Below are 41,999 nucleotides of genomic sequence, written 5' to 3' on the forward strand. Positions count from 1 at the left end.
GTGCAGCACGGCCTCGTGGAGGCGGCCCCAGACGCCGGCTCTCGACCAGATCAGGAACCTGCGGTGGGCGGTCGACTTCGATATGCCGAAGCATGGCGGCAGTTGGCGCCAGGCGCAGCCACTGACCAGGACGTAGATGATGGCCGCAAACAGCGTCGCATCAGGCGTGTCCTGCGTTCCGCCGCCCTGCGGCCGCACCTTCGGAGGTGGGATCAGCGGCCTCGCGATCTCCCATAAGCCGTCCGGCACGATCCAACTCCACGTTCCCCGCCCCATACCGGGTCAACGCCCGCCTCACCACGTAGGACACGGTCTTAGGCGACACCGACCCCACCTTCCAGCCCTCAGCCCACGCATCCGACTCCCGGACCGACGCCTACGCCGACTTCGCGCCCCCCAGGGCCAGTAGTCGTCCAGGTATCCGTGGTTCAGCCCAAGGGAAGCTTCGAGGCAGCCCGCGCGTGAACTCAAACCGTGGGCACCTTCGTGGCGCCCGTCGTAGGGGCCATCGCCACGTACCGACTCGGTAAGAGAGTGGGGCACAAGGAAGCTCAAGCCGAGCGGGAACACGCTCCGTCGTCCGGCTACTCCTATATGTGACACTGCCGAGCTGACCTGCGAGTACGCGGACCCGTCCCGCGGCCAACGGCCGGACCATCGGCGGATGAGGACCCGCCAGTCGGCGGGGGCAGTCCGGCCACCTGCCGGATGGCTATACCGCCACGGTTCCTGAAGTCTTGTGACCAAGGCTGCGGTCGGCTCGATCTCCTGACAACCTCCGTGGTCCATATCGTGTACATCCGTCTGCTGGGCACCGATGGATCGGAGGATCGGGCCGCGCTGCTGGGGCTCCTCAGGCTCGCCGTCACCGCCATGGCGCCGGCCATCCCGCGGACCCGTCTCTTCCGGCCCGGCCCGCTGCAGTGCCTGTCACCGTGGGTCGCCAAGCCCGCCCGCTTGATCACATGACCGGGCCGGCAGCGTCCCCGTCCCGATCGGAGAAGGAGCTCCCAGGATGGCTCTGCGAGTGACGATGCTGTGCGCAACCAGCGCGGCAGTCAGCGATGACCCGGTCTTCGGGGACGGTGCCTTGACTGGCCGCGGACGGCGTGAGGACACAGCGACGGAAGCTGTCCTTCCGCCGTACTCACTAGCGCTCCGAGCGCCCTCCGCCCGCTGCGCGCGGGCCGCAGCGGCCCTCTCGATCGCAGCCACGCCCGAGAATGCCCTGCGTGACCTGGACTACGGCAGCTGGTACGGCCGCCCGCGCAAAGCCATCATGGCCGAGGACCCCTACGGCTTCTCCGCCTGGCTGACGGACCCCGACGCCGCACCACACGGGGGCGAGTCCATCGCTCGACTCTGCCGTCGGACAGCGGCATGGCTGAGTTCTCTGTCCGCCGACACGGAACGCATACTCACGATCACCGAGGCCGCCATTATCCGAGCCTCACTGGTCCATGTCCTGTCCGCACCTGCCCACGCCTTCTGGCATCTCAGTGTTCCGCCCCTGTCCGCGGTCACGCTGACGATGCGCAACGGCTGCTGGAATGCCCGGACCGGCTGCATGGCCATCCCCCAGCAACAGCAGTCGGCCGACAGCTCTGCATCATCCGTCGCACCCCTACTCGTCCGGCCATGACCTCCACGTGAGCCGTCCGGGAAGAGCACGGAGAGCCGTGGGCCAGGCGGTACCTCAAAACCTCAAACGCCGCCAAGTCCTCGGCAGCACCCCGGCCGACGGGATGACGATCGGGGTACCATGCCGAGCCCATTTCCCGGCGGCCCGCTCGCGAAGTTCACCGAAGACCGCAAGTTCCTCATCGCCGAGGCCCGGTGGGGGCTTGAGGAAGTCGTAGAACTCGACTTTCCCCCGTCTTCGTGCTCGTCCAAGTCCCTTCCAGAGCCGTCGAATCCGATAACTCCAGAGAGCCTGGTGAAGGCTCCCCGACACACGGCTTGATCACCATGCCCGGAGCCTGTGATCAGCGGCACGTACGACTTCGACCGGGCACGATGAGGGGCGATACTGTCACGCACTCGCGGAGACGCACCAGCCGTAGCCGCACTACACACGCACGAAGACCGGACCCTTCTCCCCACTGGTGGCCTGAGGGCGTTCTGCAATTCTGGGATCCGGAAACCGGCACACTCATCCACACGCTGCCCCTCGACCTACCGACGAACTCCCTGTCGGCCGCGGCTCGTCGGGGGTTGCGGTGCTGACAGTGGTCACGCTTGAGCGCCGCGGGACAGAGCAGCGGTTTGCTGGTGCGAGAGCAGTCCAGCGACGGCTTGGGCAAGGTCGCTCATGTGCTCGCGACGGCCGTGGTGGCGGGCCAGGGCCCGCCAGTTCTTCAGGTGTGCGATGCCGTGCAGACCACCCCTCCGCCGGTCTGCGCGCCCATGCGACGGCGGATCCGCGTCGGCGGCGACGGCGGTCAGGAAGGCCAGGGCGCGCATGGCGAGCGTGATGTGCCGGTGCCAGGAGGTCCTTCGCGACCTTGTCGCGGACCCGGCGGGGAACGGGTACGGCCATCGCGTGATCATCGGGGGTTGTGCGGACTCCTGAAGATCGTGCGGTGGCCGCACGGCATAGCCCAGACCCTGCCCAGTGGCAGGCGATGTTCGACCAGGTCATGGCCCGGATCGCGGGCCGGTTCCGGCGGGTTGAACCCCGCGCGTCGGCCCGCTCCTACCTGTTCGGGCTGTTGTCGGGCGTGGAGCGGAAGAACTGCTGGCAGCTGGCCGAACAGGCGGGCCATACGCGACCCGGGCCGCTGCAGCGTCTGCTGCGCTATGCCTGCTGGGATGCCGACGCGGTCCGCGACGGAGATGATCGCCGCAGCGCTGGACGCCGGAGTCACTGCGTCCTGGGTGACCGGCGACGAAGCCTACGGCCAGGACCCGCGGCTCCGCGCCCTCCTTGAGGCACGCGGCACCGGCTATGTCCTGGCCGTCGCCTGCTCGACGCGAGTGAGGATCAACCACGGCCGCACTGCCGTTCGCGCGGACACCGTTGCGGGCCAACTGCCCGTCACCGCCTGGCATCGTCAGAGTGCCGTCACCAGCGCGAAAGGTCCTCGACACTACGACTGGGCCTGGATCCACATCTGTATCGGCGCGATCCGACACCTGCTGATCCGACGCAACCGCTCCACCGGTGAACACGCCTTTTACCTGTGCTGGTCGCCCGCCACGGTCTCCCTGGCCTTCCTGACCGCCGACGCGGCACCACAGCGGCCCGCCGGTCCACACCACTTCGACCACCGCCGCGATCCGATCACGCTGACCGTGCCGCAGATCCGCCGTCTCTTCGGTGCCGTCTGCAACCCGCCTGCCGTGTCGACGGCCAGGCTGCTGCAGTGGTCCTTCTGGCGCCGACACCACCAGGCAACAGCCCGACGCAGCCACTACCGACGACGAACCCTCGGACGAGCCCACTGAATAGATCACGAAACCGGACTGGAGTACTAGGGCGTGTTTGAAATGTTGATCACTAGAGCGCCCGAAGCCTCGATCGGGGCTTCGAGCGCGCCTAGGGTCAAGGCCATGGAGACGATGCATCGGCCCGCTGCACGCGTGGTCTGTCTGGACGCCTCTGACCGCGTGCTTCTGCTGCGCTGGCGCGATCCAGTCGACGGAACGTGGCTGTGGGAACCGCCTGGTGGCGGCATTGACCCTGGTGAAACGCCGCTGACGGCGGCACGGCGCGAACTGGTCGAGGAGACCGGTCTGGACCCCGAGGCGGTCCTGGAGCGGTCCGTGCCTGTCGAACGAAATGTGCGGTGGAAGGGCATGCAGTACGTCGGCACAGAGGACTTCTTCGTGGCGCGCTTCACTGAGGAGCGGCCCTCGCTGGAACGCGCCGGTCTACTTCCCGATGAACGGGCCAACCTCGACTCGCATGCGTGGGTGCTGTGGTCGGATCTGGACTCGCTGCCGGACCGGGTCGAGCCGCCACAGCTACTGGCAGTGCTCGGTGCCCTGGTGCCAGCGGGCCCTTGGCGTAACGGAGGGCACGGTTGCGGCCAGGTCGCAGGGACTGCCGTATCAACGTGAGTTGGATGGTCGCTTCGTAGCGGACGGCGAGCTTGTCGTAGCGGGTCGCGACGCCCCGGGCCTGCTTCAGCAGGCCGATCCGGCACTCGACCTTGTGCCTGGCCTTGTCCTTTTCGCGGTCGAGGCCGGGCGGCCGTCCACCTGCCGCTCCCCGACGCAGGCGGTGTCCGGCTTGGTCACGCTTCTCCGGGATGGTGTGCGGGATCTGCCGCCTGCGCAGGTAGGCGCGGATCTCGCGGGAGGAGTAGGCGCGATCGGCGAGCACGTGATCGGGCCGGACACGAGGCCGCCCGCTGCCGGTCCGGGGCACCTTGATGCGGTCCATGACCCGGATGAAGTGTGGTGCGTCGCCGCGTTGGCCGCCAGTGATCACGACGGCGAGGACGTGTCCGGCGGCGTCGGCGGCCAGGTGGAGCTTGGTGCTCAGGCCGCCGCGCGAGCGGCCGAGGCCGTGGTCGTCCGGCTCGTCCGCCAGGCCGTCCGGGGACGTCCGGCCCGGACGGGCAGCCCCCTTTTCCGGGCCCCCGCGGAGTGCTGGTGGGCGCGGCAGACTGTGGAGTCGACCGAGACCTCCCACTCGATGTGCCCGGCGGCATCTGCCTTGACCTGCAGTTTCTCCAGGACGCGGGCCCAGGTTCCGTGGATCTGCCAGCGGCGGAACACCGAGTACGACGTCTCCCACGGCCCGTACCGCTCGGGCATGTCCCGCCAAGGCGAACCCGTCCTCGCCCGCCACCAGATCCCGTCAAAGACCTGCCGCCGATCCCGCGGCTTGCGCCCCATCTTCGGCAACGGCGGCAATACCGCCTCCAAGCACAGCCACTGGTCGTCCGTCAGATCTCCACGAGCCATCCGAAGATCGTTTCACGACCTTGATCAACATCTCAAACAGGCCCTAGGACCAGCGGTTTTCCGCAATTCCGGCCGTCCAGATCAGCGCAGAACCAGCACAGGGTCGGTGGCGTGCGGACTCGGTGCCGGGCGACCTGCTACGCGGCGCGCTCTCCCGAGGCCGATGACACCGGGGCACGATTACACATTGTCGCGAACAGCTCCGCCGTACCATGCGGCACCGGCTTCACGTCCGCCTCCGCGATGTCCCAGGGTTGGCGGAGGTTGCGGAGCAGCATTCGGATGTTTCGGTGGGCGGCGCGCAGCGCGGTGATGACGAATCCGGCGCCGCTGTCCTGGAGGAAGTGGGCCGGCTCGGCGTCGAAGGACCGCGGATTGAGCGGGACGCCGACCATCCCGGCCCGCAGGTCGGTGAGGCAACTCTCCATCATCTCTGCGCAGTTGCAGAGGAAGATCGCAATGCGGTCCCCGCGGCGCAGCCCCGTGCGGGTGAGATACTCCCCCAGCGCGCGGGGGCGACGCTCCAGCTCGGCGTAGGTGACGCTACGCGAGGAGTGGAGGTAGACACTCCGCTGCCCCGCAAGCGCCGCCACGGCGGACAGGCGGTCCGCGAACGGGGCGAGGAACCGTGACCGCGACCGCCGTGATGGTGGATGGCCATAACGCCTCGGCTGCCTCGGCGCGCCCCTGCACCACCGGAGCGCGTCGTCCGCCACCGCGACACCGAACCCGGGCCCCCGGCCAGCCAGCGGGCCCGGATTTACGCCGTGCTGCCCCTGGTCGGCGCTGTGCGCGGCCGGGCGGGATGCCGTCAGCCCCCGAATCGACCGTGCGATCCCCTCGTCCCCGAGTACCACCCCTTGCCACGACACGGCCCGGCGGTGCCGCTGCGCACGCGCTGGCGGCACCGCCGGGCCCGGTGTCCTGTGTGGGTCTACTCGGTCACCTTCAGCAGCTTGTTGGGCGTTCCGCTGCTCGGGTTGGTGATCTTGTCGCCGGTTGCCGCGCCGGTGAGCGCGGTGGCGACCTGATCGGGAGTGGCGTCCGGGTGACCGGCCAGGTAGACGGCGGCGGCTCCAGTGACGTGGGGGGCGGCCATGGAGGTGCCGGAGATCGTCTTGGTCCCCTGGTCGCTGTCGTTCCAGTCGGAGGTGATGTCCGAGCCCGGCGCGTACAAGTCCACGATCGAGCCGAAGTTGGAGAAGTCCGACTGGGCGTCGTCCTTGGTGCTGGACGCGACCGTGATGGCCTCGGGGACCCGGGCCGGTGAACTCTGGCCCGCGTCCGCCGACTCGTTGCCGGCGGCGACGGCGAAGGTGACACCCGAGGCGATGGCCTTCTTGACCGCCTCGTCGAGCGCGGGGTCCGCGCCGCCGCCAAGGCTCATGTTGGCCACCGAGGGACCCTGGTGGTTCTGGGTCACCCAGTCGATGCCGGCGACGACCTGCTCGGTGGTGCCCGAGCCGTTGTCGTCGAGTACGCGGACCGCGACGATCTTGGCTTTCTTGGCCACTCCATGGGAGGCGCCGGCGATGGTGCCGGCCACGTGGGTGCCGTGGCCGTTGCCGTCGTCGGCCGTGTCGTCGTTGTCGACGGCGTCGAACCCGGAGGTGGCGCGGCCCTCGAAGTCCTTGTGGCTGATGCGTACGCCGGTGTCGATGACGTACGCGGTCACTCCTTCCCCGGCCTTGTCCGGGTAGGTGTACTTGCCGTCGCCGGCCGTGTCCTGCTGGTCGATGCGGTCCAGGCCCCAGGACGGCGGGTTGTCCTGGGTGGCATTGATGTGGAACTTCTTGTTCTGGACCACCTTGGACACCGCGGGGTCGGCCGCGAGGCGCTTGGCCTCCGTCTCGGTCAGGCTGCCGGCGGAGAAGCCGTTGACCGCCGAGCCGTAGGTACGGCTGATCTTGCCGCCGTACTCGGCTGCCAGGTCCCGCTTCTCGGCCTTGGACGCCTTCTCGTCCAAGAGGACTATGTAGCTTCCGGCCACGGCTCCTTCGGCATTCAGACCGTAGACGGAGCCCTCCGCGGGCTGTCCCGCCTGAGCCATGGGGGATACGTACAGGCCGGTGCCGACGACGGTTGCGACGGCCGCGATCGCGGTGACGATCTTGGCCTTGCCTGAGCGTTTGTGATGCGCCGTCAAGAGGGGTCTCCTCGTGAAGTGGGGGGATTTGCGTTCGAACCGCAGCGCTGCGGGCGTGCTCAGGAGAGTGCCGACTTGGCGCGAGCAGATCAATCTCTTGATGTGACCCCGACGCCCGACTGATGGTCGACCTCCACGGGATTCACGCACATTCGAAGCAACCCGAGCGCAAATGTGCAGCACTGAGCGCTGGTTGAATCACCAAGGAACAACCCAGGATTATCTGTGCCGATTTCTTCACCGTCTACTCACATGCGGTGGCATTGAGCATCACCTTGCACGGGCAACCGGGTGCGCTCGAGGCACTGTCGGGCCGGCTCCTGACCCGGACGGGTCATGGCCAAGACGTAGCTGACGTCGTCCTCTTCCGGCGCCACAGCGTGCGTCGGCCTCCACGCTCTACAACTGCGGGAGCACATCACCGGCGATGAGTTCCAGGTGGTCGAGGTCATTGAAGTCGATCAGTCGCAGATGGATTCGGCTTGCTCCGATCGCGGAGAACTCGCCGAGCCGCTCCACGAGCCGGGCCGGGGATCCGACCACCGGATCCTCCGGCGGCAGCGCGCTCTTGACATGCAGCGGTGCGGCCCGCCGTTGCGCCTCCGCGTCGGTACGGCCGATGGCCACCACGACCCCGGCCGAGAGCACCAGCGGTGGCTGACCGGCGTCGGACCGTCCGGTCCGGTCGCACGCCTCGGCAACCCGCTGGTACGCCCGGGCAGTCTCCGCCACCGACTTGAAGGGCATGTTGAATTCGTCGGCATACCGAGCGGCCAGCTCCGGGGTGCGCTTGGGGCCGCGGCCCCCGACGATGATCGGCGGCGCCGGCACCTGCACGGGCTTCGGCAGGGCAGGCGCGTCGACCAGTTGGTAGTGGTCGCCGCGATGGCTGAAGCTCTCGCCGACCGGTGTCCGCCACAGGCCGGTGATCACCGCCAGCTGTTCCTCCAGCCGGTCGAAGCGCTCCGGGGCGGGCGGGAACGGGATGCCGTACGAGGTGTGTTCCCGTTCGTACCATCCGGCGCCGAGGCCCAGCTCGACCCGCCCCCCGCTCATCCGGTCGACCTGCGCCACCATCACCGCAAGCGGACCCGGCAGCCTGAAGGTGGCGGAGGTGACCAGGGTGCCCAGCCGGATCCGGGAGGTCTCCCGGGCGAGCGCGCCCAGCGTGAGCCACGCGTCGGTAGGGCCTGGCAGCCCGGGATCGGCGCCCATCGCCTGGAAGTGATCGGCCCGGAAGAAGCCCTCGAACCCGCCGGCTTCGACGAGCCGAGCGAAGCGCAGTTGATCCTCGTAGTCGGCGCCGCGGTGCGGCTCGGTGAAGACACAGATCCGCAGGCTCATCACCCCTCCGTTTCGGTCGACGTGGATGTGTCCCGTTCCATCAGCAGCTCGTGCAGATCGGCGCTGCACCGGGCCACTTCGCCCAGGTGCGCGGTTCGGCCCAGCGTCCTCGGCCGGGGAATGGCGACGTCGACGACCTTGCGGATCCGGCCCGGGCGCGGACTGAGCACCACCACCCGGTCGGCGAGCACCACGGCCTCGTCTATCGAGTGGGTGACGAAGACGACTGTTGACGAGTTTTCGATGTGGATGCGCTGCAGCTCCACCGCGAGGTCCGCGCGGGTCAGCGCGTCGAGTGCGGAGAACGGTTCGTCCATGAGCATCACCCGGGGCTCGCCCATCAGCGACCGGCACAGTGCGACGCGTTGCTGCATACCGCCGGAGAGCTCGTGCGGCCGGTGCTTCTCGAAGCCGCTCAGCCCGGCCGTCTCGAGCAACCGCTTCGCCCGGTCGCGGTACTCGGCCTTGTTCCAGCCGAAGATCTCCACGGGCAGCAGGACGTTGTCGAGGACGGACCGCCAGGGCAGCAGTGCCGGCCGCTGGAACAGCATGGCGACATCCCGCCGGGCTCCGGTGACTCGCTCGCCGCCGATGGTGATCTCGCCCTCGGTGACCGGCAGTAGCCCGGCGATCAGCCGGAGCAGTGTGGACTTGCCGCACCCGGACCGGCCCACGACCGCCACGAACTCACCCTCGGCGATGTGAAGGCCGATGTCCTGGAGCGCCACTGTCGAACCGGACCGGCTGGTGAAGCTGCGGGACACACCGGTGAGTCTGATCATCCGGCGGTCTCCCCATCCACTGGCGATCGCCATGTCGGCCGGTTCGTGACGCCCAGTCAGGCTACCCGCAGCAGGCCGCTCGGCGGTACCTGTCGTCTCTCGGTGAATGCCCCGAGGCTCCACACCTGGCCCACAACTGCCGGTCCCTCGTACGCTGTTGCCCGCACCAAGTGTCATGCCCTCGGCGGTTCTGTCACGCCGCTCTGTCTCGTCTGTCTCGTCTGTCTCGTCTGTCTCGACGCCCCTCCGCCGGCGCAGTCGGCGGTCGGAAAGGACAACACCGTGCGCATGATCAGGTTCGCCCGTACGGTCGCCGCGGTGGCCCTGACCACGGCGCTGGCGCTGGTGGCGGGATGTGGCGGCTCGGATTCCGACGCAGGTGCCGGTGAAGACGGCAAGGCGCTGAAGAAGGTGACCTACCTGACCTCGTTCGGCAACTTCGGCCGGGACGCGTACGCCTGGGTCGCGAAGGACAAGGGGTTCTTCGAAGAGGCCGGCTTCGACGTGGAGATCAAGCCGGGCCAGGGCACTGGCGGCGTGATTCCGGCCGTCGTGAGTGGCCAGGCGCAGTTCGGCCCGATCGACCTGACGGGAGGTCTGCTGCATATGGGCAGCGGTCAGGCGAAGGACTTCGTCGCGGTGGCCGCCATCCAGCAGCGCACCATGGCCGCGATCGCCACCACCGAGGGCAACGGCATCGCCACACCGAAGGACCTCGAGGGCAAACGGCTCGCCGACACGCCCGGCTCTGTCGTGCGCAACCTCTTCCCGACGTACGCCCGACTGGCCGGCGTGGACGCCGACAAGGTGACCTGGGTCAACGGCGAGGCACAGACCCTGATGGGCACGCTCGCCGGCGGCTCGGTGGACGGCATCGGCCAGTTCGTGGTGGGTAAGCCGACGATCGAGGCGGTGACGAAGAAGAAGGCAGTCCTGCTGCCGTACAGCGACGTGATACCTGACCTCTACGGAAACGTGCTGATCACGTCGAAGAAGATCGCCGAGCAGGATCCGGAGATGGTGAAGCGATTCACCGATGCGCTGCTCAAGGGCTTGGAGTACAGCCTCGCCAACGCGAAGGAGGCCGCCGAGATCCTTGCACGGAATGTGGACGCCACGAACCCGACCGCCGCGGCCGCCGAGTTGGAGTTGATGGCCGAGTACGTCACGCCGGGCGGTTCCGGCACGGCATTCGGGACGCTGGACTCCGCGCGTGTCGCGAGGAGCATCGCGATCCTGGAGCGAGCGGGCGCGCTGCGGCAGAGAGTGACTCCTGAGCAGATCATCGACTTCGACCTGGTGCCGAAAGCCTGATCGCGCCGCGCTGGAGAAGAGCCTCGCTGAGAGAAGGGCCGCGCTGGGAGGAGGATGGGATGACCGAACTCTCGAAGCCGCAGCAGACCTCGGCGGCGGGCCCGGAGCCGGTGCCAGTGCCAGTGCCGCGAGTCGGTCCACGGCGCAGGACGGGCCTCGGTGTCCTGCTTCCGCCCTTGGCCGGGCTCCTGGTCGCACTCGGCGTGTGGTGGCTTCTCACCTCGGTGCTGGAAGCGATCCACCCGGCTGTGCTGCCTCCGCCAGGTGCCGTGCTCTCCGCGTTCGCCGCGGCCCCGGTCCGGTTCCTGGAACATGCCGCCGACACCACCGTGGAGACGGTTGTCGGGTTCGTTCTCTCCAGCGGGTGCGGCGTTCTGATCGGATTGTCACTGGCGGGCTCGCGGGTACTGGAGCGAATGTTCACGCCGCTGCTGGTCGCCGTCAACGCGGTTCCGAAGATCGCGCTCGGGCCGCTGTTGGTGGGAGCGCTCGGCTGGGGGCAGAAGCCGGTCCTGACCATGGTCTTCCTGCTCTGCTTCTTCCCGATCGTGCTGTCCACCGCAGCCGGCCTCACGTCGACCCCGGCGGACCTGGCCGAGTTGGCGCGTTCGCTGGACGCCTCGCGCTGGCAGGCTTTCCGGAAGATACGGTTGCCCGCCGCACTGCCGCAGATCTTCGTCGGGCTGAAGGTGGCCATGCCTCTCGCCGCGATCGGCGCGGTCATCGGCGAGTTCCAGGCCGGTGAGAGCGGGCTGGGCTATCTGATCGTGCAAGCGGGTGGGGTCGGCGACACCGCCACTGCCTGGGCCGCGATCATCCTGATCGGATGGATGAGTATCCTGCTCTACTTCGCTTTGGTGTGGTTGGAACGGTTGGCGTTGCCCTGGGTCAGGGACACCACCTCGCGCGGCTGAACCGGCTGGGCTCGTGGCTGGGGCAGATGGGCCAGAGCCACGCCGGCCAGGGGCCGGAGCGCGCCGGATCGCGCGGCGACCGGATCACCGCGGAGCGGTACTGCGAGCAGGTCGCCGACTGAGCAGCGTTGACTCAACGCCAAGCCGCACGGCACCTCCCGGATGACCGAACACGAGCCCCGCGCTCTGGCGGCCTCCCTCAGGGAAACGGACAAGGCACTGGCAGCACCGACCGACGCCTGATCTCGCAGATCGCCCCGCACCGGCGTCGGCGTCGGCGTCCTGGACAGGCAAGCCGTGAGGTCGCCCGCCGATGAGGACGCCCGGGATCTTGAGGGATTCCCTGGTGGAACAGTCCTGCTGACGAGCTCTTACGGCTGTGGGGCCGCGCTGCAGCGGAACCGCTCCTGGCCAGGCCGGAGCGCCAGACCGGCGGGGCCACGTCAGAGGCGCCGACGCTAATCCGGGCACGCCGGCGCCCCCAGGTGAGCGTGCCGATCCGCGGCTTGCGCAGGCTCAGCGGCACGTCGCGCGGGCGACCTCGCGCCCTGTCCCGCGCGGTCGCGGCCTTGACAGGGCGCTCCCCTGCCTGAAGGCTACCGACCAGTCGGTATGAAAGGTGGGTCGCGTCGTGCCCGAGCAGAGCATCTCCACCGGTGCGGGCGTGTTCGACGCGATCGTGGCGGGTCCGCCCGAGGGCCGCCCGGTGCTGCTGCTGCACGGCTTTCCCCAGAGGGGGCTGGCGTGGCAACGGCAGATCACGGAGTTGGCCGAGCAGGGCTATCAGGTGGTGGCGCCCGACCAGCGTGGGTACTCCCCCGGCGCCCGCCCCCAGCGGCCCGAGGACTATCGCATGAGTCTTCTCGTCGACGACGTGGTCGCGATCACTGAGAAACTGGGCTGGGCGACGTTCGACCTGGTCGGCCACGACTGGGGAGGCGCGGTGGCCTGGTGGACCGCTGACGCCCATCCCAGCCGCATACGCACCCTGACGGTTGTCTCGACACCGCATCCCGGCGCTCTGGCCACCGCCCTGCGCACCGACGAGGACCAGCGCAACCGCTCGCACTACATGATCGACTGGCGTGAAACACCCGCGACCGAGGAGCGCATGCTGGCCCACGATGCCCAGCTGCTTCGCGCTCTGTACGCAGGAAAGATTCCGCAGGCCAGCGCCGAGGCCTATGTGCGGCACCTGTCCCAGCCAGGCGCTCTCACCGCCGCGCTGAACTGGTACCGGGCAGGCCGCCCCGACGGCAAGATCGGCACCATCGGTGTGCCCACGCTGTACGTCTGGAGCACGAACGACAGCGCGTTCGGCCCGGCGGCGGCACAGGAAACCGAGCGGTGGGTCAACGGGCCGTACCGCTTCGAGACCCTCGAGGGCGTCAGCCACTGGGTCCCCGAGGAGGCGCCCGAACCGCTGAGCCGTCTACTGCTCGAACACCTGCGAGCGCACGGCTAGTACAGAACCGCAGCGCATACCCCGTCCCCCGACTCTCCGAAGAGGTGACCGTGAAGACAGCGCGTGCAGCCTGGCGCGGACTCGAGCCCGTGCACGGCATGATCTACTTCGTCCCTGAGGCAAGGCGACGGTACGCGGACCTCGGACTGAGCGGACGCGCCGGCTACTTCACCTCCCGCAGCGCCGCGTTCGGCCGAGCATCCGCCGAGCTGGTCACCGCGACCTTCTACAACTTCAACCCCGATCTCGTACGGCAGGCGCTCGACGGCGCCTGGGACGCAACGACGCCGCAGCAGGTGCTGGACGCGCGGTACGCCGCGGCGGGCGAAGCCCTGCGGCGGGCGGGAATCCACGAACTGCCCGCCCTGGGCGAGGTCCTGGCACTGACCCGCCGGGCCGCCGAGGCAGCATGCGAACACGCCCAGGGCCGCCCGCTGTTCGCCGCGCATGCCGCACTGCCCTGGCCGAAGGAGCCGGTGCCGCAACTGTGGCACGCCCAGACGCTGCTCCGGGAGTTCCGTGGAGATGGCCATGTCGCCTGCCTGCTGAGCGAGGGCGTCGGGGCTTTGGAAGCCCTGGTTCTGCACGCCGCCACCGGCGAGGTCCCCGTCGACTTCCTCAAGGCCAGCCGCGCATGGCCCGAGGAGGAGTGGGTCGACACCCAGGAGCGCCTACGCAAGCGAGGTCTCCTCGAAGGCGACTCCCTCAGCCCGGAGGGCGTACTTCTGCGTCGCCACATCGAGGACCGCACCGACCGCCTCGCCCTTCCCGCCTACGCCGCCCTGGGCGACGCCGACTGCGAACGCCTCGCCGAACTCGCCGGCCCCTTCGGCCGCGCCGTCGTCGAAGCCGGCCTTCTCAAGCTCGGCTGACCGGGCCCTTGCCCCTCCGCCCCCTGACCCCGCCGTCCCAGGCGACCGTCCCTCCGGAACCCGCCCGCGCACCCGCGCAGCACGGGAGCCGAGAACATCGATCGGCTGGGCACGCCGGGAGGGAGGCGATTCCGCTGGCCAAGGTCCGCCGCATCAGAGTTGCGGGCATCGCCGAGCGACGGCATGCCCCTCGCGTGTCCCACCCCGGCCGGGCTCAGGTTCGGCCGCGGCGGGTGTCAGATGGTGGGCGAATTCCCGCGGAGGAGGGCCGTGCGGAGGGCGGAGTGCAGGCGGGGTGTGTTCGTCCACTCGTGGTCGCGCGACGGGGAGACCCGCCAGTACAGACCGGGGCGCGTGACGCGGTGCAGCGGGGGGATCGCCACGTGGCAGCCCCGGCCAAGGACACGCACCTGCGGCAGCTCCCAGTCGGCGGCGGAGCCAGGAGGAATCAGCCAGTACAGGCGTCCGCCGAAGCCGTCCCCGATCACGGCTCCCGTCTCGTCTCCGAGGTTGCGGAGTGCGTCGATCCCGAGGTCGAGCGGTACGCGTACGGCGTCCCACCAGCCACCCGCGGCCACGATCCGCACCTCGACACTGCCCGGTTGCATCCACCACGGGGTCCCGCCGACTGTCATCGCACTCACCGGCTCTCCGATCCGACACCCCGGACCGTAGGGCGGAGGCGAACCGCCGGCTTGCCTCCGCACGCAAGGAAGTTGTCCCCGTGCGCAGCCTGCGGGGACGGCTCTCACCCGGGCACGCTACGTTCAAGTAGCTTTACAGGTCGTATTGATGTGCGAGCGCCAGGAGGCTTCCGTGGGACACCCCTGCCCCTTAGTGATCGACCCGACCGGCCGTGACATCCACGGCGAGGCCGCCCGGATACGCGAGCGCGGATCGGTGACCCTCGTCGAACTGCCCGACGGTGTGCGGGCCTGGGCCGTCAGCAGTCCCGAACTCCTCAAGCGCCTGCTCACCGATCCACGCGTCTCCAAGGACCCGCGCCGGCACTGGCCCCAGTGGATCAACGGCGAGATCTCCCCGGAATGGCCGCTGTTCACCTGGGTCGCGGTGCAGAACATGTTCACCGCCTACGGAGGTGAACACAAACGGCTGCGCGCCCTGGTCTCCAAGGCGTTCACCGCACGCCGCAGCATGGCGCTCCGACCCCGCGTCGAGGAGATCGCCACGGCCCTGCTGGAGCGGGTCGAGAAGGCCGGACGACACGGCCAAGTCGTCGATCTGCGGGAGGAGTTCTGCTATCCGCTGCCGATCCAGGTGATCAGCGAACTCTTCGGCCTGCCCGATGAACAGGGTGCGGAGCTACGGGCCGTCGTGGATGGCGTCTTCCACACCTCCGCCACCCCGGAGGAAGTCACCGACATCTACGTACGGTTCTACGCGGCGATGGGCCAACTCGTCGCTCTCAAGCGGCGGTCGCCGGGCGACGACCTGACCTCGGCGCTCATCGCGGCCCGCGACGACGGCGACACCGGGCTGAGCGAGCAGGAGCTGCTCGACACCCTGGTGCTCATGGTCAGCGCCGGCCACGAGACCACGGTCAACCTGATCGACAACGCCATCCACCTCCTGCTGACCCATCCGGACCAGCTCGCCCACCTCCGCTCCGGCCGCGTCTCCTGGGAGGACGTGGTCGAGGAGGCGCTACGCGTGGAGGCGCCCGTCGCCAGCCTGCCGCTGCGGTATGCCGTCGAGGACCTCGTGATGAGCGAGTTCGGCGGCCCGGACGGGGTGGTGATCGGCAAGGGTGAGGCCATCCTCGCCGCCTACGCGGCCGCGGGACGTCACCCCGGGAAGTACGGCGAGGACGCCGACCGATTCGACGTCGCCCGCACCGACAAGGAGCACCTCGCCTTCGGCCACGGCGTGCACTTCTGCCTGGGCGCCCCGCTGGGGCGGCTGGAGGCCCGCATCGCACTCCAAGCGCTCTTCGACCGCTTCCCCGGACTCCGACTCGCGGTTTCTCAGGACGAGTTGGAGCCGGTCGACTCGTTCATCTCCAACGGCCACCGCTCCCTTCCGGTGCGCCTGTCCTGATCACTCGCCACGCCACCACGTCAGCAGCCGGGCGCCCCATCCTCGCCGCACGCGGCCGGCCTCGGGCACCTCGGACGGCCGGGGTGGTGGCGCGGTGCGCTGCACAGGCGACTCGTCGCCGACGGTGGAGGGGGTGGACGAGGTGACGGCGGCCGACTGGAACGTCACCGGCAGCGCGGCCAGCGCGCGGTGGAAGGGGCCCGGCCGCCAGACCAGTTCCTCCACGGGTACGGCGGGTTCGACGTCCGGAAGGCGGTCGAGCAGCTTCTCCACCGCGACCGCCGCGATCAGCCGGGCCGGACCCTGCGCCGGGCAGTTGTGCGGGCCCGCGCTCCACGCCAGGTGGGCGCGGTTGCCCGCGCGCTGATCCGCCGTCAGGGACGGGTCGGTGTTCGCCGCGGCGAGACTGACCACGAGCGGATGCCCCGCCCGCAGCAGCACCCCTTCGTACACGACGTCATGGATCGGGTAGTGCACCGCGTAGTTGGCCATGGGCGGGTCGGTCCACAGCACCGCGTCGAGGGCGTCCTCCACCGGCAGGCTGCCGCCCGAGAGGGTGCCCGCGAACCGGTCGTCGGACAGCAGCAGCCGCAGGCCGTTGGCGATCAGGTTCTGCTGGGGCTCGGTACCCGCGCCCATGAGCAGCACGAGGGTGTGCACCATCTCCTCGTCCGTGAGCCCGGCGGGATGGGCCATGAGCCAGGACGTCACATCCGGCCCGGGCCGTCGGCGCTTCAGTGTGACGAGGTCCAGCAGCGTCGTCGCGAGCAGGTCGTTCGCCTTATCGGCGTCCACTCCGTCGAAGATCCCGGACATCCCCTGCACCAGCCGCTCTCCGTAATCGGCCGGGCAGCCGAACAGGCGGTTGAACACCAGCAGGGGAAGCACCTGGGCGTACTCACCGAGCAGATCGGCCTGCCCGGCCGGGGCGATGCGGTCGATGAGCGTGTCCGCGCTCGCCTCGACATAGCCGCGCAGGGTGGCAGGGGCCACCCGGGCCACGCTGTCGGTGATCGCGCCGCGCAGCCTGCGGTGTTCCGCGCCGTCGGCCCACAGCGCGTTCGGCCGGTACATCATCATCGGCACGACCGGGCTGTCCAGGGGTACGGTGCCGTCCGCCAAGTCCTTCCAGCGGCGGGGGTCCTTGGAGAACGTCTCGGTGCTGCGCAGCACGTGCAGGGCGGCGTCGTACCCGACGACGAGCGAGGCCCGCACGCCGGGCGCCAGTTCGACCGGCGCGATCGGGCCGACGTCGCGCAACCGCCGATAGACGGCTGCCGGGTCGGTGGCGAACTCGGGCCCGTGCAGGGACTCGTGCGCAGGGTGCGCGGGGCAGCCCGGCGGCGGATTGGGCGGTACGGAGGTCACGCATGCTCCAGGTGGCCGGTGCGAGTGAGGAGGTACTCGACGAGACGGATGAGTGCCCGCGTGGCCGAGACCCGGTCGCGGGCGTCGCAGCGGACGAGGGGAGTTTCGGGCAACAGGTCGAGGGCCTCGCGCACCTCGTCGAGCGCGTACGCGGGGGCGTCGTGGAACTGGTTCAGGGCGACCGCGTACGGCAGTCCGTGCTCCTCCAGTACGCCCATGACCTCGAACGACTGGCTGAGGCGGCGGCTGTCGGCGAGGACGAGCGCGCCGAGCGCGCCCCGGGTCATGTCCTGCCACAGCCGGGTGAAGCGCTGCTGGCCCGGGGTGCCGAAGAGGTAGAGCACCAGGCGGTCGTTGAGGGTGAGCCGACCGAAGTCGAGGGCGACCGTGGTGGTCGTCTTGTCCCTCATGCCCGCCAGGTCGTCGACGAGGGCGCCGGCCTCGGTCATGACCTCCTCGGTGCACAGGGGCCGGATCTCGGAGAGCGTGCCGACGAACGTGGTCTTGCCGACCGCGAAGTGGCCCACGATCAGCAGCTTGACCGCCGTCTGCACGCTGGGCCGCAGGTAGACGTCGTCAGAGGCGGGCGCGGAGTCCATCGAGCACCTCCTGGAGGATTCTGGCGTCGGTCGGCCGGGCGGCGGGGATCGGGGCGCGGGTGACGATGTGGCCGCTGTCCATGAGATCGGCGATCAGCACTTTGGCCACACCGACCGGCAGCGGCAGGTGGCCGGCCACCTCGGCGACCGACAGGGCTCCGGGCCGGCACAGCTCCACGAGCCTGCGCTTTTCCGGGTTGAGTCCGGTCAACGGCAGATCGTCGGTGGCGATCAGCAGCGTGACCAGGTCAAGGGTGTTGCGGGTCGGGTGGGCGCGGCCGTCCGTGACGACGTACGACCGCACCAGCCTGTCTGCGGGGCGGCGCCGGGGTGTCATGCCGGGCTGCCGGTGTCCTGCCGGGCGGGGCTGGTCAGCTCCTTGCCGAGCCGGTCGACGAGTTTGTGCATGCGGTAGGTGACCGCCTCCATGTCGACGTCCTCGCCGGTGGAGACGGCGAGGTAGGCGCCCTCGCCGGCGGCGACCAGGAAGACGTAGCCGTGTGCGAACTCGATCATGGTCTGCCGCCACGGGGTGTGCGCGGAGCCGCAGAACTCGGCCGTGCTGCGGCTGATCGACTGGACGCCGGACAGACCCGCGGCCAGCCGTTCGGCGTCGTCGCGGTCGATGTCCTTGGAGAAGGCGCGGAGCATGCCGTCGGCGGAGAGCAGGATCGCGTGACGCGCCTGCGGCACCTTCAGCACCTCGTCCAGCATCCAGCCCAACGTGTTGTTGGTGGGCCCGGTCATTCGTGGCTGTTCCCTTCGTCGTCGTGGAGCGTGTGCCGGGCGTCCCTGCCGGAGCGGGTGCCGCGTGCGAAGGCGCCCATACGCCGGGCGTTCTCCTCGGCCGAGCGGCCGCCGACCTCGTCGGCCGCTACGGGCTGCGGGGCCGGTTGCCGTGGGGAGCGGCGACGGCGCCTGGGCAGGCCGCCCGGCGTCGTCGCCTCCGCGGGTTCGGGTGCGGGGGCGGCCGGATCTGCGGTGGGGGCCGTGCCGGGCGAGAGCGTCTGCGCAGGGGGGTGCGCGGGCGCGGCGGATGTGGGCGCGGGCGGTTCGGCGGGCGGCACGGGCGCCTGGACGGCGGCGTCCAGGTGCGTGAGCAGGGCGGCCGGCAGGAACACCACCGCGCGTACACCGCCGTACGGGGAGAGCGTGTCCACGGAGACGCTGAACCCGTAGCGCTCGGTGAGCGCCCCGATGACGGCGAAGCCGAAACGGGGCGGGTCACCGAGCCGGACGATGTCCACGTCGTGTGTGCGGGCGAGCAGTTCGGCAGCGTGCTCGGCCGCCTGGCCGTCCATGCCGACCCCGGCGTCGTCGATCACCACGCAGGCGCCGTTGTGCACCGTCTGGACGGTGACCTCGACGGTCGTGCCCGGCTGCGAGTGACGCGCCGCATTGTCGAGCAGTTCGGCGACCGCCAGGACCACCGGTTCGACGGCCCTGCTCCGCACGGCGATGTCGACCTCGCCGTTGATACGGATGCGCCGGTAGTCGCGGATACGGGAGGTGGCGCCGCGTACGACCTCCACGAGCGCGGAGGTGGCACGCTGGCGGCCCGGCCACGAGCCGCACAGCACGGCGATGGCCTGGGCACGGCGGCCGAACTGGGCGTTGGTGTGGTCGATTTCGAGCAGGTCGCTCAGCACGCCGGGGTTGTCGTGCCGATCCTGCATCTCGGAGATGGACACCTGTTGTTCGTTGGCCAAGGCCTGGATGGAGCGCATCGACGCCTTCAAGGCGGCCTTCGCCGACTGGTCGGCGCTTGACCGGGCGTGCTCGACCGCACCGGCGAATCGCTCCACGACACCGTCGAGACACTTCGCGAACTCCGTGTCGGCGAGCCGGGTGTCGAGCAGGCCTACGGCCCGGACCTGCTGGTGGGGCGCGTCCTCCAGGGCCGGCAGCCGGGCCGAGACGAGGTGCCGCAGTTCCTCGTCCCGTGCCCGAAGGCCGTCCCCCAATTCGGCGTTCCGTCTGCGCTGCCGTGCGGTGATGCCGCGTTCGCGCACCAGCAGCACGGCGACGGCGAACAGGCCCACGGCCAGGAACCAGAACACCGCCTCCGGTATCTGTTCCGTCATCAAGTCCTCACAGCGGGTGGCGGGTCGACGGGCAGCGCACGACGGTAGTGGCGCGTCCGCATCCGGACTTGTCCGTGCGCGCAAGGAAGTTGCCGCGGGACGCACGCCCGTTCGTGAGACCTGCAGATCGCGACCGGCTCGGCTCTGGCGTAGGCCGATGAGGCCGATACGAGTTCCGGAAACCGATTGCTGGTCCCTAGGCTGCGCCGAACAACAGTCCTCGAACGCAGGAGCGTTCGGGGCTGCTCCCGAGGCCGTCGGGAGACGGCGCAGCAAAGGGGATGCGTTGCCCACGGGAAGCTACGTCGTGGAGACGACGAGGACCGCCGAGGTCGGAGCCCGCGAGCAGACCGATCTGTGGAGTGAGCGCGTCGCGGCGTACCAGACCAGGATGGACTACAGGTACGCCCGCGCCGAGGGCTTCCGCGGCGAGATGATCCGGCAAGGCAGCGACAGCTACCAGGTCGTCACCTGGTACAGCGACCAGATCGAGTACGCCCGCACACCGGGCCTGATCCGTCAGATGCCCGACCCCGACTACCGGCTCCTCTTCCCGCTCGCCGGCGAACTGCTCCTGCGGCAGGACGACCAAGAGGTGCGGCTGACGCCGGGCAAGGGCAGCCTGATCACGCTCGGTGCGCCCTTCGAGATCCTGCACGGCGCATCCCTGCGCGGTGTCATCATGTCGATCCCGGCCCAAGAGATCGACGGCCCGCTGAACCGAAAGGCGCCGCTGGCCACCGGGCTCGATCTGACCAAGGGGCTGGGCCGTGTGGTGCACTCCATGGTGCGCGGCCTGAACGACGAGCGTGGCCATCTCACCACCCCGCAGTTCGACGCCGTCTGCGACCGCGTCGTCGAGCTGCTGTGCATGCTCGCCTGCGGGGACGACCGTCCCGACGTCCCGGGGCAGCTGACCGAGGTGGAGGCGGTGGTCCGCCGCCATGTGCGCGAGCACGCGGCCGACCCCGGCCTGTCCGGCGCCTCCATGGCCCGTGCCCTCGGCTGGTCCCTCCGCCAGATCCAGCTCGCGCTCCAACACGTGGGCACCACGCCCCGCGACCTGATCCGCGAGGAGCGCCTGCGTCTGGTCCGCGAGCGTCTCCTGCGCGCCGACTGCGCGCACATGACGATCACGGACCTGACGTACGCCTCGGGCTTCTCCTCGGCGAGTGCGATGAGCACGGCCTTCCGGCGGCGCTTCGGGGTGAGCCCCCGGGAAATGCGTGCCAAGGCCCGCTGATCCCGCCCGCACCATGTAGGTCAGGGGCCCAGGCGCGCACCGGCACAACCGGTCGGCCTGCGGGCGAACACGCAGGAACTCCAGTGGTTCGGCAGTCGCATGGTCTTCGTCGTCGGCATCGTCGACCCTGCTGTCCCAGGCCGTGCCCGAGCGGCCGCGCGGGATGGCGCTGGGTGTCTGGTCCGGGGTGAACGGCCTGGCCATGGCCATGGGCCCCGTGGTGGGCGGCGCGTTGGTCGACGGCCTGGACTGGCGGTGGATCTTCCGGATCAACGTGCCGGTGCGCGTGATCGCCATTCCGTTGGTCGCCTCGGCAAAGGTTCTGGGCGCGTTCGCGGTTGGCGTGGTTCTGGCGGCCGCCTTCGTCGCCACTGGTATGCCGCCGGTCCTGTCCACAGAGCCACGACGCTGACGCGGCGAGGCGGTTCAAGCGATGAGCAGGCGGAGGCCGAGATCTGCCGCGTCGAGGCCGGCGAGGTCGCTGTTGCGCTCGGCCCACCGGCCGGAGTCGAGGTCTTCGCTGAGGCTTCGCACCGCACGCTGCTCGACCTCCGGCCCGACTCTCGTCCACACCGACATCGCACGGCGCACGTGATCCTCCAGATAGGCCCCCGGTCGACGCCAGTACGCCTCGAACAGGCCGTCAGCGCAGTCCCACGGGATGGGCACCGGCTCAGCGCGGGCGCCGACCGCGTCGGCCATCCCGGCAAGCGAGGGGAATTCCGCGAGGACGGCGGCGAACTCGGGCAGGTAGTCGCGAGTCAGCCAGAACCGGTCCTGCCATCCGGGCTCGTCGGTATCGAACGTGAGCACCACCACGCGGCGGGCCACGCGCCGCATCTCGCGCAGCCCCGCTATCGGGTCCCCCCAGTGGTGAACGGTGGAGACGGCCATCGCGACGTCGAAGGACCGGTCCTCGAACGGCAGGCTCTCGGCGGCGGCGGCCACGCACGGCGCCGAACCGGCAGGCCGCTGCCTCCGCATGACCGCCGATGGCTCCACTGCGGTCACGTGGCGATCCGCAGGCTCGTAGGAGCCAGTGCCGGCCCCGACGTTCAGCACCGCCTGCGCGTCCCCGAGCGCGTCCCAGATCTGCGCGGCGATCCGCGGCTCGGTACGCCGTGTCGCGGGGTAAGCGCCGCCGATCACGTCGTACAACCGCGCACCGAGCATCTCCAATTGCTCCTCCGGTGTCACCCTCTGTCCCTTCGCCCGTGCCTCAAGTTCCCTTTCGATAGCCGTCACCATGGCATCAGCACGATCACGCCGTTCCAGCAGCAGGCCGCGCAGTCGGCGCAGGTGCGCGACCGCGTCCGTGGAAGGGTCGTCGACCAATTCCGCAACCTCCCGCAGCCCGAAGCCCAACCGCCGATAGGCCAGCACCTCCCGCAGCCGCTCCACGTCGGCCACCGAATAGGCCCGGTACCCGGCCGCGGTCCGCGCCGACGGCCGAACGAGTCTGATCTCGTCATAGTGATGCAGCGTGCGGACGCTCACGCCGGCCAGCTCGGCCACGCGTCCCACGGTCCAGTGATCCTCCACGGCACCGACTATGCAGTCTGACGCCACGTGAGGGTCAAGAGCCTCACTCACGGCAGCAAGAGCCGAACGCGAAGCAGCGGTCCGAGGCGACTCCTACGAGGCAGAACGATGGTCCGGCTCAGCGAAGCAGGCGTCCCCGACGACCTTGGAAGAACGGGCCGTGCGCCGGGCGTCGGCGGGCCTTCACCAGGTGTCGACGCAGCGGCGCGAGCCGCGCTGCCCGGGCTCGGGGTCATGCAGCAGCGTGCTGATCCAGCGTCGGGACTCGGCCGGGTCGATGACGTCGTCGATCTCGAAGACCGATGCGACATTGAGGGCCTTGCCGTGCTCGTAGGCGGCCGCGACCCTGCGGGCGAACTCCCGCTCGCGCTCGTCCACGTCCTCGATGGCCGCCAGCTCCCGGCGGTAGCCCAGCCGCACCGCACCCTCGATGCCCATCGGCCCGAACTCGCCTGTGGGCCACGCCACCGTGAACCGGGGGATGCGGAAGCCGCCGCCGGCCATGGCCTGGGCGCCCAGCCCGTAACCCTTGCGCAGCACGATCACCCCGAAGGGCACCGTGAGCGCCGAGGCGTGTACGAACATGCGGCTGACATGCCGGACCGTCGCGGTCTTCTCCGCCTCGGGGCCGACCATGAACCCGGGTGTGTCGCACAGGGAGACCACCGGCAGCCCGAACGCGTCGCACAGTTGCAGGAAGCGGCTCGCCTTGTCGGCCGCGTCGGAGTCGATGGCGCCGCCCAGATGCCGCGGATCGTTGGCGAGGATGCCGCACGGGCGGCCCTCCACCCGGGCCAGAGCGGTGACGACGCCGCGTCCGAAGTGCCGTCGCAGCTCCAGGACGGAGTCCGCGTCGGCGAGGGTGGCGACGACCGCACGCACGTCGTACGCCCGCCGCCGGTTCTCGGGAATGAGGTGGCGCAGTCGGCGCTGGTCGGGGCACTCCCATTTCGTCACCGGGCCCTGGAAGTACGACAGATACGTGCGCGCCAGCCGGACGGCATCCGCGTCGTCCTCGGCCTCGAGGTCGATGACGCCGTTCGCCCGCTGAACCTCGACCGGCCCGATGTCCTCCGGGGCATGGCTGCCCAGGCCCCCGCCCTCGATCATCGCCGGGCCGCCCATGCCGATGGTGGCCGTGGGCGTGGCGATGATGACGTCGCAGCAGCCGAGCAGCGCGGCGTTGCCGGCGAAGCAGCGCCCCGAGCCGATGCCGACCAGCGGCACCTGCCCGTTCAGGGACGCGAACAGCGCGAAAGCCATGCAGTCCAGGCCGGAGACCACCGTGCCGTCCACGTCGCCCGGCCGGCCGCCGCCCCCTTCGGCGAACAGGACGACGGGCAGGTGCGCCTGTTCGGCCAACGCGAAGAGCCGGTCCTTCTTGCGGTGGCCCATCATGCCCTGGGTGCCGGCCATCACGCTGTAGTCGTACGACATCGCCACCACGCGGGCGGACCCAGGGCCGAACCGCTCGGCCCCCACCGTGCCCACCCCGCCGACCAGGCCGTCGGCGGGGGTGCGGCGGATGAGATCGTCCAGGGACCGGCGGCTGCGCTGGGCGGCGATGGCCAGGCCGCCGTACTCGACGAAACTGCCCGGGTCACACAGGTCGGCGATGTTCTCACGGGCGGTGCGCCGCCCCTCGGCGTGCCGCCGGGCGACCATCTCGGGGCGGTCGGCGTCGTCGCCGAACCGCTTGCGCGCCCGCACCTCCTCCAGATCGGCGCGTGGGGCGTCCGGATCCGGCCGCTCCTCGGGGCGCGGCTCACCGTCCACCGCGCCGGTGGCCTCCATCACCACCAGCGGCTGACCGTGCTCGGCCAGTTCACCCGGCTCCGCCCGTACGGCGACGACCACGCCGTCGCCCGGCGCCTGGAGCAGGTGCTCCATCTTCATGGACTCCAGGACCACCAGGGTGCTTCCGGCCCGTACGCGCTCTCCTTCGGCGACGGCGACGTCGACGACGGTGGCCGTCATGGGGGCGGTGACGGTGAGCGTGCCCTGCGGCTCGAACGCGTCGAGGATCTCCTCGTTCTTCTCCGGGCCTGTCTCCTGCGGGACCAGTGCGGGCAGGAGTTCGTCGAGGAGCGCCGTGTGCAGCCGCCCGGCGACCACCTCGGGTGCCTCCAACAGCCGCCGCAGCACCTCGGCGTTGGTGGCGACTCCCTCCACCCTCAGCTCCGCAAGGGCGCGGCGGGCGCGGGCGAGCGTGTCGGGCAAGCTGCCGGAACCGTCGTGGGCGACGAGCTTGGCCAGCAGCGAGTCGAAGCGCGGGCTGACCCGACCACCCGGAAACGCGGCGGTGTCGACGCGCACACCCGGCCCGGCCGGCGGCCAGAAGACGTCCAGCGTGCCGGCGGAGGGCAGCACGGTCCCGTCGGGGCGAACCGTCTCGGCGTTGACCCGCACCTGCACCGCGCAGCCGCGGGGAACGGGAGCCTGCCCCGCCCCGACGCGGTCGAGGCTCTCGCCCGAGGCCACCCGCAGCTGAACCTTGACCAGGTCGATGCCGGTGACCTCCTCGGTGACGGTGTGTTCGACCTGGATGCGTGGGTTGGCCTCGAGGAAGTAGAAGCCCGGGGAGCCGTCGCCGGTGTCCACGAGGAACTCGAACGTGCCGAGACCGGCATAGGCGACCTCCCGGGCCATGCGCAGCGCCGCATCGTGCAGCCAGGCCCGCACCGCCTCGTCGAGGCCGGGCGCCGGCGCGATCTCCACGATCTTCTGGCGGTGCCGCTGCAGGCTGCAGTCGCGGTCGCCGTAGCCGACGACGGCGCCCGTGCCGTCGCCGAGCACCTGCACCTCGACATGGCGGGCACGCCGCAGCAACTGCTCGACGTAGACCGCGCCGTCGCCGAAGGCGTGAGAGGCTTCGGAACGGCAGCGCCGGACGGCCTCCTCCAACTGCCCTGCCTCGTACACCGCCCGCATGCCGCGCCCGCCGCCGCCGGCGACCGCCTTGACCATCACCGCGGCCCCCTCGCCGAGGCCTGCCATGAATGCACGCGCCTCCTCGATGCCGGTGTCGCCGTACGTCGCCGGCAGCACCGGCACGCCGAGGCGCGCGGCGAGTTCACGGGCCGCGGTCTTGTCGCCGAGCGTCCGCAGCACCTCGGGACGCGGCCCGACCCAGGTGAGTCCGGCGTCGGTGCACTGCTGTGCGAAGTCGGCGTTCTCGGCCAGCAGTCCGTAGCCGGGGTGGACCGCGTCGCAGCCCGTGCGCACCGCCGCGCCGACCAAGGCCGCCGCGTCCAGGAAGGCCCCCGGCCCCTCGCCGTCGAGCACCACGACCTCGTCCGCCATGCGGGTGTGCAGCGCGTCCGCCTCGTCGCGGGAGCGCAGCGCCACCGTCAGCAGGTCCAGTTCGCGGGCGGTGCGAATCACCCGTACCGCGATCTCACCGCGGTTGGCGACCAGCAGCTTGGCCAGACGCATCGTCACCGGTCCTTTTCGTCAGCATCGGCAGCGGCCGGGGACGCCGGAGACACGGCGATGCGCGCGGCCTGCTCCAGCAGCTCGCCCTTCTTCACCTTGCCGGTGGTGGTCATGGGCAGGGCGTCGACGCACCTCACCACGGGCACCTTGTACGGCGCCATGTTCGCCCGCGCCCAGGCGCGCACGCCCTCGGCGTCCAGCGCGGCGCCGGGGCGGGGCCGGACGAACGCCAGCGGCACCTGGCCCCGTTCGGGATCGTCCATCGGTACCACCGCCGCGGTCAGCACATCCGGGTGCCGGGCCAGCAGCGCCTCCAGCTCGGACGGGAAGACGCTCATACCCGAGACCTTGATCATCTCCTTGGTGCGGCCGAGGTAGTGCAGGCACCCGTCCTCGTCGATCATTCCGATGTCGCCGGTGTGCAGCCAGCCGTCGCGCAGGACCCGGGCGGTGGCCTCCGGCTGCCGCCAGTATCCGGTGAGCAGGGAGGGGGAGCGTACGAGGATCTCGCCGCGCTCGCCCAGCGGCAGCGGCTCGGCGCTCCCCTCGTCGGCCACCATGAACTCGGTTCCCGGCACGGGCAGTCCGCAGAAGACCGGCTCGGTCAGCAGGTCGTGGTCCCCGTGTTGGAACCCGGTGGTGAAGGAGTCCGCGGTGTGCGTCTCGGTCATGCCGTAGGCCGCCTCCTGCAGCACGCTGTGCTCGCCGACCAGGGAGCTCCACCGGGCCCGGATCGTCGGCGTCAGCTTGCGCACGAACGACATGGCCCGCGGCTGCGCCAGGCTGGACAGGTCGGTGCCGGGCAGGCCGGGATGCTCCATCAGCTCGACGTAGTTGTCGACCGTGCCCAGCATCAGCGTCACGTGGTACCGCTCGATCGCCTGCAGCACGGCCTCGGGGTCCCACCGGGTGAGCAGCACGATGCCGCTGCCGGTGAGCAGCGGCAGCAGGATGCCGAAGTCCTCGCCGGCGATCCAGAAGACCGGCACGTAGATCAGCAGCACGTCGGGGTTGTCGCCGGAGAGGTCCATGCCGCTGGCGGCCGCCGCCGTCGCCGCGGTGTAGAGCATGTGCCGCTGGGAGTGTTCGCACCCCTTGGGCAGACCGGTGGTTCCTCCGGTGTAGTTCAGGGCGGCGAGCGCATCCAGGTCGGCCGGTTCGTCCTGGCCGCGGGCGCCGCCGACGGCCTGCCCCCACCCCGTGCCGGTCGGGCCGGCACCTGCCAGGCCGGACGGCAGCGGCAGCACCGGATCGGAGGGGAGCATGTCGGCGAGGCTGGTGACGAGCACGCTCCGTACAGCTGTGTCGGACCGCACCGCCTCGACCAGCGGCCGCAGGGTGTCGAGAGTGATCAGGATCTCCACCCCGGCGTCTGCCAGCTCGTGCCGCAGCTCGTACTCCCGGAACATCGGGTTCACCGGGACGTGCACGGCTCCGGTGCGCAGGATGCCGAGCATGGCGACGATGAACTGCGGGCAGTTGGGCAGGAACACCCCGACGCGGTCTCCGGGGCATACGCCACTGCGCTGCAGCCAGCCGCACAGCCGCGCCGTCAGGTCCTCCAGCGCCGCGTACGTGATCTGCTCGCCGTAGAAGGTGATCGCGACGCGGTCGGGATGGCGCCGGGCCCAGTGCCGCAGGTGGTCGGTGAGCGGCCGTTGCCCGAACGGGTACAGCGCCTCCCTCGGCATCGAGGCCGGCCATACGCGCTGCTGGCGGGCCCGTACGTCGGCCAAGTACTCCTCCACGCGTGCGTTGTCCGCCACGACGGCCTCCACCCGGCTCTGGCATACCAACTGGTCGGCATGTGCCGCATCACCGTAGAGGGAGCCCGCGAGCCGGGACAAGGGTCCGGACGCAGCGGGAGCGGGCCGGGGGCTTCCGTCTCCTTGAACTGCGCGAGGCCGGGCCGGTGACTGCCGACCCGCCGACGGTGACCCCCACACCGGCAGGTCACGAACAAGCCAGAGCCGCGTCAGGAGGCTCGTGTACGTGTCCGAAGTGCTCTGGCGCGGTGGCGGCCCGGCCGCCACTGGACGCCCCTTGACGTCCACCTTTCACACCGAGGCAGGCCGGGATACCCAAGGCCGCCGGCGCAGAGCCCGAAGCCACTTGGACATGCCGGCGGAAAGCCCTGTTCACGAACCCTTTTAGATCGACCGTACGGGCCGAATCAACTCACCCCGCGACTAATTGAATTCGATACGGGTGAATCGTGAATTGACGCAGTCGGGGCCGATGCAAATCAAGCGCAGGCATGCGTGCAGTTCATCCATCCCCGGTCAGGGCGACGATCCACGCGCGGAGACCGTGTATTCGGCAATGGCGCTAATTCGGCTTCAGCACGGCCTCGCATCCCGGCATGCTCTGGGTGCCCAGGCGCAAGGGCCGATCACCGGTCGAGCAGGCGTCGGTCATGGCGCGATGGGAGGGGTCTTCGAGGACTGAGGACTGTTGAAAGCGGCAAGGACATCCGGATGTCGCGCCGGGATGGGCCGCAGCCGCACGTTCAGCGCTTGCGGCCACACCATTTCCCCGTTTCCCTCGCACTCCCCGAAGGCCGGCTATTGGGTCCCGGCTGCGGTCGGCAGACCACGCGCCGGAGCCGTCAATACCTGTCTCTTCCGATTGGCCCGGTGATCGAAGCAAAAGGAAATGCGCACGGCTGCGAGATCGAAATTAAGCGCCCTATCGTCAGGAGCAGGTCATGAAGAGAACGCGTCATCGCACTGTGGCACTTCTGGCCACGGTGTGCGGTTTCACTCTGTGCCTCACGGGCGTGGCCCGCGCGGCCGGCGCACCGACGCCACACATTCTCGCCACGACACTGGTGAACAAGACCGGCACCACCATCACGGTCACCGCCGGAGTCGGACGGGGCAACACGATCAGTGTCTGGCAGTCAGGCAGCAGCATCAGAATCAGAGACACCGGAGACACGGTCGCACCGTCCGGCGACTGCTACGCCATCAGCACGACCGAAGTCGCCTGCAGGGCCGCCGACACCACCGAACTCGTGGTCAACGCCGGCGACCAGGACGACAACGTCACCTCCTCGCTGGCGGCCCTCGGCGTCACCCTCATCGGCGGTGCCGGCAACGACAACCTCTACGGCGGCTCCGGCAACGACACCCTCGAAGGCGACGAGGGATCCGACTTCCTCTCCGGCGGCGCAGGCAACGACACGCTGACCGGAGGAGCCGAGGCGGACAGGATCTTCGGCGGCTCCGGCAACGACTCCATCGAGGGACGCGGCGGCTCGGACATCGTGGACGGCGGTGCCGGCAACGACGTGATCTACGGCGGCGGCGGCAACGAGCGGATCGTCGCCGGTGCCGGCAACGACTACGCCGAGGGCGGCAACGGCCGGGACACCATCGACGCCGTGGACAACGTCGGCGGCAACGACTACGTCGAAGGCGGCGCCGACGTGGACGACTGCCGTGCCGACTTGGGCGACAACGTCAGCGGATGCCCCTGACCAGCATGAGCGAGCAGCGTGCAAGCACCCGTACACGGCGAGACAACACGAAAGGCGGGCACCGATGAGAACACGAAGCATCTACACCACGGTGGTGGCGATCGGCGCACTCACCTGCGCCCCGCTGACCGCCGCCTCCGCCGCGCCCGGTGCGGCCCCCGGCGGAAGCCTAGCAGGCACCACAGTTGTGCAGGAGATGGACGACACCCTGGTCGTCACAGCCGACCAGGGTGTGGCGAACGACATCACCATCCGGCGTCGGGGCAACGTTGTTGTGGTGACGGACCAGGGGGACACCGTGTCCGCCGTCGCCCCGTGTCAGTCGACGGGGACGCACACGGCAGAGTGTCCGCTGCCCGTCACGTCGATACGGGTCAACACCGACGACGCCGATGACAGCGTCACCATCTCCCCGAATCTGGAGGCCGCCGGGACGGTGATCGGCGGTGCGGGTGACGACCGCCTCAACGGCGGCCCCCGGGCGGACCGGCTCGTCGGCGACGACCCGACTGCCACCGGACTGCGGGCGACGCCGGGCAACGACACCATCAACGGCGGCCCCGGCAACGACACGATCTCCGGGTTGGCCGGCAACGACACCATCAATGGCAATGCCGGCAATGACACCCTCAACGGCGACGACGGCAACGACACCCTCAGTGGTGACCAGGGCAACGACACCCTCAACGGGGGCCGCGGCAACGACACGCACATCGGCGGCGAGGGCAACGACACCCTCAACGCCGTGGACAACGTGATCGCCAACGACAGCCTCGACGGCGGCCTCGGCTTCGACACCTGCAACCGCGACACCGGCGACACGGCCCTCAACTGCCCCTGATCAACGACCCTTCGTGCGGCCGGATGTGAAACTCACGAGGCCGCAGGTTCAAGTCCCCTCGTCCCGACAGTTCCCCGGTACCGCATGGCACTCTGTCGTCGGGTCGGGGAAGCGTGAGAGCCCCCTGGGACCGATCGGGTCGGAGGCGTCGCCGGACAGCCGTACCGGCTGTCCGGCGACAGGACCAATCCCGGCACCGCGCTCACCCGCCCACAGACCGAGTCGCATCGACCGGCTTGGGCTTCGTTCGAGTCGCCTGCCGCAGCGCAGCTCTGGGCCCGATCCGCCCCTGATGCCCGAGTCCCGAAAACCACGCGGAGCGCACCCGCACCTCGTTGATCGGATATCACTCACTCGATGAGACGGGCTCCGGATGAGGGAGGGGTCTCCGGTCCCCCTCCACAGTAGGGAGTTCTGGATAGGAGATGGAGTGCTGGTCCTCGACTTTCTCTGTGGCCGCGTCGAGCTGGGCGAGTCTCGTCTCAAGGGGGATTGATGAATCGTCCCGTGACCTCGACGTCACCTTGGAAGCGTCCTGCTTCGCCCTGATGAAGAGCTGGAAGATCCTGCGCGACTGCCGCCTCAAGGGTGACGGAGTCCACCACGCCATCCTCGGTATCGCCCCCTGTACAACCTCAGTCTTGCCGGATAGGCGAAACCACCGCGGAGCAGCCGACCTTGCCCCCATCAGCACCAAGATCATTGCAGACAGGCCTGAGCAACAGGCGCGTGGAGGCGTATTCCGCAGCGGTGCGCGTGCCTCTTCGCGCCGCGCATTGTGCAACGTGTACGCCCATGGGGAGGCCGGGACGTATGTCACTGCATGCCGCTGTCATGGTGTTGTAAAGGTGCACGCGGTTTGGCGGCCGGGATACAGGCGAAATTCCCCGCCGAAAAAACCCTCTGCCGCGAAGTCGGGTTGCCGGTCCGGGCATCGCAACCCGTCCTGCCATCGGGCCACTTGCCGATGCCGGTAGCGGGATTCGCTGGTCTCCGACGGAGAAGGTGCAAGACCACCAGCAGGCACGTGAATCGGTGCGATCCGCCGCCCTCGCACACCCGGAGATTCATGATCGATGCCAAGTACAGCCCAGCCCCCGCACACGCCGACCGACCTCGCCCGACACCCCCACTTCACGCTGCCGGACTTCGGCTATCTCCCGCCAGCGGTATACCGCTCTGACATTGACGCCATCGAGCACGACTGCCGAGCGTGGATACGGCACCACCTGGGCGATGCCTACCCTGACGGTGCTTCGCAGGAGCGGTTCATCGAGCACGACACGACCTTGTGGAAACTGCTGGCCTACCCCACAGCCCGGCATGACCGGATCACCGAGATGTGCAACTGGAACGACTTCCTGTTCAGCCTCGACGATGCTCACGTCTACGCCTCGGCGGAGGGCGCCCGCAACGAGCATTTCGACTTGTACACCCGGGTCGTCAACGGCGAAGGCATCACGCGAACGAAATCTGGCTCACCACCCAGGGCCAGCCCGACCGACTCCAGCACGCTGTCGATACCCTCGCCGACCGCGCCCGCACCATCTACAGCGAGTTGGAAAACCACTGCCTGGCACTCGCGCGCGACGTGCCCGATCCGAGCCACCCCGTGCGCCGTTACGCCGAGGCCCTGCCGTTTATGATCTCGGGCAACCTGGAGTGGTCCTACCTCACCCCGCAGCACACCATCTACATCCACACCGACTCAGCAGGCGCCTGACACCAGCGTGGTCACCCGCTCCGCATCTGGATCCAGAAAGCCGAACTGAGTGGTCCCGAAGCCGTCAGGATCCTCGCGGCCGTCACCGCCAGCCTGGCCCTGGCCGGAGTTACGGGACATCCTTTACGACCTCGTGCACGGTTGGCCGTGGCTCGGCGCTCGGGTAGCTCGTTGAGCTGTGCATGATGGGGGCTGGGGCGCGTGAGTTGATCGTGGCGGAGTACCGGGTCACTGGGCTGTCGCCGGATGTGATCGCTGAACTCATCGCCGAGGTAGGGCCGTTGTGGCACGAGCAGCATCAGGCTCGGCTGACGGCGCGGCAGCGGCGGCGGGCTGTAGGAGCCGGGGCGAAGCACAAGTTCGTCTTCGTCGACCGGCTGCTGGCCACCCTGGTGAGTCTGCGCCATGGCACCACGCATGATGTGCTGGCCTGCTGGTTCGGCGTGGACCGCTCCACCATCACCCGCGCCATCGCCGAAGTACGGCCCCTGCTGGCGCAGCGGGGCTGCACTGTCGCCCCGGGCATCCGGCTGTGCACGCTCGCCGAGGTCCTCGAGCACCTGGGCACCGAGGCTCAGACCGGGATCATCGACGGCACGGAGATCCGTGTGCGGCGCCCGGCCTCAGGCCGCAAGGACCGGGACAAGTTCGTCTCCGGCAAGACCAAGCAGAACGCCGTGAAGGCGATGGTCCTCACCGACGCCGAGGGGCGCGTGTTGTTCTGCAGCCCGGTCCGGCCGGGCAGTTGCGCCGACATCACCCAGGCCCGGCAGCTCGGGCTGGTCCAGCTCCTGGCCGACGGTCCATTCATGGAGATCCTCGCGGATGCCGGCTACCAAGGCATGGGCGCGCAGACCGGCGGACGGGTGGTGACACCGCCCCATCGCAAGTTCAAGAAGAATGCTCCCGCCTGGTATGAGGAGCGGCACGAGCAGCAGCGCAAGGCACACTCATCACGGCGCATCCGCGTCGAGCACGGCATCACCCACCTGAAGAACTGGCGGGCTCTTGCCCGCCACCTCGGCCGTCGCGAGCACATGAGTGACATCGTCCAAGCCGTCGCCGGACTGCTCTCACACCAACAGACAGCCACCCTCACCCGCAGCCTACGAGCATGAAACCCGTCAGCACCGCACACCTCGACGTGCCACGGCCAACCATGCACGAGGTCGTTAAACGTGTGATCGGGAGTAGCAACCCCGCACGCAGGTGCGGCCTCACAGACCGCCATGCGCAACGCGCCGGCCACCCCTTACAACACAGTCAGGCCGTCTAATCGAAGGCACTCTCCGCGGAAGGTGAGCGTCCAACACGCACACCACGTACTCGTCCCGGTCCACGCGGGCGGCGCTGGCACGTTGTGCGAATGGTCCCGTCACGTCGGGACCTGGAGTGGGTGATCGTCAGTTTTCGGTGTCGAGTTGGATGTGCTCGATGTCGTTGTCCAGGAAGGTGGTCAGGTCCCGGGCTTCGGTGTAAACGGCTTCCTGTTCCAGGGCGGTGAGGGAGCGCAGGGAGCTGATGTGGAGTTGGTGGTTGCGCACGGTCCAGGTGGCGGTGACGCGGCCGTCAACAAGGACGGTGCGGTGGCCTGCGACGGACAGACCGAGGTGGGGAGCGTCGATGATGCGGCTACGGTCGTGGTAGCCGAGGATGGCGTTGTCGAAGGCCGGGAGGAACCGGACGGGGGCGGGGGTGTCGGGGTGGGGGCGGGGTGCGTCGGGCAGGTCGAGCAGTTCGCGGCCGCGTTCGTCACGGAAGACGACGAGTTCTTCTCGGGCGGCTTTGATGGCGGCGGGAAGGCCGGCGAGGCCGCACCAGGCACGTAGGTCCGCGCTGGCGGCGGGCCCGTACGCGGCGAGGTAGCGGTGCAGCAGTTGCTGCCCGACGGGATCACTGCCATCGGCGGGCAGGGGGTCGATGTCCCGTTCCAGCCAGGTGCTCAACGGCAGGTTGCGTACGCCGGCGGTCTGCTGCCACAGGCCGCGGGGCGGGAGTTGAGCCATGGGGATGAGGGCTGCGACGAGCAGCTCGCCCAGGACACGACGTGGCGGGCCGGGCCAGCGGTCTTCGAGAGCTTGTACGAGCTCGGTCATGGTGCGGGGCTGCTGGTCGGCCATGACCGCGCGGCCGGCTGCGGCGACCTCGTCCACGTCGATGCCGGCCAGTTCACGCCGGTAGGTTCCCAGTACTCGCTGGCGCAGCATCGTGTCGTGGCGGGCTCGCCAGGTGAGCGCGTCGGCGGCGGTGACGAGGTGGACGGTGCGCCGCATCAGGTGAGTGCGCACCACCGCGCGACCGGTCAGCGCATCGTCCAGTTGCTTGGGCTTGAAGCCGGACAGGCGGGACCACAGCCCGGTGAAGGGTTCCTGAGGATCCTGTGCCTGCAGGCCGCACAGATGGGCCACTGCCTCCGACACGGATGTGTCGCTGCGCTTGAGCAGGTGCTGGCGGGCGAGGGCGGCGCGATTGAGGGCACGGGCGTCAAGAACAGTCATGGCATCCTCACGCGGCGGCTCGCTCGTGGGACGGGCGTCGGCGCAGGTCCGTGTGGGTGAGGGAGGGAGGTACGTAGGAGACGTCCAGAGGGCTGATGTCGGTGCCGGGCGGGACGATTGCGTCGATCTTGTCGAGAATGTCGTCGCCGAGGGTGAGGGTGGCGCCGACGAGCAAGTCGTCCAGCTGGTCCATGGTGCGCGGGCCGATGATGGCGGCGGTGGCGTCGGGGTGGCTGGTGGCGAAGGCCATGGCCACGTGCGTGAGGGAGTGGCCGGTTTCTTCGGCGAGGGTAAGCAGCTGCTCCACCGCCTCAAGCTTGCGTTCGTCGGTGAGGTGCCGGGAGACGGCGTTGTCGGGCCGCGGGGCGTTCTTGCGGTAGCTGCCGGTGAGCAGACCCATGGCCAACGGACTCCACACCAGAACGCCCAGGCCGTAACGGCGGCAGGTGGGCAGGACCTCTCGCTCGATGCCGCGGTTGAGGATGGAGTAGGTGGGCTGCTCGGTTCGCAGGCGGTGCAGTCCACGCTGCTGGGACACCCACTGGGCCTCGACGATTTCCGAGGCCGGCAGGTTGGAGGAGCCGATCGCGCGAACCTTCCCGGCACGCACGAGGTCGGTGAGCGCGGAGAGGGTCTCCTCGATGTCGGTGTGCGGGTCGGGGTGGTGGATCTGGTAGAGGTCGATGTAGTCGGTTTGCAGCCGCTTCAGTGAGCCCTCGACCGCCTGCACGACCCAGCGCCGGGAGCTGCCGCTGCGGTTGGGGTCCTCGCCCATCGGTCCGTTGAACTTGGTTGCCAGCACGACCTCGTCGCGGCGCCCTTTGACGGCCTTTCCGACGATCTCCTCGGTCTCGCTGTGGCCGTACACATCGGCGGTGTCGACAAAATTGATGCCCGCGTCCAGCGCCCGGTGGATCATGCGCACGCAGTCGTCGTGATCAGGATTGCCCGTTCTGCCGAACATCATGGTGCCCAGGCAGTAGGCACTGACTTCGATGCCGGTCCGTCCCAGCTTCCGCATCCTCACGGTGCCCCGTTTCCTTCCGCTGCCCTATGTGTTCGGTGCCTGCGCCGTCCGGGCCGCCCGTGCGGCTGCGGCGGCCCGGACGGCGCAGGCATGTCAGGTCGGTCGGTTGGTTCAGCCGTTGTACGGAGCGGTGACGTCCAGGACCCAGGTGATGCCGAAGCGGTCGGTGAGCATGCCGTACAGCGGTGCCCACTGCGCGGGCTCCAGCGGACGCACGATGGTCGAGCCCTCGGCGAGCTTGTCCCACAGGGCGCTGATCTCCTCGGCGTCGTCGCCGCGCACGGAGACGAAGAACGGGTTCTCGCCCTGGTTCCAGGGCAGCTGCGAGGGCACGTCGTAGGCCATGACGTGGAAGCCGTTGTCGCCGGCCACCTCGCCCCACATCACCCAGTCCGCCTCGCTCTCGTCCTGCACGGCGCCCGCGTCCTTGTAGGTGACCGCGACAGTACGTCCACCGAAGACGGACTGGTAGAAGTCCAGTGCCTCACGTGCCGTGCCCCGGAAGTTCAGGTGAGTGGTGGTCGTGACGGACATGACCTGCTCCTTGCTCTATGTGATGGATGCACACCGCCGACCGGTCCAGCTCCAGTGGCGGCTGCCGTGACCAGGAGCGATGCCTCCCGAACGGCTCGTATGCCACGATGGCAGAGGTAGCGGACAGGCTGTGTCCGGTACTCCAGGGAGGATGGGGCCATGCATAAAACATCTGCCCGGCTGCTCGCGCTGCTCTCGCTCCTTCAGACGCCCCGTGACTGGTCCGGCGATGTTCTCGCCGAGCGTCTCGGCATCACGTCGCGCACGGTGCGCCGTGACATCGACCGCCTGCGCGAACTCGACTACCCGATCAAGACCCTCAAAGGACCGGCCGGCGGCTACCGCCTGGAGGCCGGCACTCACCTGCCGCCCATGCTGTTCGACGACAACCAGGCCGTCGCCCTGGCCGTCGCGCTGCAGACCGCGGCCGCCGGCGTCACCGTCGCCGAAGACGCTGCCCGCGCGCTGGCCACCCTCCGCCAGGTCATGCCACCCCGCCTGCGCCACCGCATCGACCTGTTGCACATCACCGCCGTCCAACCGCCCACGGCGGCCGGCGACACCGCCCAGGTCGACGCTCAGGTCCTGATGGACCTGAGCCGCGCCATCCACGCCCGCGAGGAACTGCGCTTCGACTACGCCCCGGGTTCAAGCACCTCGGCCGATGACGTCCGCCGCGTACAACCCCACCACCTGGTCACCTGGCGTCATCGCTGGTACCTCGTGGCCTGGGACCTTCGCCGCGAGGACTGGCGTACCTTCCGCGTCGACCGCATCCGGCCCCGCACACCCACCGGCCCCCGCTTCACCCTTCGTGACCTCCCCGGCGGCACCGTCTCCACCTTCATCACAAGCCGATTCCGCGGCAACGACGGCACCACCACCGACTGGCCCTGCCAAGGCGAAGTCATCCTCCGCCTCCCGGCCGCCGATGTCGCGCCCTTCGCCCAGGACGGAATCGTCGAGGAACTCGGCCCCAACCACTGCCGGCTCATCCTCGGCTCCTGGTCATGGACCGGACTCGCCGCCGCCATCGGCCGCTTCGACACCGATATCGAAGTCATCGGCCCACCCCAACTGGCCACCGCATTCGGGGACCTCGCCACCCGCTACGCCCACGCCGCCCGCACCACAAGACCAGAGACCGGCCCTGCGCGGTGAGAACAGAACTCCGCCTGGGCATGGATGGGGGTTTGGTGATGCCAGGGCGTAACGGGGAGGCTAGCGAGGTGCCGCGAGTACGTCCCGGAGTACGTTCGCGAGCGTGACGCGGGCCAGCTCGTGCCTCACGGTCTCCTCGATGCCCTCGTAGATGCTCTGCATTACCGGCTGGATGCCGTGACCCACCACGCATCCCTGGTCCGGGGTGGTGCGGTGCATCGCGAACAACGGGCCGGGTTCCACTGCCTCGTACACGTCGAGCAGGGTCATCGACCCCAGCTCGCGCGCCAGCGACCAGCCCGCGCCCGCGCCCCGCCGGGACTCCACGAGCCCGGCCCTGCGCAGCTCGCCGAGCAGCCGCCTGATCACCACGGGGTTGGTGTTCGCGCTGGTCGCGATCTGCTCGGAGGTGGCGACCTCATGGCCCTGGCGCTGGTAGAGACCGATCCAGGCCAGCGCGTGGGCGGCAATGGTCAGCCTGCTGTTGGCGCTCATGAACCCCTCCTCTCGGCCGCAACGTTTCATGTTACGACAGCACAGTCGTAACAGCTAAGGTTGCAACAGGCTGTCGTAACAATTAGCGTTGCGACTGCCGGGAAGGGTCAATCAACGAGGTGAGAAGAATGAGCAAACCACTCACGGGCAAGGTCGCCCTGGTCACCGGGGGGTCGCGCGGACTCGGAGCCGCGACGGTACGGCTGCTGGCCGAGCAGGGCGCCAACATCGCCTTCACCTACGTCAGCTCCGAGAAGCAGGCGCAGGCCGTCGTCGACGAGGTGCACGGCAAGGGAGCCAAGGCCGTCGCCTTCCAGTCCGACCAGGCGGACACAAGCCGGGCACCGGCGCTGATCGACGACGTGGTCGCGCACTTCGGCGGCCTGGACATCCTCGTCAACAACGCGGCGATCTCGGTGGGGCAGGGCCGCACGGTGGACGACCCGGACACCGACACCGCCGCACTGGACCGGATGCACGCCACCAACTACCTCGGCGTGATCGCCGTCATCCGGGCCGCCTCCCGAGTGCTGCGCACGGGCGGCCGCATCATCACAGTGAGTTCCGGACTGGGCTCCCGGGTCGGCGCCCCCGGCCTTGCCGACTACTCGGCGACCAAGTCAGGGATCGAGAGGTACACCATGGGCGTCGCACGCGACCTCGGGCCCCGGAACATCACGGCCAACGTCGTGGAGGCCGGACTGATGGAGGGAGGCATGCAACCGCCGGACCCCGAGACCCTCAAGGCCCTGGTCAGCTCGCTGTCCCTGCAACGCATCGGGCACCCCGACGAAATCGCCGCGGCGATCGCCTTCCTGGCGAGTCCCGCCGCGTCGTACATCACGGGCGCGGTGCTGGACGCCCACGGCGGCTACAACGCCTGAACCCGAACCCCTGCCGCGCGCCCCGAAAGACATCGCGCCTTCGGGGCGCGCACCGCCGACGACCCGCGACAAGGCGTACAACTCGAAGACTGTGCGCGGTGAGTTGCGACGCCGCTGCATCCAGACGCTGATCTCCCGCAAGGGCTCCCCGAACATCAAGGGCCTGGGCAAGCTCCGCCAGGGCGTGTCCGACGGGTCCCGTGACGGGTCTGGCGGTGGATCCGTCTCTCGGCGGCCAGGGGTGCCTGTCAGTGCCGCGTGCTTCGATGGCCTGCCCAGTGCATGTGAGAGGAATGGAGATCCCGTGACACGCACGACGCCGCCGCGTCCTTTGGATGTGACCGCGGTGTTCCCGGAGTTGGCCACGATGTCCAAGAACGTCACTCGGCTGCATCCGCGGTCGGGCTTGCCCACGGTTGAGGACAGTTCGGTGGGTGGCCCGCTGCTGTGGCCGCAGGACGAGCCGTGGCCGACGTGCACACGGTCGCACGAGGTGTACGAGGTGGTGGAGCTGGAGGCGGTGCGCGCCTCGCATCACATTGCGGTCGCCCGGTGGTCACGGCCGGACGATGAACCGCCCACGCCCGAGGAACAGTCGATCTTCGACCGAAGTAATCCGAAGGAGACCGACAGCCCTTATACGGATCCTGTGCCGCTGCTGCCCGTGGCTCAGCTCTATGCCCGGGACGTCCCCGGCCTGCCTGTCCCGGATGGCACAGACCTGCTGCAGATCCTGTGGTGCCCGTTCATGGACCACGACGACGACATCCCGGCCATCCATGTGCGCTGGCGCCGCGCCGACCAGGTCACCGCACTTCTTTCGCCACCACCGGAGCCGCCTGTCATCGAACTGGAGGACTATTGGCCCGCACCCTGTGTCCTGCATCCGGAACAGGTGACCGAGTACCCGGCGCCCACCCAACTACCTGCTGCGGTGAGCGCACGCGTGGACGCGTGGCAGGAGGAGACTGGCCATCATTACACCCAGTTCGCGGTGGCTCCGGGCTGGAAGACCGGCGGCTGGGGTGTCATCTCATCGGACAATGCCGATGCCGCCGACCCGCCACGATGCGGATGCGGCACGGTGACCGAGCCCCTGCTCACCGTTGGCCTCAGTGAATGGAACGAGGACAACGAAGGCGGTTGGCGCCCGCTGGAGGACGCCGACGCCGATGACCGGAAAGGTTACCCGCCGGTGGGCGACCCGACCATGATCGAACTGGGGGACGAAGAATTGCAGATCTACCACTGCCCAGAGTCCTATGAGCACCCGCCGGTGACCGTTCGGGTGTACCGAACGCTGTAGTGCGTCGCGGCAAAGGAGTCCCTGTTCGATGAGCAGGGCCTACTTCGTGTGCGGGCCATGATCGTGGAAAGGGAGGGGCAGGCAGCGGACGGCTTGTTGTTGATCGAGGAGGTTGCGATGCCGTCGGTGGCTGGGGTTGATGGAACGTCGTGAGGCGCGGGCGAAGCAGGAGCTGGAGTCCTGAACGGAGGTCCTGGAGCAGGCGCAGGCGGAGGTGGGTGCCGCGCGGGAGAGTGTCGAGTGGGCCCGGGTGGGGCGTGAGGAGCTTGTGCCATCCAGACCACTTACCGCACCGTGCGCTAGCCGTGCTGTCCACGCGGACGTGCCTCCGACCGACCCCCGCCGGAGGCACGTCCGCGTCAGTGCCGTGTCCGGGGAAGGAGCCGGGCCGCCGGCAAGCTCTGGTGCCGCTCCCTGGCCGGCCGCATCCTCCCGATGCACGGCCGGCACACCACAGAAGGCACCGCAGCCCGGTCCGCAGGACACCGCTCCCCCGACGCAGATCGTGCACGGCAGCATCCGAGCCACCGGCGTCATCGACAGCGGAAGCGGGGGGCAGCCCGTTCCGTACCCTGGCGGCATGCGCATGCGCCCCACGGTGAGCTGGACCCCGACCGCGGACCTGCCGCCGGGCACCACGGATCTGGAGCCGGTCGTCGGTGCGCTGAGCACTGGTGGTGTGCTGGTCCTCAGCGGGGCGGGCATCTCCACGGAGTCAGGCATCCCCGACTACCGCGGCGAGGGCGGGAGCCTGAGCCGCCACACTCCGATGACCTATCAGGAATTCACGGCCAATGGCCAGGCCCGGCGCCGGTACTGGGCGCGCAGCCACCTCGGCTGGCGCACCTTCGGCCGCGCCCGCCCCAACGCCGGACACCGGGCCGTGGCCGCGTTCGCGCGGCACGGCCTGCTCTCGGGCGTGATCACCCAGAACGTCGACGGCCTGCACCAGGCCGCCGGCACCGAGGGCGTCGTGGAACTCCACGGCAGTCTGGCTCGGGTCGTCTGCCTTTCCTGCGGCGCCTTCAGCCCGCGCCGCGAACTCGCCCGGCGGCTGGAGGAGGCCAATGCGGGCTTCGAGCCGGTGGCCGCCGGAATCAACCCGGACGGCGACGCCGACCTCACCGACGAACAGATCGGGGACTTCCGCGTGCTGCCCTGCACAGTCTGCGGCGGCGTCCTCAAGCCGGACGTGGTGTTCTTCGGCGAAACCGTTCCGCCGCCGCGGGTCGAGCACTGCCGCAAACTGGTCCGCGAGGCTGCCTCGATGCTGGTCCTGGGTTCCTCGCTGACGGTGATGTCCGGGCTCCGGTTCGTCCGCCAGGCAGCCCAGGCCGGGAAGCCGGTGCTGATCGTCAATCGGGACCAGACCCGCGGCGACCGGCACGCCCTCACCCGGGTCGCACTCCCGCTGGGAACAGCCCTCACCACCGTGGCCAACCGACTGGCCATCCCCGTCGACGAGGAGACGACGGTCCGGGCGAACGAGTGACGGTCGCTGGGTGTCACCGAAGCGATCGCCGAGGTCCTGATCTCCTGCCCGGTCGGGTCATCGCACAGCCACTGCCCCGTACGACCGTAGACCTCGGAGAATTGGGTGCCCCTGTCGAGCGGCCGGGTCTGAGGGAGGATCGCGGAGACGGACGTCTCCTTGTCCCGCAAGGGCACCATGTCATGGCTGTCCGACATTCTCATGGGGCCTAGGCCGAGACTGGCAACGGCCCCTCCCACGCGCATCGCCTGCCAGATCGCGCCGTGCCAGGGAACCGCGTTCAGGGGTATGACAGGGCCCCCCACACGCCTACCGGCGGGTCACCTGCGTCCGCACACTCGAAGGCATGACACGTGAGCAGCCCGCCAGCGGGGGCACCGAACTGGGCAGCTTCCTGCGCGCTCGCCGGGTCCGGACCACCCCCGCCGACTCCGGTCTCACAGTCGGCCCGGGTCTGCGCCGGACCCCCGGACTGCG

Annotated in this window: 37 protein-coding genes and 4 pseudogenes; 20 read left to right on the top strand and 21 right to left on the bottom strand. The window is 69.5% G+C overall.

Annotated features, from left to right (window positions below; genetic code table 11):
• Positions 1 to 276: transposase (locus BLU79_RS41730; RefSeq protein ID WP_143052564.1), on the bottom strand; the 276-nt coding region annotated here is incomplete at its 3' end.
• A 504-nt stretch (positions 277 to 780) separates the two neighbouring features.
• Here BLU79_RS41730 and BLU79_RS41735 point away from each other — a divergent pair.
• Positions 781 to 969 carry a hypothetical protein gene (locus BLU79_RS41735; RefSeq protein ID WP_093911273.1) on the top strand — a complete coding sequence of 63 codons (189 nt, stop codon included), beginning with the start codon at positions 781 to 783 and terminating at the stop codon, positions 967 to 969.
• Between the two features lie 64 nt (positions 970 to 1,033).
• A complete protein-coding gene (locus BLU79_RS41740; RefSeq protein ID WP_256333674.1) occupies positions 1,034 to 1,642 on the top strand; it encodes a histidine phosphatase family protein in 609 nt (202 codons plus the stop codon).
• A gap of 590 nt (positions 1,643 to 2,232) precedes the next feature.
• Here BLU79_RS41740 and BLU79_RS49500 read toward each other — a convergent pair.
• On the bottom strand, positions 2,233 to 2,463 hold the full coding sequence (locus BLU79_RS49500) for a hypothetical protein (RefSeq protein WP_256333662.1): 231 nt from the start codon (positions 2,461 to 2,463) through the stop codon (positions 2,233 to 2,235).
• 176 nt (positions 2,464 to 2,639) lie between these two features.
• Between BLU79_RS49500 and BLU79_RS41750 the strand changes: the two are divergent.
• Together BLU79_RS41750 and BLU79_RS41755 are read left to right on the top strand one after the other, a co-directional pair.
• A pseudogene (locus BLU79_RS41750) lies at positions 2,640 to 3,447 on the top strand (hypothetical protein).
• A 105-nt stretch (positions 3,448 to 3,552) separates the two neighbouring features.
• Positions 3,553 to 4,062, top strand: coding sequence for an NUDIX hydrolase (locus tag BLU79_RS41755; protein WP_093911336.1), 510 nt, complete (start codon positions 3,553 to 3,555; stop codon positions 4,060 to 4,062).
• On the opposite strand, the pseudogene BLU79_RS41760 reads toward BLU79_RS41755, so the two are convergent.
• From BLU79_RS41760 to BLU79_RS41780, 5 genes and pseudogenes are all read right to left on the bottom strand, one after another.
• Positions 4,037 to 4,914 (bottom strand): annotated as a pseudogene (locus BLU79_RS41760) (IS5 family transposase); the annotation flags it as partial. The gene BLU79_RS41755 and the pseudogene BLU79_RS41760 sit on opposite strands and share 26 nt — an antisense overlap.
• 137 nt (positions 4,915 to 5,051) lie before the next feature.
• On the bottom strand, positions 5,052 to 5,507 hold the full coding sequence (locus tag BLU79_RS41765; RefSeq protein WP_256333663.1) for an AMP-binding protein: 456 nt from the start codon (positions 5,505 to 5,507) through the stop codon (positions 5,052 to 5,054).
• 341 nt (positions 5,508 to 5,848) lie between these two features.
• The gene (locus BLU79_RS41770; protein WP_093911275.1) at positions 5,849 to 7,060 is read right to left on the bottom strand and encodes a S8 family peptidase; all 1,212 of its coding nucleotides are present in this window, start codon (positions 7,058 to 7,060) and stop codon (positions 5,849 to 5,851) included.
• A gap of 399 nt (positions 7,061 to 7,459) precedes the next feature.
• On the bottom strand, positions 7,460 to 8,404 hold the full coding sequence (locus tag BLU79_RS41775; RefSeq protein ID WP_218137829.1) for an LLM class F420-dependent oxidoreductase: 945 nt from the start codon (positions 8,402 to 8,404) through the stop codon (positions 7,460 to 7,462).
• The gene (locus BLU79_RS41780) at positions 8,404 to 9,186 is read right to left on the bottom strand and encodes an ABC transporter ATP-binding protein (protein WP_093911276.1); all 783 of its coding nucleotides are present in this window, start codon (positions 9,184 to 9,186) and stop codon (positions 8,404 to 8,406) included. The genes BLU79_RS41775 and BLU79_RS41780 overlap by 1 nt, the downstream gene beginning before the upstream one ends.
• Positions 9,187 to 9,474: 288 nt before the next feature.
• Here BLU79_RS41780 and BLU79_RS41785 point away from each other — a divergent pair, with 288 nt between their 5' ends.
• The 4 genes from BLU79_RS41785 (at position 9,475) to BLU79_RS41800 (ending at position 13,751) form a co-directional block, all read left to right on the top strand.
• The gene (locus tag BLU79_RS41785; RefSeq protein ID WP_093911277.1) at positions 9,475 to 10,500 is read left to right on the top strand and encodes an ABC transporter substrate-binding protein; all 1,026 of its coding nucleotides are present in this window, start codon (positions 9,475 to 9,477) and stop codon (positions 10,498 to 10,500) included.
• A 176-nt stretch (positions 10,501 to 10,676) separates the two neighbouring features.
• Entirely contained in the window at positions 10,677 to 11,414 is a 738-nt protein-coding gene (locus BLU79_RS41790; RefSeq protein ID WP_256333664.1) for an ABC transporter permease, read from the top strand.
• A gap of 631 nt (positions 11,415 to 12,045) precedes the next feature.
• The gene (locus BLU79_RS41795) at positions 12,046 to 12,879 is read left to right on the top strand and encodes an alpha/beta fold hydrolase (RefSeq protein ID WP_177001382.1); all 834 of its coding nucleotides are present in this window, start codon (positions 12,046 to 12,048) and stop codon (positions 12,877 to 12,879) included.
• 50 nt (positions 12,880 to 12,929) lie between these two features.
• Positions 12,930 to 13,751, top strand: coding sequence for an SCO6745 family protein (locus BLU79_RS41800; RefSeq protein ID WP_093911339.1), 822 nt, complete (start codon positions 12,930 to 12,932; stop codon positions 13,749 to 13,751).
• Positions 13,752 to 13,987: 236 nt separating this feature from the next.
• Here BLU79_RS41800 and BLU79_RS41805 read toward each other — a convergent pair whose 3' ends face one another.
• On the bottom strand, positions 13,988 to 14,386 hold the full coding sequence (locus tag BLU79_RS41805) for a hypothetical protein (RefSeq protein ID WP_093911280.1): 399 nt from the start codon (positions 14,384 to 14,386) through the stop codon (positions 13,988 to 13,990).
• 157 nt (positions 14,387 to 14,543) lie between these two features.
• On the opposite strand from BLU79_RS41805, the gene BLU79_RS41810 reads away from it, so the two are divergent.
• Positions 14,544 to 15,809, top strand: coding sequence for a cytochrome P450 family protein (locus tag BLU79_RS41810; protein ID WP_177001383.1), 1,266 nt, complete (start codon positions 14,544 to 14,546; stop codon positions 15,807 to 15,809).
• Here BLU79_RS41810 and BLU79_RS41815 read toward each other — a convergent pair whose 3' ends face one another.
• From BLU79_RS41815 to BLU79_RS41835, 5 genes are read right to left on the bottom strand one after another with little or no spacing between them, the layout of a single operon-like run.
• A complete protein-coding gene (locus BLU79_RS41815; RefSeq protein ID WP_093911282.1) occupies positions 15,810 to 17,177 on the bottom strand; it encodes a cytochrome P450 in 1,368 nt (455 codons plus the stop codon). It abuts the gene before it with no gap.
• The gene (locus tag BLU79_RS41820; RefSeq protein ID WP_093911283.1) at positions 17,174 to 17,776 is read right to left on the bottom strand and encodes a GTP-binding protein; all 603 of its coding nucleotides are present in this window, start codon (positions 17,774 to 17,776) and stop codon (positions 17,174 to 17,176) included. Before BLU79_RS41820 ends, BLU79_RS41815 begins: the two co-directional genes overlap by 4 nt.
• The gene (locus tag BLU79_RS41825) at positions 17,754 to 18,113 is read right to left on the bottom strand and encodes a DUF742 domain-containing protein (RefSeq protein ID WP_093911284.1); all 360 of its coding nucleotides are present in this window, start codon (positions 18,111 to 18,113) and stop codon (positions 17,754 to 17,756) included. Before BLU79_RS41825 ends, BLU79_RS41820 begins: the two co-directional genes overlap by 23 nt.
• On the bottom strand, positions 18,110 to 18,523 hold the full coding sequence (locus tag BLU79_RS41830) for a roadblock/LC7 domain-containing protein (protein ID WP_093911285.1): 414 nt from the start codon (positions 18,521 to 18,523) through the stop codon (positions 18,110 to 18,112). Before BLU79_RS41830 ends, BLU79_RS41825 begins: the two co-directional genes overlap by 4 nt.
• Positions 18,520 to 19,860, bottom strand: a complete 1,341-nt coding sequence (locus BLU79_RS41835; RefSeq protein WP_093911286.1) for an ATP-binding protein — start codon at positions 19,858 to 19,860, stop codon at positions 18,520 to 18,522. Before BLU79_RS41835 ends, BLU79_RS41830 begins: the two co-directional genes overlap by 4 nt.
• A gap of 286 nt (positions 19,861 to 20,146) precedes the next feature.
• Between BLU79_RS41835 and BLU79_RS41840 the strand changes: the two genes are divergently transcribed.
• Together BLU79_RS41840 and BLU79_RS41845 are read left to right on the top strand one after the other, a co-directional pair.
• The gene (locus tag BLU79_RS41840; RefSeq protein ID WP_371132043.1) at positions 20,147 to 21,103 is read left to right on the top strand and encodes an AraC-like ligand-binding domain-containing protein; all 957 of its coding nucleotides are present in this window, start codon (positions 20,147 to 20,149) and stop codon (positions 21,101 to 21,103) included.
• A gap of 121 nt (positions 21,104 to 21,224) precedes the next feature.
• Positions 21,225 to 21,515: pseudogene (locus tag BLU79_RS41845) on the top strand (MFS transporter); the annotation flags it as partial.
• 14 nt (positions 21,516 to 21,529) lie between these two features.
• Here BLU79_RS41845 and BLU79_RS41850 read toward each other — a convergent pair.
• The 3 genes from BLU79_RS41850 to BLU79_RS41860 all read right to left on the bottom strand — a co-directional run bounded on the left by BLU79_RS41850 (position 21,530) and on the right by BLU79_RS41860 (position 27,846).
• Positions 21,530 to 22,627, bottom strand: a complete 1,098-nt coding sequence (locus BLU79_RS41850) for a MerR family transcriptional regulator (RefSeq protein WP_177001395.1) — start codon at positions 22,625 to 22,627, stop codon at positions 21,530 to 21,532.
• Positions 22,628 to 22,828: 201 nt separating this feature from the next.
• Positions 22,829 to 26,080, bottom strand: coding sequence for a carboxyl transferase domain-containing protein (locus BLU79_RS41855; protein WP_218137831.1), 3,252 nt, complete (start codon positions 26,078 to 26,080; stop codon positions 22,829 to 22,831).
• Positions 26,081 to 26,082: 2 nt separating this feature from the next.
• Entirely contained in the window at positions 26,083 to 27,846 is a 1,764-nt protein-coding gene (locus BLU79_RS41860) for an AMP-binding protein (protein WP_093911340.1), read from the bottom strand.
• A gap of 941 nt (positions 27,847 to 28,787) precedes the next feature.
• Here BLU79_RS41860 and BLU79_RS41865 point away from each other — a divergent pair.
• The 3 genes and pseudogenes from BLU79_RS41865 to BLU79_RS47650 form a co-directional block, all read left to right on the top strand.
• Positions 28,788 to 29,561 carry a calcium-binding protein gene (locus BLU79_RS41865; RefSeq protein WP_093911291.1) on the top strand — a complete coding sequence of 258 codons (774 nt, stop codon included), beginning with the start codon at positions 28,788 to 28,790 and terminating at the stop codon, positions 29,559 to 29,561.
• A gap of 64 nt (positions 29,562 to 29,625) precedes the next feature.
• Complete coding sequence (locus BLU79_RS41870; protein ID WP_093911292.1) at positions 29,626 to 30,402, top strand: calcium-binding protein; 777 nt, start codon at positions 29,626 to 29,628, stop codon at positions 30,400 to 30,402.
• A 539-nt stretch (positions 30,403 to 30,941) separates the two neighbouring features.
• A pseudogene (locus BLU79_RS47650) lies at positions 30,942 to 31,054 on the top strand (IS5/IS1182 family transposase); the annotation flags it as partial.
• Between the two features lie 415 nt (positions 31,055 to 31,469).
• Here the strand turns inward: BLU79_RS47650 and BLU79_RS47940 are convergent.
• The gene (locus tag BLU79_RS47940) at positions 31,470 to 31,787 is read right to left on the bottom strand and encodes a hypothetical protein (RefSeq protein WP_143052565.1); all 318 of its coding nucleotides are present in this window, start codon (positions 31,785 to 31,787) and stop codon (positions 31,470 to 31,472) included.
• Positions 31,788 to 31,960: 173 nt separating this feature from the next.
• Between BLU79_RS47940 and BLU79_RS48480 the strand changes: the two genes are divergently transcribed.
• Complete coding sequence (locus BLU79_RS48480) at positions 31,961 to 32,125, top strand: hypothetical protein (protein WP_177001384.1); 165 nt, start codon at positions 31,961 to 31,963, stop codon at positions 32,123 to 32,125.
• A 182-nt stretch (positions 32,126 to 32,307) separates the two neighbouring features.
• Entirely contained in the window at positions 32,308 to 33,243 is a 936-nt protein-coding gene (locus BLU79_RS41880; RefSeq protein WP_093911294.1) for a transposase family protein, read from the top strand.
• 285 nt (positions 33,244 to 33,528) lie between these two features.
• On the opposite strand, the gene BLU79_RS41885 is transcribed toward BLU79_RS41880, so the two are convergent.
• The 3 genes from BLU79_RS41885 to BLU79_RS41895 all read right to left on the bottom strand — a co-directional run bounded on the left by BLU79_RS41885 (position 33,529) and on the right by BLU79_RS41895 (position 36,184).
• Positions 33,529 to 34,623 carry a winged helix DNA-binding domain-containing protein gene (locus BLU79_RS41885; RefSeq protein ID WP_093911295.1) on the bottom strand — a complete coding sequence of 365 codons (1,095 nt, stop codon included), beginning with the start codon at positions 34,621 to 34,623 and terminating at the stop codon, positions 33,529 to 33,531.
• Positions 34,624 to 34,630: 7 nt separating this feature from the next.
• Positions 34,631 to 35,650 (bottom strand): aldo/keto reductase, encoded by a 1,020-nt coding sequence (locus tag BLU79_RS41890; protein WP_093911296.1) that lies wholly within the window; start codon positions 35,648 to 35,650, stop codon positions 34,631 to 34,633.
• Positions 35,651 to 35,761: 111 nt separating this feature from the next.
• Positions 35,762 to 36,184 (bottom strand): VOC family protein, encoded by a 423-nt coding sequence (locus tag BLU79_RS41895; protein ID WP_093911297.1) that lies wholly within the window; start codon positions 36,182 to 36,184, stop codon positions 35,762 to 35,764.
• 159 nt (positions 36,185 to 36,343) lie between these two features.
• On the opposite strand from BLU79_RS41895, the gene BLU79_RS41900 reads away from it, so the two are divergent.
• On the top strand, positions 36,344 to 37,345 hold the full coding sequence (locus tag BLU79_RS41900; RefSeq protein WP_093911298.1) for a helix-turn-helix transcriptional regulator: 1,002 nt from the start codon (positions 36,344 to 36,346) through the stop codon (positions 37,343 to 37,345).
• A 60-nt stretch (positions 37,346 to 37,405) separates the two neighbouring features.
• Here BLU79_RS41900 and BLU79_RS41905 read toward each other — a convergent pair whose 3' ends face one another.
• Positions 37,406 to 37,840: an Rrf2 family transcriptional regulator gene (locus tag BLU79_RS41905; RefSeq protein ID WP_093911299.1), complete on the bottom strand. Its 435-nt coding sequence runs from the start codon at positions 37,838 to 37,840 to the stop codon at positions 37,406 to 37,408.
• Between the two features lie 128 nt (positions 37,841 to 37,968).
• Here BLU79_RS41905 and BLU79_RS41910 point away from each other — a divergent pair, with 128 nt between their 5' ends.
• The 3 genes from BLU79_RS41910 (at position 37,969) to BLU79_RS41920 (ending at position 41,522) form a co-directional block, all read left to right on the top strand.
• Entirely contained in the window at positions 37,969 to 38,724 is a 756-nt protein-coding gene (locus BLU79_RS41910) for an SDR family NAD(P)-dependent oxidoreductase (protein ID WP_093911300.1), read from the top strand.
• Between the two features lie 304 nt (positions 38,725 to 39,028).
• Positions 39,029 to 40,030 (top strand): hypothetical protein, encoded by a 1,002-nt coding sequence (locus BLU79_RS41915; protein ID WP_093911301.1) that lies wholly within the window; start codon positions 39,029 to 39,031, stop codon positions 40,028 to 40,030.
• A gap of 580 nt (positions 40,031 to 40,610) precedes the next feature.
• On the top strand, positions 40,611 to 41,522 hold the full coding sequence (locus BLU79_RS41920) for an NAD-dependent protein deacetylase (protein ID WP_093911302.1): 912 nt from the start codon (positions 40,611 to 40,613) through the stop codon (positions 41,520 to 41,522).
• Positions 41,523 to 41,999 lie beyond the last annotated feature (477 nt).

The sequence above is a fragment of the Streptomyces sp. cf386 genome, from assembly GCF_900103585.1.
GTDB lineage: Bacteria > Actinomycetota > Actinomycetes > Streptomycetales > Streptomycetaceae > Streptomyces.

Bases quoted from the DNA above. Each gene is read 5' to 3' on its own strand.
- BLU79_RS41740 (WP_256333674.1), top strand. From the start codon at position 1,034: ATGCTGTGCGCAACCAGCGCGGCAGTCAGCGATGACCCGGTCTTCGGG.
- BLU79_RS49500 (WP_256333662.1), bottom strand. From the start codon at position 2,463: ATGCGCGCCCTGGCCTTCCTGACCGCCGTCGCCGCCGACGCGGATCCG.
- BLU79_RS41755 (WP_093911336.1), top strand. From the start codon at position 3,553: ATGGAGACGATGCATCGGCCCGCTGCACGCGTGGTCTGTCTGGACGCC.
- BLU79_RS41775 (WP_218137829.1), bottom strand. From the start codon at position 8,404: ATGAGCCTGCGGATCTGTGTCTTCACCGAGCCGCACCGCGGCGCCGAC.
- BLU79_RS41780 (WP_093911276.1), bottom strand. From the start codon at position 9,186: ATGATCAGACTCACCGGTGTGTCCCGCAGCTTCACCAGCCGGTCCGGT.
- BLU79_RS41785 (WP_093911277.1), top strand. From the start codon at position 9,475: ATGATCAGGTTCGCCCGTACGGTCGCCGCGGTGGCCCTGACCACGGCG.
- BLU79_RS41805 (WP_093911280.1), bottom strand. From the start codon at position 14,386: ATGACAGTCGGCGGGACCCCGTGGTGGATGCAACCGGGCAGTGTCGAG.
- BLU79_RS41810 (WP_177001383.1), top strand. From the start codon at position 14,544: ATGTGCGAGCGCCAGGAGGCTTCCGTGGGACACCCCTGCCCCTTAGTG.
- BLU79_RS41820 (WP_093911283.1), bottom strand. From the start codon at position 17,776: ATGGACTCCGCGCCCGCCTCTGACGACGTCTACCTGCGGCCCAGCGTG.
- BLU79_RS41825 (WP_093911284.1), bottom strand. From the start codon at position 18,113: ATGACACCCCGGCGCCGCCCCGCAGACAGGCTGGTGCGGTCGTACGTC.
- BLU79_RS41830 (WP_093911285.1), bottom strand. From the start codon at position 18,523: ATGACCGGGCCCACCAACAACACGTTGGGCTGGATGCTGGACGAGGTG.
- BLU79_RS41835 (WP_093911286.1), bottom strand. From the start codon at position 19,860: ATGACGGAACAGATACCGGAGGCGGTGTTCTGGTTCCTGGCCGTGGGC.
- BLU79_RS41855 (WP_218137831.1), bottom strand. From the start codon at position 26,080: ATGCGTCTGGCCAAGCTGCTGGTCGCCAACCGCGGTGAGATCGCGGTA.
- BLU79_RS41865 (WP_093911291.1), top strand. From the start codon at position 28,788: ATGAAGAGAACGCGTCATCGCACTGTGGCACTTCTGGCCACGGTGTGC.
- BLU79_RS41870 (WP_093911292.1), top strand. From the start codon at position 29,626: ATGAGAACACGAAGCATCTACACCACGGTGGTGGCGATCGGCGCACTC.
- BLU79_RS41880 (WP_093911294.1), top strand. From the start codon at position 32,308: ATGATGGGGGCTGGGGCGCGTGAGTTGATCGTGGCGGAGTACCGGGTC.
- BLU79_RS41885 (WP_093911295.1), bottom strand. From the start codon at position 34,623: ATGACTGTTCTTGACGCCCGTGCCCTCAATCGCGCCGCCCTCGCCCGC.
- BLU79_RS41895 (WP_093911297.1), bottom strand. From the start codon at position 36,184: ATGTCCGTCACGACCACCACTCACCTGAACTTCCGGGGCACGGCACGT.
- BLU79_RS41900 (WP_093911298.1), top strand. From the start codon at position 36,344: ATGCATAAAACATCTGCCCGGCTGCTCGCGCTGCTCTCGCTCCTTCAG.
- BLU79_RS41905 (WP_093911299.1), bottom strand. From the start codon at position 37,840: ATGAGCGCCAACAGCAGGCTGACCATTGCCGCCCACGCGCTGGCCTGG.
- BLU79_RS41910 (WP_093911300.1), top strand. From the start codon at position 37,969: ATGAGCAAACCACTCACGGGCAAGGTCGCCCTGGTCACCGGGGGGTCG.
- BLU79_RS41920 (WP_093911302.1), top strand. From the start codon at position 40,611: ATGCGCATGCGCCCCACGGTGAGCTGGACCCCGACCGCGGACCTGCCG.